General features: G+C 60.1%; 52 protein-coding genes (2 of these 52 only partly in view). 6 read left to right on the plus strand and 46 right to left on the minus strand.

The genetic code is table 11. The features are described 5' to 3' along the window. The 46 genes from fliN to EAH78_RS27340 form a co-directional block, all read right to left on the minus strand. Nucleotides 1-451, minus strand: partial view of a flagellar motor switch protein FliN gene (gene fliN, locus EAH78_RS27100; protein WP_027922364.1) — the 5' portion only. Its footprint begins 8 nt before the window's first position; the window shows 451 of its 459 coding nt (coding positions 1-451); the start codon lies at nucleotides 449-451; its stop codon lies beyond the left edge, outside the window. A gap of 68 nt (nucleotides 452-519) precedes the next feature. After that, nucleotides 520-1,488, minus strand: coding sequence for a flagellar motor switch protein FliM (fliM, locus tag EAH78_RS27105; protein ID WP_027922363.1), 969 nt, complete (start codon nucleotides 1,486-1,488; stop codon nucleotides 520-522). A gap of 9 nt (nucleotides 1,489-1,497) precedes the next feature. Continuing rightward, on the minus strand, nucleotides 1,498-1,995 hold the full coding sequence (gene fliL / locus EAH78_RS27110; RefSeq protein ID WP_140670741.1) for a flagellar basal body-associated protein FliL: 498 nt from the start codon (nucleotides 1,993-1,995) through the stop codon (nucleotides 1,498-1,500). A 222-nt stretch (nucleotides 1,996-2,217) separates the two neighbouring features. Further along, nucleotides 2,218-3,600 carry a flagellar hook-length control protein FliK gene (locus EAH78_RS27120; protein WP_140670742.1) on the minus strand — a complete coding sequence of 461 codons (1,383 nt, stop codon included), beginning with the start codon at nucleotides 3,598-3,600 and terminating at the stop codon, nucleotides 2,218-2,220. A gap of 105 nt (nucleotides 3,601-3,705) precedes the next feature. Further along, a complete protein-coding gene (locus EAH78_RS27125; protein ID WP_140670743.1) occupies nucleotides 3,706-4,053 on the minus strand; it encodes an Hpt domain-containing protein in 348 nt (115 codons plus the stop codon). Nucleotides 4,054-4,083: 30 nt separating this feature from the next. Next, nucleotides 4,084-5,790 (minus strand): fused response regulator/phosphatase, encoded by a 1,707-nt coding sequence (locus EAH78_RS27130; protein WP_140670744.1) that lies wholly within the window; start codon nucleotides 5,788-5,790, stop codon nucleotides 4,084-4,086. Nucleotides 5,791-5,795: 5 nt separating this feature from the next. Beyond that, nucleotides 5,796-6,101 carry an STAS domain-containing protein gene (locus tag EAH78_RS27135; protein WP_140670746.1) on the minus strand — a complete coding sequence of 102 codons (306 nt, stop codon included), beginning with the start codon at nucleotides 6,099-6,101 and terminating at the stop codon, nucleotides 5,796-5,798. A gap of 214 nt (nucleotides 6,102-6,315) precedes the next feature. Continuing rightward, nucleotides 6,316-6,765, minus strand: coding sequence for a flagellar export protein FliJ (fliJ, locus tag EAH78_RS27140; protein WP_123434038.1), 450 nt, complete (start codon nucleotides 6,763-6,765; stop codon nucleotides 6,316-6,318). Between the two features lie 6 nt (nucleotides 6,766-6,771). Continuing rightward, nucleotides 6,772-8,130, minus strand: a complete 1,359-nt coding sequence (gene fliI, locus EAH78_RS27145) for a flagellar protein export ATPase FliI (RefSeq protein WP_123434037.1) — start codon at nucleotides 8,128-8,130, stop codon at nucleotides 6,772-6,774. Further along, nucleotides 8,120-8,929 carry a flagellar assembly protein FliH gene (gene fliH, locus EAH78_RS27150; RefSeq protein ID WP_140670748.1) on the minus strand — a complete coding sequence of 270 codons (810 nt, stop codon included), beginning with the start codon at nucleotides 8,927-8,929 and terminating at the stop codon, nucleotides 8,120-8,122. Before fliH ends, fliI begins: the two co-directional genes overlap by 11 nt. A gap of 7 nt (nucleotides 8,930-8,936) precedes the next feature. Continuing rightward, on the minus strand, nucleotides 8,937-9,956 hold the full coding sequence (fliG, locus tag EAH78_RS27155) for a flagellar motor switch protein FliG (RefSeq protein ID WP_007894195.1): 1,020 nt from the start codon (nucleotides 9,954-9,956) through the stop codon (nucleotides 8,937-8,939). After that, nucleotides 9,949-11,736, minus strand: coding sequence for a flagellar basal-body MS-ring/collar protein FliF (gene fliF / locus EAH78_RS27160; RefSeq protein WP_140670750.1), 1,788 nt, complete (start codon nucleotides 11,734-11,736; stop codon nucleotides 9,949-9,951). The genes fliG and fliF overlap by 8 nt, the downstream gene beginning before the upstream one ends. A gap of 14 nt (nucleotides 11,737-11,750) precedes the next feature. After that, nucleotides 11,751-12,080 (minus strand): flagellar hook-basal body complex protein FliE, encoded by a 330-nt coding sequence (fliE, locus tag EAH78_RS27165; RefSeq protein WP_140670752.1) that lies wholly within the window; start codon nucleotides 12,078-12,080, stop codon nucleotides 11,751-11,753. 344 nt (nucleotides 12,081-12,424) lie between these two features. Then, nucleotides 12,425-13,810 (minus strand): sigma-54-dependent response regulator transcription factor FleR, encoded by a 1,386-nt coding sequence (fleR, locus tag EAH78_RS27175; RefSeq protein WP_140670754.1) that lies wholly within the window; start codon nucleotides 13,808-13,810, stop codon nucleotides 12,425-12,427. A 5-nt stretch (nucleotides 13,811-13,815) separates the two neighbouring features. After that, nucleotides 13,816-15,021: a sensor histidine kinase gene (locus EAH78_RS27180; RefSeq protein WP_170219179.1), complete on the minus strand. Its 1,206-nt coding sequence runs from the start codon at nucleotides 15,019-15,021 to the stop codon at nucleotides 13,816-13,818. Between the two features lie 128 nt (nucleotides 15,022-15,149). Continuing rightward, complete coding sequence (locus EAH78_RS27185; protein WP_140670759.1) at nucleotides 15,150-16,625, minus strand: sigma-54 dependent transcriptional regulator; 1,476 nt, start codon at nucleotides 16,623-16,625, stop codon at nucleotides 15,150-15,152. Between the two features lie 174 nt (nucleotides 16,626-16,799). Further along, nucleotides 16,800-17,096, minus strand: a complete 297-nt coding sequence (locus tag EAH78_RS27190; protein ID WP_046032823.1) for a hypothetical protein — start codon at nucleotides 17,094-17,096, stop codon at nucleotides 16,800-16,802. Between the two features lie 10 nt (nucleotides 17,097-17,106). Then, a complete protein-coding gene (gene fliS / locus EAH78_RS27195; protein ID WP_027922350.1) occupies nucleotides 17,107-17,502 on the minus strand; it encodes a flagellar export chaperone FliS in 396 nt (131 codons plus the stop codon). A 128-nt stretch (nucleotides 17,503-17,630) separates the two neighbouring features. Continuing rightward, nucleotides 17,631-19,037, minus strand: a complete 1,407-nt coding sequence (fliD, locus tag EAH78_RS27200; protein ID WP_140670761.1) for a flagellar filament capping protein FliD — start codon at nucleotides 19,035-19,037, stop codon at nucleotides 17,631-17,633. Nucleotides 19,038-19,119: 82 nt separating this feature from the next. After that, the gene (locus EAH78_RS27205; protein WP_140670833.1) at nucleotides 19,120-19,485 is read right to left on the minus strand and encodes a flagellar protein FlaG; all 366 of its coding nucleotides are present in this window, start codon (nucleotides 19,483-19,485) and stop codon (nucleotides 19,120-19,122) included. A gap of 74 nt (nucleotides 19,486-19,559) precedes the next feature. Further along, a complete protein-coding gene (locus EAH78_RS27210) occupies nucleotides 19,560-20,411 on the minus strand; it encodes a flagellin domain-containing protein (RefSeq protein ID WP_140670763.1) in 852 nt (283 codons plus the stop codon). A gap of 254 nt (nucleotides 20,412-20,665) precedes the next feature. Then, nucleotides 20,666-20,935, minus strand: a complete 270-nt coding sequence (locus EAH78_RS27215; RefSeq protein WP_140670765.1) for a hypothetical protein — start codon at nucleotides 20,933-20,935, stop codon at nucleotides 20,666-20,668. Further along, nucleotides 20,932-22,224 carry a motility associated factor glycosyltransferase family protein gene (locus EAH78_RS27220; protein WP_140670767.1) on the minus strand — a complete coding sequence of 431 codons (1,293 nt, stop codon included), beginning with the start codon at nucleotides 22,222-22,224 and terminating at the stop codon, nucleotides 20,932-20,934. The genes EAH78_RS27215 and EAH78_RS27220 overlap by 4 nt, the downstream gene beginning before the upstream one ends. A gap of 96 nt (nucleotides 22,225-22,320) precedes the next feature. After that, complete coding sequence (locus tag EAH78_RS27225; protein WP_140670769.1) at nucleotides 22,321-23,247, minus strand: ketoacyl-ACP synthase III; 927 nt, start codon at nucleotides 23,245-23,247, stop codon at nucleotides 22,321-22,323. A 226-nt stretch (nucleotides 23,248-23,473) separates the two neighbouring features. Then, nucleotides 23,474-24,526 carry a pseudaminic acid synthase gene (gene pseI / locus EAH78_RS27230; protein WP_140670772.1) on the minus strand — a complete coding sequence of 351 codons (1,053 nt, stop codon included), beginning with the start codon at nucleotides 24,524-24,526 and terminating at the stop codon, nucleotides 23,474-23,476. Then, nucleotides 24,519-26,024 (minus strand): UDP-2,4-diacetamido-2,4,6-trideoxy-beta-L-altropyranose hydrolase, encoded by a 1,506-nt coding sequence (gene pseG / locus EAH78_RS27235; protein WP_140670775.1) that lies wholly within the window; start codon nucleotides 26,022-26,024, stop codon nucleotides 24,519-24,521. The genes pseI and pseG overlap by 8 nt, the downstream gene beginning before the upstream one ends. Next, nucleotides 26,021-26,716: a pseudaminic acid cytidylyltransferase gene (pseF, locus tag EAH78_RS27240; protein ID WP_140670777.1), complete on the minus strand. Its 696-nt coding sequence runs from the start codon at nucleotides 26,714-26,716 to the stop codon at nucleotides 26,021-26,023. The genes pseG and pseF overlap by 4 nt, the downstream gene beginning before the upstream one ends. Nucleotides 26,717-26,720: 4 nt before the next feature. Continuing rightward, on the minus strand, nucleotides 26,721-27,884 hold the full coding sequence (gene pseC, locus EAH78_RS27245; protein WP_140670780.1) for a UDP-4-amino-4,6-dideoxy-N-acetyl-beta-L-altrosamine transaminase: 1,164 nt from the start codon (nucleotides 27,882-27,884) through the stop codon (nucleotides 26,721-26,723). Next, the gene (pseB, locus tag EAH78_RS27250) at nucleotides 27,881-28,882 is read right to left on the minus strand and encodes a UDP-N-acetylglucosamine 4,6-dehydratase (inverting) (protein WP_140670783.1); all 1,002 of its coding nucleotides are present in this window, start codon (nucleotides 28,880-28,882) and stop codon (nucleotides 27,881-27,883) included. Before pseB ends, pseC begins: the two co-directional genes overlap by 4 nt. 30 nt (nucleotides 28,883-28,912) lie before the next feature. Beyond that, a complete protein-coding gene (locus EAH78_RS27255) occupies nucleotides 28,913-31,846 on the minus strand; it encodes a TIGR00180 family glycosyltransferase (RefSeq protein WP_140670785.1) in 2,934 nt (977 codons plus the stop codon). A 56-nt stretch (nucleotides 31,847-31,902) separates the two neighbouring features. Continuing rightward, a complete protein-coding gene (locus EAH78_RS27260; protein WP_027922337.1) occupies nucleotides 31,903-32,640 on the minus strand; it encodes a cephalosporin hydroxylase family protein in 738 nt (245 codons plus the stop codon). Nucleotides 32,641-32,657: 17 nt separating this feature from the next. After that, complete coding sequence (locus tag EAH78_RS27265) at nucleotides 32,658-33,728, minus strand: class I SAM-dependent methyltransferase (protein ID WP_140670787.1); 1,071 nt, start codon at nucleotides 33,726-33,728, stop codon at nucleotides 32,658-32,660. Then, on the minus strand, nucleotides 33,718-34,575 hold the full coding sequence (locus tag EAH78_RS27270; protein WP_140670790.1) for an NAD-dependent epimerase/dehydratase family protein: 858 nt from the start codon (nucleotides 34,573-34,575) through the stop codon (nucleotides 33,718-33,720). The genes EAH78_RS27265 and EAH78_RS27270 overlap by 11 nt, the downstream gene beginning before the upstream one ends. Beyond that, nucleotides 34,572-35,798 carry a class I SAM-dependent methyltransferase gene (locus tag EAH78_RS27275; RefSeq protein ID WP_140670792.1) on the minus strand — a complete coding sequence of 409 codons (1,227 nt, stop codon included), beginning with the start codon at nucleotides 35,796-35,798 and terminating at the stop codon, nucleotides 34,572-34,574. The genes EAH78_RS27270 and EAH78_RS27275 overlap by 4 nt, the downstream gene beginning before the upstream one ends. Further along, nucleotides 35,795-36,355, minus strand: coding sequence for a dTDP-4-dehydrorhamnose 3,5-epimerase family protein (locus EAH78_RS27280; RefSeq protein WP_140670794.1), 561 nt, complete (start codon nucleotides 36,353-36,355; stop codon nucleotides 35,795-35,797). The genes EAH78_RS27275 and EAH78_RS27280 overlap by 4 nt, the downstream gene beginning before the upstream one ends. Beyond that, nucleotides 36,352-37,434, minus strand: coding sequence for a CDP-glucose 4,6-dehydratase (gene rfbG / locus EAH78_RS27285; protein WP_140670797.1), 1,083 nt, complete (start codon nucleotides 37,432-37,434; stop codon nucleotides 36,352-36,354). The genes EAH78_RS27280 and rfbG overlap by 4 nt, the downstream gene beginning before the upstream one ends. After that, nucleotides 37,416-38,189, minus strand: coding sequence for a glucose-1-phosphate cytidylyltransferase (rfbF, locus tag EAH78_RS27290; protein WP_123434018.1), 774 nt, complete (start codon nucleotides 38,187-38,189; stop codon nucleotides 37,416-37,418). Before rfbF ends, rfbG begins: the two co-directional genes overlap by 19 nt. Before the next feature lie 1,030 nt (nucleotides 38,190-39,219). Continuing rightward, the gene (locus EAH78_RS27300) at nucleotides 39,220-42,792 is read right to left on the minus strand and encodes a glycosyltransferase (protein ID WP_140670799.1); all 3,573 of its coding nucleotides are present in this window, start codon (nucleotides 42,790-42,792) and stop codon (nucleotides 39,220-39,222) included. Between the two features lie 93 nt (nucleotides 42,793-42,885). After that, nucleotides 42,886-44,451, minus strand: a complete 1,566-nt coding sequence (locus EAH78_RS27305; protein WP_140670802.1) for a flagellar hook-associated protein 3 — start codon at nucleotides 44,449-44,451, stop codon at nucleotides 42,886-42,888. A 13-nt stretch (nucleotides 44,452-44,464) separates the two neighbouring features. After that, entirely contained in the window at nucleotides 44,465-46,534 is a 2,070-nt protein-coding gene (gene flgK, locus EAH78_RS27310; RefSeq protein WP_140670804.1) for a flagellar hook-associated protein FlgK, read from the minus strand. Between the two features lie 23 nt (nucleotides 46,535-46,557). Next, nucleotides 46,558-47,853 carry a flagellar assembly peptidoglycan hydrolase FlgJ gene (gene flgJ, locus EAH78_RS27315; RefSeq protein WP_140670807.1) on the minus strand — a complete coding sequence of 432 codons (1,296 nt, stop codon included), beginning with the start codon at nucleotides 47,851-47,853 and terminating at the stop codon, nucleotides 46,558-46,560. Between the two features lie 11 nt (nucleotides 47,854-47,864). Further along, nucleotides 47,865-48,953 (minus strand): flagellar basal body P-ring protein FlgI, encoded by a 1,089-nt coding sequence (locus tag EAH78_RS27320; protein WP_140670835.1) that lies wholly within the window; start codon nucleotides 48,951-48,953, stop codon nucleotides 47,865-47,867. Nucleotides 48,954-48,980: 27 nt separating this feature from the next. Further along, complete coding sequence (gene flgH, locus EAH78_RS27325) at nucleotides 48,981-49,676, minus strand: flagellar basal body L-ring protein FlgH (protein WP_140670809.1); 696 nt, start codon at nucleotides 49,674-49,676, stop codon at nucleotides 48,981-48,983. 52 nt (nucleotides 49,677-49,728) lie between these two features. Next, entirely contained in the window at nucleotides 49,729-50,514 is a 786-nt protein-coding gene (flgG, locus tag EAH78_RS27330; protein WP_123434011.1) for a flagellar basal-body rod protein FlgG, read from the minus strand. Between the two features lie 45 nt (nucleotides 50,515-50,559). Then, nucleotides 50,560-51,300, minus strand: coding sequence for a flagellar basal body rod protein FlgF (locus tag EAH78_RS27335; protein ID WP_140670811.1), 741 nt, complete (start codon nucleotides 51,298-51,300; stop codon nucleotides 50,560-50,562). 369 nt (nucleotides 51,301-51,669) lie between these two features. Beyond that, nucleotides 51,670-53,232 carry a sigma-54-dependent transcriptional regulator gene (locus EAH78_RS27340; RefSeq protein ID WP_140670813.1) on the minus strand — a complete coding sequence of 521 codons (1,563 nt, stop codon included), beginning with the start codon at nucleotides 53,230-53,232 and terminating at the stop codon, nucleotides 51,670-51,672. 279 nt (nucleotides 53,233-53,511) lie between these two features. On the opposite strand from EAH78_RS27340, the gene phhA reads away from it, so the two are divergent. The 6 genes from phhA to EAH78_RS27370 form a co-directional block, all read left to right on the plus strand. Then, nucleotides 53,512-54,297 carry a phenylalanine 4-monooxygenase gene (gene phhA, locus EAH78_RS27345; protein ID WP_140670815.1) on the plus strand — a complete coding sequence of 262 codons (786 nt, stop codon included), beginning with the start codon at nucleotides 53,512-53,514 and terminating at the stop codon, nucleotides 54,295-54,297. Between the two features lie 104 nt (nucleotides 54,298-54,401). Beyond that, nucleotides 54,402-54,758: a 4a-hydroxytetrahydrobiopterin dehydratase gene (locus tag EAH78_RS27350; RefSeq protein ID WP_140670817.1), complete on the plus strand. Its 357-nt coding sequence runs from the start codon at nucleotides 54,402-54,404 to the stop codon at nucleotides 54,756-54,758. Beyond that, complete coding sequence (locus tag EAH78_RS27355) at nucleotides 54,758-55,951, plus strand: amino acid aminotransferase (protein ID WP_140670819.1); 1,194 nt, start codon at nucleotides 54,758-54,760, stop codon at nucleotides 55,949-55,951. The genes EAH78_RS27350 and EAH78_RS27355 overlap by 1 nt, the downstream gene beginning before the upstream one ends. 274 nt (nucleotides 55,952-56,225) lie before the next feature. Next, a complete protein-coding gene (locus EAH78_RS33085; RefSeq protein WP_010461912.1) occupies nucleotides 56,226-56,357 on the plus strand; it encodes a hypothetical protein in 132 nt (43 codons plus the stop codon). 77 nt (nucleotides 56,358-56,434) lie between these two features. Next, nucleotides 56,435-56,617 (plus strand): hypothetical protein, encoded by a 183-nt coding sequence (locus EAH78_RS27365; protein ID WP_140670821.1) that lies wholly within the window; start codon nucleotides 56,435-56,437, stop codon nucleotides 56,615-56,617. Between the two features lie 105 nt (nucleotides 56,618-56,722). Further along, on the plus strand, nucleotides 56,723-57,671 hold the 5' portion of the coding sequence (locus EAH78_RS27370; RefSeq protein WP_140670823.1) for an MFS transporter. The gene runs 251 nt beyond the window's last position; 949 of the gene's 1,200 nt are visible here — the first part of the coding sequence; the start codon lies at nucleotides 56,723-56,725; its stop codon lies beyond the right edge, outside the window.

The following is a 57,671-nucleotide window of genomic DNA, read 5'->3' on the forward strand; positions in this document are numbered from 1 at the left end:
GCTTCTTGATGCGTTCGCTTGGGCTGATCACGTCGGTCAGGCGGATGCCGAACTTCTCGTTGACCACAACCACTTCACCGTGAGCGATCAACGTGCCGTTGACCAGCACGTCCAGCGGCTCGCCGGCCAGACGATCGAGCTCGATCACCGAACCCTGGTTGAGTTGCAGCAGGTTACGGATGTTGATGTCGGTGCTGCCCACTTCCATGGAAATCGATACCGGGATATCGAGGATCACGTCCAGGTTCGGACCTTCCAGGCTCACCGGATCGTTGTTTTTCGCCACGCTGCCAAACTCTTCCATCGGCAGACGATTGGACGACGAGCCAGCGGTATCGGCAGCCAGCAAGGCGTCGATATCGTCCTGACCGGCGTCACCGGTTTCTTCCAGGGCCGCAGCCCATTCATCAGCCAGCGCCTGGTCGTCTTGCGCGTTCATATCGTCGTTCATCATTTGTCCTCGGCGGGCAAAAATTCGGTTAGTAGCAGTCTGTTAAAACAAGGAGGTTTGAGCGCCGGTCAGCGGCGCTCGATCGGTTCGATCACCTGCAACGCGAGGTTGCCTTTGTGCGAGCCCATCTTGACCTTGAACGCAGGCACGCCATTGGCGCGCATGATCATTTCTTCCGGCATCTCGACCGGGATGATGTCCCCCGGCTGCATGTGCAGGATGTCGCGCAAGCGCAACTGGCGACGGGCAACCGTGGCGCCGATCGGCACGTCGACATCCAGCACGTCCTGACGCAGGGCGTTGACCCAGCGCTCGTCCTGGTCGTCGAGGTCTGACTGGAAACCGGCATCGAGCATTTCGCGCACCGGCTCGATCATCGAGTACGGCATGGTCACGTGCAGGTCACCGCCACCGCCATCGAGTTCGATGTGGAAGGTCGACACCACCACCGCTTCACTCGGGCCGACGATGTTGGCCATGGCCGGGTTCACTTCCGAGTTGATGTACTCGAAGTTCACTTCCATGATCGCCTGCCAGGCTTCCTTCAGATCGACAAAGGCCTGTTCCAGCACCATGCGCACCACGCGCAGTTCGGTCGGGGTGAATTCACGCCCTTCGATCTTGGCGTGACGGCCGTCGCCGCCGAAGAAGTTGTCCACCAGCTTGAACACCAGCTTGGCGTCGAGGATGAACAGCGCGGTGCCGCGCAACGGCTTGATCTTGACCAGGTTGAGGCTGGTCGGTACGTAAAGCGAGTGCACGTATTCGCCGAACTTCATCACCTGCACACCACCGACGGCAACGTCCGCCGAGCGGCGCAGCATGTTGAACATGCTGATGCGGGTGTAGCGGGCGAAACGCTCGTTGATCATTTCCAGGGTCGGCATGCGTCCGCGGACGATGCGATCCTGGCTGGTCAGGTCGTAGCTTTTGACGCTGCCGGGTTCAGCAACGTTATCGGTCTGTACCAGACCATCGTCGACGCCATGCAACAGCGCATCGATCTCATCCTGGGACAGCAGGTCCTGCACGGCCATGTCGTGTTCCTACTGCAGTACGAAATTAGTGAAAAGCAACTGTTCGATAACCACTTTGCCGAGTTCTTTCTGCGCCACTTCCTGCACGCTGGCCGTCGCCTTCTGACGCAACATTTCCTGGCCAACCGGCGTCGCCAGGGCGGTGAAATCCTGGCCGGAGAACAGCATGACCAGGTTGTTGCGGATCACCGGCATGTGCACTTTGAGCGCTTCCAGATCGGCCTGATTGCGACCCTGCATGGTGATGCTCACCTGCATGTAGCGCTGACGACCATTCTGGTTGTAGTTGGCCACGAAGGCCGGCGCCATGGGCTCGAAAATCGCGGGCTGCTTGCCGACTACTGCGGTTTCTACCGCGGCAGGCTTGCTCTGGGCGCTGTGCATGAAGAACCAGGTCGCCCCCACGGACATGCCGATCGCCAGCAGCAAGGCCACCACGATCAAAACAATCAGCTTGATCTTGCCTTTGGTTGCGGGGTCTTTTACTACTGCTTCGCTCTTCGCCATGCCAATAATCCGTCACTATTCGGGTTTTCACAGTCGCACGACAAGGCAAGAGCAAGTGTTATGCCAGAAGTGTCAGGAGGGGTTCAGGCCGGGACTCACAGGGCACAACAAACCAATGTGGGAGCGGGCTTGCTCGCGAAAGCGGTGTGTCAGTCAACATTAATGTTGAATTCCAGACCGTATTCGCGAGCAAGCCCGCTCCCACAAGGGTTTCGCGTTTTATCAGGCGTAGTAGTCGACGGCGCTGGAGCCAATCACACTGGTAGCGGCTTCTGCCACGTCAGCCACCGTCGGTGCAAGCTCCTCATCAATTGAGTCGACACGACCACCCGCGGCATTGGTGCGACCACCCTGCCCCTGTTGCGCCTGTTCCTGGCCCTGACCTTGCCAGCCACGCGACTGGTCGGACACGTTGACGTCGACCTGTCCCATTCCCTGCTGCGTAAACATGTCACGCAGGCGATGCATCTGGCTGTCCAGCGCTTCGCGGACGCTTGGATGGGCACTCATGAAGGTGACTTGGGTCTGCTGATCCGGAACCATGTTCACCCGAATATCCAGACGCCCCAGTTCGGCCGGTTGCAACTGAATGTCTGCCGCCTTCAGATTGGCGCTGGAGAGGTACATGACCCGGTTGACCACTTCTTCGGTCCAGCCACTCTGGTGCATGGCGATCGGCTGATTCACCGGCAATGCATTGGCTGTTTTCGGCGTGGCCGCTTGAGTCAACGCCGCCAGACGGTTGGCGAAGTCATCGACACGGGTATCGCTGCTGGCGGATTTCAAGTCTTTCAGGCCGTCATCGATCAGACCGCTGAATGCTTTCTCACCCCCCTGACTGGTGCCGTCCTTGTCGGCTTGCACGTCGAGCATGCTCGCCATGCCGGCGGTAAAGTTCTGCGCCGAGGTCAGTTCGCCGTCAGCCTGGGCTTGGGCCGAGGAGGCTTTGGGCTGGGACTGGCTGGACGCGGAAACGTGGCCACTTTGTTCCATGGCCAGGCGCACTGCCGGCAGGGCATCGAGTGGATCGGCTTCAGGATCGAAATCACTGTCGGCGGTAGCAGCGACAGGCGCAGGCACAACCTGCGCAGGCGCGGCAGCCACGGCCACGGAAGTCGCGACTTGCGGTTGCGCGGTAGCGACAACCGGCGCAGCGGGCTCGACTGGCGCCGCGATCACCGGCTGCACGGCCGCCATCAAGGCAGGATCAAGGGACGGATCAAGGCTTGGGTCGATAGGCGCGGTGTCGACTACCGGCGTCTCAGTGGTATCCGGTGCAACATCGTCGGCAGTCGCATCCTCAGCCGGCGCCGGTTTATCGGCGGGCAAGGAATTGCCGCTATCGGCAACCGCAGGTTTCGGGGCGGCAGCTTTGTCGCTGCTGACGTCTTTTTTTGCAGTACCTTTCGACGCATTGTCAGTCGCCGGCTTGGCCGACTTATCAGCGACAGCAACAGGCTTGTCCTGAGCCTGATTGGCGTAAACCTCAGCGAAGCTGGACGCCTTGTCCCCGGGCTCGGCAGCCACCGCCGGGGTATTGGCGGACGCGGCCAGCGTCTTGGCCGCTGTGCTGGCCTGAAGAAGTGAATTGGGGGTAACGGGCATAAAACGGTCTCCGCTGCACTGGGATCGTAGGTACAGTTGAACGAGATGATTGCAAGGGTCGAGCCAGTTTTACCAGTCCAGTACTAAAAGTGCCGAATGGTCAGATTACTCGGAGAGAGAGCGCTGTTTTTCCGCCTCGTAAAGCGGTCGGACGATGGCGAATTCGCCGTCGATTTCCCCCACCAGCTTTTCAATACCCGTGGGGCTTTTTTGCTTGGCGCGCTGCTCCAGTTCATGGCACAACTCAGCGAGCCGAACGGCCCCCATGTTGCTGCTGCTGCCTTTGAAACTGTGGGCAGCCTCCATGAGTTGCATGGCATCGGCAGAATTTTGCAGAAGATGCAAACGCTCTTCGGAATCGCGAATGAACGTATCCAGCAGCTCCGGATACTCATCCTCCATCACTTCCTGCAACGCGCTCAGCACGTTTTGGTCCAAATGTGTGTCAGCCACTTGCTCACTCCTTGATCAAGAATGGGTGAATTATGCCAGAGCCTCCCAGAAAAACTCCACGCGCGCACTACGCCCCTCGTCAGACCAGCTCGCGTTACGGCCCAACTGGCGGACAAGACTGACACCACGACCCGACAGACGGACGCCATCAAGGGGGCGTTCCAGCACTCGCGCCACGTCGAACCCCTTGCCACTGTCTTCAACCCGGACGACCAGGCAGCCGCCCTTGCCTTGCGGCGCGACCTGCAAATGCACCCGCACATAACCGTCCTGCAACGCCTCCAACCGGTCATTGCGTTGCTGGTAATAGCGAGCAAAACCCAACGCATCGCGCTTGAGGCTTGAGTCCAGCCCCAGCACGCCGTGTTCCAGCGCATTGGAATACAGCTCGGCGAGCACACTGTAGAGCGCGCCGCTTTGAGCCCGCAACCCGTGGACCTCAAGCAACAACTGCAAAAGGTACGGCAGCGGATTAAAGCGCTTGAGGGTCTCGGCGCGAAATTCGAAATTCACCGACCAGTCCAGCGGGCAGGACTGGCCGCTGTCGGAGTACACCAGCGCCGGAGGGGTCAGTTGCGTCGCCTCCAGCAGACTGACCTCGACCATGCTCACATCATCGCGGGCCTCACCGCCAAAATCGCGCAGGGCCTGCCCGATTTCCCCAAACAGCGCGTCAGGCTGACGATTGGCTGCAAACACCCGCTGCAACCGGTCCACGCCAAACAATTGCTCGTTGCCATCGCAGGTGTCGATGACCCCGTCGGACAACAGGAACACTCGATCCCCGAGGGCCATCGGGAACACTTCGGTGCGGTCATTGAAGGTTTGCGGGCTCAGCACCCCCAAAGGCAAGTGACGGGCAGTCAGCGGCTTACGCTCCCCCGTGGCGATGGTGTGCAGATAACCGTCCGGCATTCCGCCATTCCAGACCTCCACCGAGCGTCGCTGAAAGCTCAGACACAGCAAGGTTGCGCAGCAGAACATATCCACCGGCAGGATGCGTTTGAGCTTGGCGTTCATCTCGCGCAGGGTTTCGGACAGGCCGTAGCCCTTCGCGGTCATGCCGTAGAAGACTTCAGCCAGCGGCATGGCGCCCACCGCCGCGGGTAAACCGTGACCGGTGAAATCCCCCAGCAGCACGTGCATGTCCCCCGCCGGGGTAAAGGCAGCCAACAGCAGATCACCGTTGAACAGCGCATAAGGCGATTGCAGATAGCGGATGTTTGGTGCATTCAGGCAGCCCGAATGCGCGACCTTGTCGAACACTGCCTTGGCCACCCGTTGCTCGTTGAGTAAATAGTCGTGGTGCCTGGCGATCAGATCGCGTTGCTGCAATACGGTGGCCTGCAAGCGCCGCAGGCGATCCATCGCCTTGATCTTGGCGGCGAGAATCACCGGGTTATAGGGCTTTGCCAGAAAGTCGTCGCCGCCAGCCTCCAGGCATCGGGCCAGGGCTTCGCTCTCGGTGAGCGAGGTCAGGAAGATGATCGGCACCAGGGTTTCCCCGGCGAGCAGCTTGATCTGCCGCGCCGCCTCGAAACCGTCCATCACCGGCATCATCGCGTCCATCAACACCAGGTGTGGTCGTTGTTGACGAAACGTCTCGACCGCCTCGGCACCATTGGCGGCGGTCAGCACGTTATGGCCCTGACGGCGGACGATGCTCGACAGCAGCATGCGATCGGCCGCGCTGTCTTCGGCGATGAGGATCGTCAGGGGTTCGAGCGATGGAGACATAGCGGTCACGCTACGTCGAAAATCTGTTCAAAGTTGGAGATGGCGAGAATTTTTCGCACATCGGAATTCGCGTTGGTCAACTTGATTTCCGCATTCTCGCCGCCAGCGTGATCTCGCAACAGCAACAGCATGCCGAGCGCCGAACTGTCGAGATAGGTGGCGTCCTTCAGATTGACTTCGAAGGACTCGGGTTTTGGCTCAAGATTTTCGTACGACTCACGAAATTCCTGATGCTTGGCGAAATCGAATCGTCCCTTGACCGAAATCGTCAGTTTTTGCCCATCTTGGGACACTTCTGAAATGACTGACATTTAACGGCTTCCTTGTCATTGGCTAACGTGCTGTACAAGGTTTAGCACTTGGTTGGAAGGGGAGCAAGATTGATAAGTTGCAGTGTCTTCGAGTACGCCTTCGCGGGCAAGCCACGCTCCCGCAGTATTCGTGTCGTGCAAAGTAAATGCGATCGACACCAGACCTGTGGGAGCGTGGCTTGCCCGCGAAGAACGATGACACGGAACCACTGATTCAATACGGATCATGTCTGGGCAAGCGCTGCGACAACTCATCGAGCAATTTCTGCTCGCGCTTGTCTTCCAGCTGCCGTGCCTCGTCCATGTAGCGTTGTACAAGTTTTCGCAGGCCTTCGACACGGGCGAACGCCTGCTGCCAGGTATCGCGCGCCTTGTTCAGGTTGTTTTGATGCCAGTTCAGGCTCTGTCGCTGCTGATCGATGGCCGTACCGAGTTGCGCCAGGAAGCCCTGATACCCCAGCAACCACTGGCCGGAAACACCACTGCTGCCGCGTACGATCCATTGTTCCTGGTATTCGAGGCGGAAGGCTTCAAGGTCGGCGAGCTTACTTTCCGCCACTCGCACCTGGCCCTGAAAATGCCCGAGGCGCATGACTGCGGCTTTCTCGGCCTTTTCAGCCATTTCCACCACGGGTGCCAGGCGCGCGGCTCGGCTCAGTGCCATGGCCGGTTAGCCGCCCGCGGCAGGAGCGAAGATGGAAGCGAGATGGTTGACGCTGGCGCCCATGCCGATGTTGTCGTTCAAACCCTGACGCAGGTAAGTGACCATGGCTGGCTGGAGGGAGATCGCGGTGTCGGTCTCACGATCACCGCCCGGTACATACGCACCGACGCTGATCAAGTCGCGACTCTGCTGATAGCGTGACCAGTACTGCTTGAACATCTGCGCGCGGGCCATGTGCTCAGGGCTGACCACCGATGGCATGACCCGGCTGATGGACGCTTCGATGTCGATGGCCGGGTAATGACCTTCTTCCGCCAGGCGCCGGGACAACACGATGTGGCCGTCGAGCACGCCTCGCGCGGCATCGGCAATCGGATCCTGCTGGTCATCGCCTTCGGACAACACGGTATAAAACGCCGTGATCGAACCACCGCCCTTCTCGGCGTTACCGGCGCGCTCCACCAGTTTTGGCAACTTGGCGAATACCGACGGCGGATAACCCTTGGTGGCCGGCGGTTCGCCGATGGCCAGGGCGATTTCCCGCTGGGCCTGGGCGAAACGGGTCAGGGAATCCATGAGCAACAGGACGTTCTTGCCCTTGTCGCGAAAATATTCGGCGATACGCGTGCAGTACATCGCCGCGCGCAGACGCATCAACGGCGCATCGTCCGCCGGCGACGCCACGACCACGGAACGCTTGAGCCCTTCTTCACCGAGGATGTGCTCGATGAACTCCTTAACTTCACGACCCCGCTCACCGATCAGGCCGACGACGATAATGTCGGCCTCGGTGAAGCGCGTCATCATGCCCAGCAGCACCGATTTACCCACACCGGTACCGGCGAACAGCCCGAGCCGCTGGCCGCGACCGACCGTCAACAACCCGTTGATCGTACGAATGCCGACGTCCAGCGGCTCGCTGATCGGTTCGCGCTTGAGCGGGTTGATGGTGGGGCCGTCCATCGGCACCCAGTCTTCGGCTTTCATCCCGCCCTTGCCGTCCAGCGCACGACCGGCACCATCGAGCACTCGACCGAGCATGCTCATGCCCATTGGCAAGCGACCGGTATCGGCCAGCGGAACCACGCGGGCACCGGGCGCGATGCCCGCAACGCTGCCGACGGGCATCAGGAACACTTTGCTGCCGGAGAAGCCCATGACCTCGGCTTCGACCTGTACCGGGTGATAGCTGTCGTCGTTGATGACCATGCAGCGACTGCCCATGGCCGCACGCAAGCCTTCGGCTTCGAGGGTCAGGCCGACCATACGCAGCAAGCGCCCTTCAAGGATCGGTGCGCCGGCCAGTTCCGTGGCCTCGGCGTAACCGCCCAGGCGTTTGGCGAAGCTGGTGCGATCAAGGCGCATCAGGGACGTCCAGTTCCGCGTCGACCGACGTAACAGCAGGCTTTTCGTCAACCGGCAGTTCCAGGTGCAGATCCGCTGCTGCTGGGTGCAGCGCCTGATCGTGCAACTGATCGAGCAGCTTGGCCATGACTTGGGCGATACGGGTTTCGACGGTGGCGTCGATACGGCTGTGTTCGGTTTCTACCCGGCAACCGCCCGGCAACAGCGACTCGTCCTCGACGATGCGCCAGGTTTCTTCGTGGCGTTCGCGCAGGGCTTTGACTTGTTCGAAGTCCTGCGGATTGATGTACAGGCGCACATTGCCCGCGCCCAACGGCAGGAGCTTGAGCGCTTCACGCATGACGTGTTCGATCTGCGTCGAGTCGATGGCCAATTCGCGCTGGATCACCTGTTTGGTGATGTGCTGCACGAGGTCGATCATGGATCGCTCAATGAACGTGTCCTGCTCGGCGATAGGCTCGAAGAGGTTGACCATCAGTTGCTCAAGACCGGCAATCTTCGGCGCCAGCGCCGCTTCGGCTTCCTGGCGAACCTTGAGCGTGGTGCTGTGGAAACCTTCTTTCTCGCCCACGGCGAAGCCTTCGTTGTAGGCTTCCTGGCGGATCGCTTCGAGTTCTTCGAGGGTCAGTGGCTGGACTTCGTCCAGCGGCACTTCTTCCATCTCCGGCGGCTCGGGCTCAGGTTCTGGCTCGGGTTCCGGGACGAAAGGGTCGAAACTGGGCAGCGCCCAGACGTCGAAGCCGGCAACGTGCTTGCCGCGAATCAGGTCGGTCTGGGACTCATCATGTTTGGACGACATAGTGACCTTAGATCATCTCTTCGCCGCCCTTCCCGCCGAGAACGATTTCTCCGGCTTCGGCCATACGGCGGGCAATGGTGAGGATTTCTTTCTGCGCGGTTTCCACGTCGCTGACACGCACCGGGCCTTTGGCCTCGAGGTCGTCGCGCAACAGTTCGGCCGCTCGTTTGGACATGTTCTTGAAGATCTTTTCCTTGACGCCTTCGTCCGAACCCTTGAGGGCCAGTACCAGCACGTCGGAAGACACTTCGCGCAGCAACGCCTGAATCCCGCGGTCGTCGACATCGGACAGGTTGTTGAACACGAACATGAGGTCTTCGATCTGACCGGACAGGTCTTCGTCGACTTCGCGGATCGAGTCCATCAGCTGACCTTCGATCGAGCTGTCGAGGAAGTTCATGATATCGGCCGCGCGCTTGATGCCACCCAGGGTGGTGCGCGAGGCATTCGAGTTGCCGGAGAACTGCTTCTCGAGAATCTGGTTGAGCTCTTTCAGAGCCGCCGGCTGCACAGTGTTCAGCGAGGAGACCCGCAGAATGATGTCCAGGCGCACCTTGTGGTCGAAGTTGCCGAGCACTTCGCCGGCCTGATCCGGGTCGAGGTACGCGACCACGATGGCCTGAATCTGTGGGTGCTCGTAACGGATCACGTCGGCGACGGCGCGCGGTTCCATCCACTTCAGGCTGTCGAGGCCGCTGGTGTTGCCGCCCAGCAGGATGCGGTCGATCAGGCCGTTGGCCTTGTCTTCGCCCAATGCCTGGGTGAGCATTTTGCGCACGTAGTCGTCGGAGCCGACGCCCAGGCTGGTCTGGTCGCCGACGATGTCGACGAACTCGCTCATGACCTGTTCGACTTGCTCGCGGTGGACGTTGCCCATCTGGGCCATCGCCACACCCACGCGCTGGACCTCTTTAGGCCCCATGTGGCGCAACACCTGGGCAGCATCGGTCGAACCGAGGGACAGCAGCAGAATCGCGGCTTTGTCGACCTTGGTCAGTTTGGCGGCAACGGCTCGGTTATCACTCATCTGCGTTAATCCACTCTTTCACGACCTGGGCCACGCGACCCGGGTCTTCTGCCACCAGACTCTTGATTGCATTCAACTGTGCGTCATAGCCTTCGCTCGGGCTCGGCAGCAGGATGCTTTGCGGCCCGCCGAGGCTGACACGGTCGTTGGCCAGTTCGCCGTCCAGGCCGCCCATGCCACCGAGTTCCCCGTCGCTGCCCAAGCCAAGAAGTTGCTTGTCTTTGCCGCCACCGGTGATGTTGTTGAGCACCGGACGCAGCACGCCGAACACCAGCACCAGGATGAACAATACGCCCATCACTTGCTTGACGATGTCCCAGAACCACGGCTGCGAGTAGAACGGAATGTCGGCAATCACTTCACCGCGTTCTGCGGAGAACGGCATGTTGATCACGCTGACGCTGTCGCCACGGCTGGCGTCGAAACCGACCGCGTCCTGCACCAGGCGAGTGAAGCGCGCCAATTCGTCGGCGCTCCACGGCGCACGGGTGGTTTCGCCGTTGGCCGCGCTGACCTTGACCTGATCGTCGACCACCACCGACACCGACAGGCGATTCAATCGGCCCTGCTGTTGCTTGGTGTGGCTGATGGAACGGTCGAGCTCGAAGTTCTTGGTGGATTGTTGACGCTTGTCCGCCGGGTACGGCGCCAGCATTGGCTGACCGGTGGCCGGGTCCATGATTTGCTGACCGTTGGCATCGATCAACGGCTGGCCTGGCTGCACCATGCCGGCCGAGGCGGTTGAGCCGCCAGTGGTTTGCGGTGCCGAGGCCGGCGACGGCGGCTGGTTGCTCAAGGCACCCGGCACACCTTGCGGGCCATTGCTGGCAGTGCGTTGTTCGTTGACCGACTGCTCGCTGCGCAACGCCGGCTGGTCCGGGTTGAACTGCTCGGAGGTCGACTCGACGGCGCTGAAATCGACATCGGCAGACACTTCGGCTTTATAGCGATCGTTGCCCAGCACCGGTTGCAGGATGTTGTGCACGCGCTGGGTCAGCATGGTTTCCATGCGACGGCTGTAATCGAACTGCTTGCCAGCCATGGTCAGTTCGGAGTTCTCCGCCTGATCCGACAGCAGGTTGCCCTTCTGGTCGACGACGGTGATCTGCGATTTGCTCAGCTCAGGAACACTGGTGGCCACCAGGTTGATGATCGCCAGTACCTGGCCTGGCTCCAGGGAGCGGCCGGAATACAGTTCAACCAGAATCGAAGCACTTGGCTTGCGCTCATCACGCACGAACACCGAGCTTTTCGGAATGGCCAGGTGCACGCGGGCACCCTTGACGTTGTTCAGGCTGGAAATGGTCCGCGCCAGTTCGCCTTCGAGGCCGCGACGATAACGGGTCGCTTCCATGAACTGGCTGGTCCCGAGGCCCTGGTCCTTGTCGAGGATTTCGAAACCGATGTTGCCGTCGCTGGGAGTGACACCAGCCGCCGCGAGTTTCAGGCGCGCACGGGACAAATCATCGGCCTTGACCAGCAAGGCACCGGAGTTCGGTTCAACGGTGTAAGGAATATCGGCGGAGGCCAGGGTGTCCATGACCTGCTTGGCGTCCATACCGGCAAGGCTGCCGTACAGAGGCCGGTAGTCCGGCTGCTGCGACCACAGCACCACGGCAAAACCAATCGCCACGCTCGCAGCCAGGCCGACCAACAGGCCTACCTGACGCAGCATGGTCATCTCGGAGAGGTTTTCCAGGAAGGACAACCCGAACAGCGGCGGTTTGCCGTCTATTGGGGTGGCCTTGGCCGGAAGGTTATCGGCGACTGCTTCTGCCATGACTCAATTCGTCCTTAAACCGGCATCTGCATGATGTCTTGGTAAGCCTGAACCAGTTTGTTGCGCACTTGCGTCAACGCCTGGAAAGACACGCTGGCCTTCTGCGAGGAAATCATCACGTCCGTCAGGTCGACGCCGCTCTTGCCGATCTCGAAGGCACTGGCCAGCTGATTGGATGCCTGCTGAGTGTCGTTCACTTTATTGACGGCTTGACCGAGCATGTCGGAAAAGCTGCTGCCACCCAATTCAGGGACTGCGGCAGTCGATTTCGACGCAGACATGGCATCCATTTGCATGGAACGCATATCCAGCATCAACCGATTAAATTCAATACCTTGGCTCATGATTTCTCTCTTTGACGAAGCTACGTCGTTAGCGACCCGCAATTTTTTGACACTCACTCGGCGGGTACTGAGGTGTTAGCAACAAGGGTGCCAGCTCCGCGATTGCCCTACACAAAAGCCCTCCGATCCATGGCTCACCACAAAACCATTGCGGTAGCGAGCTTTTGTGGCGAGGGGGCTTGTCGGACCGCCGCACCGCCCCGTTCGGCTGCGCAGCAGTCGCAAACTCTGGCCATTTGCTGAGACTGAATTCAACAGGGACCGCTTCGCGCTCCAACGGGGGCAAGCCCCCTCGCCACAGAAGCTCGCTCCCACATTTAGATCGGTGTCAGGTGCGTCAACTTTCAGGTGGCGAACAGATACGCTTCCACGTCCATTCCTGCGTCGCGCATCTGCGCCAGCTTGTAGCGCAAGGTGCGCGGGCTGATGCCCAGTCGCTCGGCGGCCTCTTTGCGACGACCCCGCTCGGAGCGCAAGGTGTCGATGATCATCTGGAATTCACGGCGCCGCAGGTCATCGCCCAGTGCGCCAGCCGATTCGGCGTCAACCTCGACGGCTCGCAACGGTGCAACCACCAATGTCGGCAACGGCGCACAGGCAACCGGCCCGGACAGACAGAAATCCTGCGGCTGGATCAAACCACCCTGCTGCAGAATCAAGGCTCGCTGGATTGCGTTGTCCAGCTCTCGCACGTTGCCCGGCCATGGATAACCGATCAGGCACGCCTGGGCCTCGGGCGACAGCTTCGCTGCCGCGTGCTTCATTTTATTGACGTGTTTGGTCAGCAGTCGCTCGGCCAGCGGCAGGATGTCGGCGGTGCGCTCGCGCAGCGGACGCCAGGCCAACGGAAACACCGACAGTCGATAATAAAGATCTTCACGAAAACGCCCCGCCGCCACTTCACCGGCCAAATCGCGGTTAGTCGTGGCCACGACCCGAATGTCCAGGGTGATGGTTTTGCGTGCGCCAACGCGCTCGACTTCACGCTCCTGCAACACCCGCAGCAACTTGGCCTGTAGCCCGAGGGGCATTTCGGAAATTTCGTCGAGCAGGATCGTGCCGCCGTCGGCTTGTTCGAACTTGCCGGCCTGCGCAGCGATGGCGCCGGTGAAAGAGCCTTTTTCGTGACCGAACAACGTGGCTTCCAGCATGTTGTCGGGGATCGCGGCGCAGTTGATCGCAATAAACGGCTGACTGGCGCGATGGGAATGCTGATGAATGTAGCGGGCCAATACTTCCTTGCCGGTGCCGGACTCGCCAGAGATCAGCACCGTGGAATCACTGCGCGCCACTCGCGCGGCCAACTCCAGCAATTGCGCGCTGGCCGGCTCGAACGCCACCGGACCTTCGCCCTCCGACGTACCGAGATTGCCCAACGCGTGACGCGCGACCAAATCCAGCAAGGCCTTGGGCTCGAACGGCTTGACCAGATAATCCGCTGCGCCCTGGCGCATCGCATCGACTGCGCGCTCGACGGCGCCATGGGCCGTCATCAGCAACACCGGCAATTGCGGCTGACGCGCCCGCAACAAGCCGAGCAACTGGTGCCCGTCCATGCCCGGCATATTGACGTCACTGATCACCAGATTGAACGCCTCGACGGCCACGGTCGCCAACGCTTCCTCTGCCGAACCCACTGCCTTGAAATCATGCCCCGCCAGCATCAGCGTATCGGCCAGGGCCTCGCGTAGCGCGCGGTCATCCTCGACCAGTAGAACCTTGATTGCCATGCCTTTCATTCCGCTCCCTGAGCGCCGGATTTGTCACCCGAAAAAAGCGGCAGGACCACCAGCGCACACGTACCGCGACCCGGCCGCGAGCGCAGCTGCAATTCACCCTGATGCGCACGGGCCACGGCCTTGACCACGGTCAGGCCCAAGCCGGTGCCGGTGGTCTTGGTGGTGAAAAACGGCTCACCCAGACGCGCCAGCACGGTGCTGTCTATGCCGCTGCCGTTGTCGCTGACGCACACACGCAGGTTGTGATCTCGGGTATACAAGTGAACCTTCAAACGGACATCACCGGCACTCGCCTGAATCGCATTCTCGATCAGGTTGAGGATCGCCCCGATCAGCGTGTCGCGATTGCACAGCAACTCGCCGGCATGACTGTCGCACTGCCAACGCACTGGCAGGTCCTGGACCTGCGTCAGTGCCGCCGCTTGCAGCGATTGCATCAGATGCTTGGGCGTCACGCGATCGGTCAGCGGTAGCTCGCCGCGAGCGAACACCAGCATGTCGCGAACCTGATGTTCCAGCTCATGCAGACGTTCTTTCAATCGACCGGCAAAACGCTGTTGCGTGGCGACCGGCAATTCCTGCTCGGTCAAGTGACTGGCGTACAGCAAAGCAGCCGACAGCGGCGTGCGAATCTGATGCGCCAACGAGGCGACCATTCGGCCGAGGGAAGACAAGCGTTCGTGACGGGCCAGCTGATCTTGCAGATGACGGGTTTCAGTCAGGTCGTTGAGCAGCACCAACTGACCCGGTTCGGCGTCCAGCGAGCGAGTGGCGATCGACAGACGCCGACCGTCCTTGAGCGAGATTTCGTGTCCGTCGTCTTTGCGAGGCGCAAAACATCGAGCGATGACGTGACGCCAGAGTTCGCCTTCGAGCGGCAGCCCGAGCAACTCACACGCCGCCGGATTGGCTTCGCGCACGATGCCTTGGGCATCGATAACGATAACGCCGCCGGGCAACAGGTCGAGGAGATTTTGCAGACGATTGGCCAGGCGTTCTTTTTCCGCCAGCTCTTGCATGCGCTGGGCACTGACCACGGCCAATTCGCCCTTGAGCTCGGTGACCCGCGCTTCAAGCATGCTGTAGGAATCGGTCAGTTGACTCGACATCTGGCTGAACAGCGCAAACGCCTGCTCAAGGCCAAGCCGGCTTGCCTGCTCTACGGACGACGGTTGTCCCGAAGCGTCAGGGACAGGAGACATCTGGGCGGCTTGGGGCATCGTGCTCTCTCGCTTGGCTGACCGTCAGTTAAACGGAACGTTGCGAGGGACTTAGCAATACCCGTGCCTAAAAAAAACCGCCCAGAAATTAAGGACTTGAAAAACAGGCGTCAATCATCCGCCTGTTCATCACCATCGCGACGGCTCATGCCGTACTTGCGCATCTTTTCCACCAGCGTGGTGCGACGAATCCGCAGGCGTTCAGCGGCGCGTGCGACGATGCCATTGGCATCATCCAGCGCCTGCTGAATCAGGCCCTGCTCCAGACCACCGAGGTAGTCTTTCAGGTCCAGGCCTTCGGGCGGCAGCATGGCGCTGGCGGTGAAGTCCGGGGTGTGACCGTTGATGGCCACCCGCTCTTCCAGATCGCTGCGCAGGCTGTCGACCAGTTGCTCGTCTTCGTCGTCGACGTAGCGGAATTTCTTCGGCAATTCGACCACGCCGATCACCCCGTACGGGTGCATGATCGCCATGCGCTCGACCAGGTTGGCGAGTTCGCGAACGTTGCCCGGCCAGCCGTGACGGCACAGCGACATGATCGCGGCGGAGTTGAAACGGATCGAACCGCGCTTCTCGTGCTCCATGCGCGAGATCAATTCGTTCATCAGCAACGGGATGTCTTCGACGCGCTCGCGCAGCGGCGCCATCTCGATCGGGAACACGTTCAGGCGGTAGTACAAGTCTTCGCGGAAGGTGCCGATCTCGATCATGCTTTCGAGATTCTTGTGGGTCGCGGCAATGATGCGCACGTCGACGCTTTGGGTCTTGTTGCTGCCCACACGCTCGAAGGTGCGCTCCTGCAGTACGCGCAGCAGCTTGACCTGCATCGGCAACGGCATGTCGCCGATCTCATCGAGAAACAGCGTACCGCCATTAGCCAGTTCGAAACGTCCGGCACGGCTGGTGATCGCCCCGGTAAAGGCGCCCTTCTCGTGGCCGAACAATTCGCTTTCCAGCAACTCGGCCGGGATCGCCCCGCAGTTGACAGGCACGAATGGCGCGTCACGACGCTTGGAGTGGTAGTGCAAGTTGCGCGCAACCACTTCCTTCCCTGTGCCGGACTCACCGAGGATCAGCACGCTGGCGTCGGTGTCGGCCACTTGCTGCATCATCTGACGGACGTGTTGAATCGCCCGGCTGGTGCCGACAAGGCTGCGGAACAGATTGGGTTCACGGTGACGACCGCGCTCGCGGGCCTGGTCGTACATCTCGCGATAGACCTGGGCACGGTGCAGGGAGTCGAGCAGCTTGCTGTAGCTGGGTGGCATTTCGAGGGTCGAAAGCACTCGGCGACGCTGGTCTTCTGGCAGGTCAATGGAAGAATTATCGCCCATTAACAAAACCGGAAGGAACTCATCCCAGGTTGCGAGTGTCTTTAACAAGCCCGTAAGTGCGCCAGGAGCATTGACCGTCCCGATCAGGACACAGATCACTTCACGACTTGATGACAAAGAGCCGACAGCCTGCTGCCAGTCATGGCTTCCGCAGGGTAAATTTTCTTCACCGAGAAAATTTAAAATCACCGCCAGGTCGCGGCGGCGGACGCTATCGTCATCAATCAGCAGAATTTTGGTTTCACGCCACATGCAATAGCAACTTCCCTAGTCAACTCAATGCCCAAAAATGATGGGGCAAGCTAGACGCTTGCAGACACATTCTGCCTGTACACGCCTGAAATCTGTAACCAGCCACTAGTTAAGTCAAAAAACCGTGCACAGTCAAATTTATGGCGCACTATGTTTGGATTAACCGAGGATTAATTAACCAAACAGATGGTAAACCTTTGCCGCGTTCTGTGCTTGATGGATCTGCGACATCTCGTCGACTATCGCTTGCCTCTCCCCCGTCGCGGCCTCAAGCAGCTGCTTGTACACCCCCAGCAACTCCTCAAGATTGTCGCGCAACGCAGCCTCATCCACCGAAGCCTCACTTAAAACGTCTTCCATGCAGGATCGGCACGCCAGGTCCAACTCACCGATGGCTTCCCAATTGCGCTCGGCCAATGCACCGACCAGGGCTTCGCGGGTGTGTTCGATTCGCTGCAATACAAGACTCATGGTGATCTCCTTAAAACTGCGGACCCGGTGCGGCAATACCATCCCAACCGTCTTTGACTGTACGAAGCAAATCAGCGACTTCGTCGAGAATCTTCGGGTCGGTCTTGATGTTGGCTTCAGCCAGACGCTTCATCATGTAGGCGTAAAGATTGTCCAACTCACCGACGGTTTCGATGGAGTTCTCGAGGTCCAGGCCTTCACGCAAACCACCAATGATGCCGATGGCCTTGCCGATCAGAACACCCTTGTTCGGAATATCTTTACGCTCCATCGCGCCTTTTGCCTGGGCAATACGGTCCAGGCCACCTTCCATGAGCATCTGTACCAGTCGATGAGGGCTGGCTTCGGAAGTTTGCGCTTGAGCGCCAATCTTCTGGTATTGGCGAAGGGCTAACATTGGATTCATGTTGTACCTCATCAAAATTCTGTAGTTCGTCTAACCAGTGTATCGACGACGCGTCAAAAAACTTTAGATTCAAATGCAAAAAGCCCGGAGCGCTTGAAAACGCTGCCGGGCTTTTGGCGTTATGCGTGTTACGAGTTCTTCTGCTGCGCGGCCATGGCCTCGAACATCCCGGTAATGTTGCTGGCAGTTGCCTTCAACTTACCCACGAGGGTATCCATGTCGTTGTACTTTTTGGTCAGTACCGCGGTCAGTGTTTCGACCCGACGATCCAAGGCAGCCTGATCAGCGGTCAGCTTGGTTTTGGTCACATTCAGGTTGGTGGTGCGAGTGTCAAGGATGCCACCGGTATCGGTGTACGGCTTGATCACATTATTCATGCGTTCGAGCAGACCGTTAGTGCCGGTAAACAGGGTCTGGACTTCGCCACCGAGCTTCTTGTCGTTCATCGCAGCAGTGAACTTGGTGCCGTCGAAGTTCAGCGCACCGGTTTTTTGATCCGTAGTGATCCCCAACTGGGAAAGCACAGTCAGTTTGTCGCCAGCACCGGTCTGGGACAACGGAGCACGAATGGCGGCCAACAGCGAACGTGGCAGCGGGTCACCGGTCAACGCGGCCGAAACGGTCGGCTTGCCATCGTCGTCCAGGGACGGTTTGGTCAAGGACGTCACTGCGTTGGCAATGGCGTTGTAGGCGTCAACGAACTTCTGGATCGATGCTTTCAGGCCATCGTTGTTGGTCGCGACGTTAACCGTCGATGTACCGGCGCCAGTCAGGACCAGGCTCAGGCCGGAGATCGTCTTGTCAACGGTGTTGGACTTGCTGGTCATCGCCAGACCATCCACCGAGAACACCGCATCCGCAGCCAGGCCACCAATCGCACCCGAAGAAGTTGCAGTCGGTGTGCCGGCCATTGGGGCTGTGCCGTCGATGGTCAGCTCAGGGATGCCGGTGGCGGAGATATCAGAACCTGCACCGGTCGTGGTCGAACCCAACACCAGGCGCGAACCGAAGCTGTCGGTCACGATGTTCGCGCTCAGGCCGCTGGCCTGGTACTGAGTGTTGATCGAATCACGCACCGATTGCAGGGTGGCGCCCGCACCGACGGTCACCGGGTAGCTGGTGCCGTTCTGGGTGATGGTCAGCGTGCCTGCCGTGATCGGACTGGTTGCGCCGCCAGCAAAGGCCGCGGAGGCAACTTTCGACGAGGTCGCAAGGCTGGTGACTTTGACCACGTAATTGCCGGCAACAGCGGTGTTGCTGGACGTGGAGGTCAGTACTTTGGGGTCCGAGGACGTAGCAGAATAACCCGTGAACTGAGGGGTGGTCGTGCTGCCCAGATCGGTGAGTGCTTTCTGGAACGTGGCCAGCAGCGACTTCAGCGTACCAATCCCGGAGATGCTCGCCGTGTTGGTTGTGGTCCCACGGTCGATCTGACCTTGTTTGGCCGCTTTGTCAGCGTTGACCAAGGCCTTGACGATAGCACCGGTATCAAGGCCTGAGCCTAAACCCGTGCCCGGTAAAATTGGACTAGCCATGTGGAACTCCCTTCAGTGTGTCGCCGGTCTTTTGACCACTACAACGCCCAAAAGAACATAGCAACAAAATTCGTGCCAGCCGTCAGGCTTTCGCGCTGAACAACAAGCTGCTTGCATCATTCAAACTATTGGCCAGTTTCAAGACTTCTTCGTTGGGGATCTGGCGAACCACCTCACCCGACTCACTGGCAATGACTTTTACTACGACTTGTCCCGAAGGCTCATCAATCGAGAACTCCAGGTTACGCTTGACCGACTGAACGAATTTTTCAATTTCCTGGACCGCCATTTTCAGCTTGTCCTGTTCAGTTTGGGCAGTCTTGCGCGCTTCCTTGACGTCGACCACTTTCGCGGGCGCCGCTTGAGGCTTTTCCGCAGCCTTGTCGGCAACCGGAGTCGCGTGCTTGGCCGCCGGATAAGACAAGTTCAGCTTCACGCTCATATCCATGTCCATCACCTCTAAAAGTAAAAAAGCGAGAGGGCACGACCAGCGCACACCCCTCGCCAAAACTCAATCAGCTATTACTGAAGCAGTTTCAGTACAGCGGATGGCAGTTGGTTGGCCTGAGCCAGAACTGCGGTGGAAGCTTGTTGCAGAGTTTGTTGCTTGGTCAGCTGTGCAGTTTCAGCAGCGAAGTCGGTATCTTGTACGCGACCCAGTGCAGCAGCGGCGTTTTCGTTGATGTTCTGCAGGTTGGAGATGGTGCTGGTCAGACGGTTTTGTGCAGCACCCAGGTCGGCACGGCTGGTGTTGATGGTTTGCAGAGCCAAGTCGATTTTGGTCAGGGCAGCGGAGAACGAAGCCTGAGCAGTTGCCGAGCTGTTACCAGTGATCTGCAGGGTAGCCGAGTCAACGGACAGGGTTACGGCGTCGAAGCCGGAAGCCAGGGTCAGAGTGATCTGGTTAGCCGAACCGGTGTTGGAACCCACCTGGAAGGTCATGGTGCCAGCAGTACCGTCGATCAGGTTTTTGCCGTTCAGGTTGGTCGACTTGGCGATACGAGTCAGCTCGTCCGACATTGCCGCGAATTCTTTGTTCAAAGCGACGCGGTCTTGAGTACCGTTCGAGTCGTTTCGTGCCTGAACAGCCAGTTCACGCATACGCTGCAGAATGTTGGTCGATTCCTGCATCGCGCCTTCAGCGGTCTGAGCGATCGAGATACCGTCGTTGGCGTTTTTGATAGCCATGGTCTGACCGCGGATTTGCGAGGTCATACGGGTAGCGATCTGCAGGCCGGCGGCGTCGTCTTTAGCGCTGTTGATTTTCAGGCCGGAAGACAGGCGAGACATCGAAGTCGACAGAGCGTCGGAAGCACGGTTGAGGTTCTTCTGAACGTTCAACGATGTGACGTTGGTGTTTACTGTTAAAGCCATGACGAATTCCTCGTTGGTTGGGTACTGCGGCTTCCGGCCCTGGCAACCGCCGGGTATGGCCTAGAGAACCTTCGTAATAGTTATCGTCGCCAATGCAACTTGCTTTAGGGGATTTTCAAAAATATTTGCCATCACGTTGCCACCCCCCGTAAATCAAGGGGTTGGCAGCGTGATAGCAGCGAAAAACTGACGTCAGGGAACTGTCGATGACAGGGTTGGCGAGGACTCGCCAGCACCGACAGAAGAAATATTGCTTAAAGGGACAGGCTGTCGGTCAGCAACTCGACCAGTTCGTATTCCAGATAATCCGCCAGGGCGAGCCAGTTCTGCGCCTCCTGACACGTAAACATTTGACCGAGCACAAACGTCCATTGCTGCTGTACGTCCAGCGTCTTTGAATCAAACGTCGGGTGAACCGCAGCGACCAGCTCGGTCATCGCCAGCCCCGCTTCTACATCGCGCCCCAAACGGAACAAGGTGGCGCAGTGCTGCGCTTCGCCGATAAAAGACTCACTAGCACTCATGAAGCGAACTCCGGATGAAAGACGGTCCCGGCGATCATCGCCCCCGCCCGGCTGCTGTTATAGAAGCGCACCTGCGGATGGCCGGCGATAAACCGCTCCAGTTCACACAGATAGCTGCGGAAATTGAGCTGAGTCTTGATGCGCTGTCCATGACCATCCAGCACCCAATGTTTGGCGGCGCCCAGTTGCGGCCCCAAGTCGCCATCGCTCCAGCCAGCGTGGGTCTTGTCGCCCGGGAAAGCGAAGTCGGCACCGAACAGGGTGATCTGCGCCGCGCCCATCTTCACCGCCAGGTCGGCGGCCGGGTGAATCACGCTACCGCCGACATACAACTCGCCCCTGGGCAATTGCGCACGCAACGACTGATAGATAGGGCTGGCGGAGTAACTGCAATGACGCGTCCCTTGCCAGGCTTCGAGCACCAACGGATCAAGCATGGGCATGTACACCAGCGTGATGTCGGGGGTGTCTTCAGGCGGCAAATGCCGGGCTGAAATGCGCTGATCGATGCTGACCACCACGTCGGGACGAATGCCATGTTTGAGCAACGGCCGAAAAGCGGTGTCGACGCAGATGAACAAAGGCCGCTCAGCCTGGCTGCGAATTGTGCGCAAAGTCTCGAAATGCAGTTCAAGGCTCGGGCCGGTGGCAATGACAAACACCTCCTGGCCGGGACGAGTACCGAACAACTCAACCACGTCAGGATCGGTTTGCACCAGTGCCAGACACGCCTGCAAGCGCTCGATAATCTCAGGCGACTGCGGGTCGAACTCTCGGTTGTTGAAGGCCAGGTGAGTTTCGCTGATCAGGCGATCCCGAATCTTCGCGGTGAAGTCATCGGCCAGGACCAGTTCAGACGGCAAGGCAAAAAACGGTAACCTGATTTCCGCAAGATCACCGGCATACAGCAACTCGACTCGCGGATCGCTGAGCCACGGCTGCTGATCAAGCAATTGCAGCACCAGGTTGAATACCGCACCGTTGAGAATGTGCACGTACAAGCGCTCAAGCCCGACGCGCTCAAGCAACACCGTTTGCAGATCGCCAAGCCCCGTACCGTACACATGCAACACCGGGCTGCCGAGCGGCAAGCTGTCGGCCTGGACCCTGGCCTCGCGGCTGCGATCATGGCGGCTGGTCAATTGAATGCCGTTGATGCTCAACGTCGAGCCCAGGCCTTCCACCAGATCCGCCTGCAACAGGCTCGTGACTTCCACCAGCAAGCGCACAGCCAATGCCGGCCAGCGCTGCTGGATGACATCGACGTTGTGCTCAAAGAACTCGCTCATGCCGCCTCGCTTATTGTCCGGGCAAAAAAATAGCGCTCAAGATTACACCTTGAGCGCTTTTTTTGTGTCTGGCTTTCTTTGACTGATGCGTTGCCGTTATGGGCGATAGATGATCGCAGACCCCCACGACAAGCCAACGCCGAAACCACTCAGTGCAACTCGCTTCCAGCTGGAGTCCAGTACGTGTTTTTCCAGCAGCAAAGGAATGCTCGATGACACGGTATTACCGGTCTCGACCATGTCCTTGAGAAACTTCTCCGGCTCGCCTTCGAAGCGTCGGGCCACAGCATCAACGATGGCCGCACTGCCTTGGTGAATGCAGAAGGCATCGACGTCGTCAGCCGTGAGTTGCGAATCGGCCAGCAGCTCATGCAAATGCGCCGGGACTTTGAGCAACGCAAAGTTGAACACCTGACGACCGTTCATAAAGAACACACCATCGGTCACTTTCAGGTGCGGCGCGCCAGAACCGTCGGTGCCGAACTTGGCCTTGCCCAACTGCCACGGAGCGTTTTCGCCCATCCAGGTGGCGGTGGCAGCATCGCCGAACAGCATAGTGGTGTTGCGGTCTTCGGGGTCGACGATCTTGGAGTACGGGTCGGCCGTGATCAGCAAGCCATTCTTCAGACCGGCGGCTTCCATGAAGCCCTTGATTGCGTAGATTCCATAGACGTAGCCGGAGCAGCCCAGGGAAATATCGAACGCTGCCACGGTGGTGGGCAGGCCGAGCTTGTCCTGAACAATGGCAGCAGTGTGTGGCAGGCCTTCTTCGTCACCGTTCTGGGTGACCACGATCAGCACATCGACCGCTTCACGTTTCAAATCAGGGTTGTTGGCGAACAGCGCATTGGCTGCTTCGACGCACAGGTCCGAGGTTTCCTGCTCATCGTCTTTACGTGGCAGGAAAGCGGAACCGATCTTGCCGAGGATGAATTCTTCATCCTTCTCGAATTTTGCACCTTGTGCGTAATTGTCTATGCCGGCTACAGGAACGTAGCTCGCAATGCTTTTTATGCCAATCATTACGGCTTCCCAATAATAAACAGCCCAATACCACCGCTCGCAAGGATTCGAGGGCGCCGACAAACAGAGAAAACGTCGTCCCGAAGCGGCGACGGCGGGAAGAATAAAAGGCTATCACTGGGCCAGAAACAGGCCAGGCGCCACCTTCCCGATTTATACAATACAGTGAAGATGCGCGTTATGACTCACAGGTCACTCTATTTTGCCGAATCAACCCGATAAGGCGTTATTCGACCAGCGACCAGTCGAGCGGGGTTCCACGCGTGATGGCGTGGCGAGCGCGGCGGCCCAGAAGGGTTTCAGCGTGCTTGGGGGCCAGCCCCAGACCCGGACGTATGGCGCGCAGATTGGCCGTGGTGAAGGGCTCACCGGCAGCCATGTCCTGGGTGACATAGAGCGAGCGACGGTACACCAGGGATTTACGCTCGGCTTCAGTCACGCCGTAATGCACCTGGCCCATCGCCTGCCAGGCACGCTCGGTCTCCACGACCAGGCTGGCAAGCTCCGCCGGTTCCAGCGAGAAACTGGCGTCCACACCACCGGCCGCGCGGTCGAGGGTGAAATGCTTCTCCACCACCGTCGCCCCCAGCGCCACCGCTGCCACGGAAACGCCGACACCCATGGAGTGATCGGACAAACCGACCTGGCAACCAAACAATTCACGCAGATGAGGAATCGTGCGCACATTGCTATTGGCCGGGGTCGCGGGATACGTGCTGGTGCACTTGAGCAATACCAGCTCCTTGCACCCGGCCTCACGGGCCGCGCGCACGGTTTCGTCGAGCTCGGCGATGCTGGCCATGCCGGTGGAGATGATCAACGGCTTGCCCGTGGCGGCGACCCGGCGAATCAGCGGCAGGTCGGTGTTCTCGAAACTGGCGATCTTGTAGGCCGGCACGTCGAGGCTTTCAAGGAAGTCGACGGCGCTGTCATCGAACGGCGTGGAGAATGCCAGCATCCCCAGTTCTTTGGCCCGGGCGAAAATCGGCGCATGCCACTCCCACGGCGTATGCGCTTTTTCGTACAAGGCATACAGCGATGTGCCCGCCCATAGACTCTTGGGGTCCTTGATGAAGAACTCACCTTCGGACAGGTCCAGGGTCATGGTCTCGGCAGTGTAGGTTTGCAGTTTCAAGGCATGGGCGCCGGCCTTGGCCGCCGCTTCGACAATTCGCAGCGCCATATCCAGCGACTGGTTATGGTTGCCACTCATCTCGGCAATGATGAAGGGCGGCGCGTCAGCACCGATCAAGCGGTTGCCGATCTTGAAACTAGTCATTGCGGTGATCCTTCAATACGCGCGTGAACGCGCAGGCACTCTGAGTGAAACCGGCTTCGCGAAAGACCTTCAGCGACGGCTGGTTGGACGGCAAAACCAGAGCGGTGATGGCGGTCAGTTGTGGCCAATGACGGGTGACGAAGGCCTCGCCACGCGCCAGCAGCGCCCTGCCCCAGCCCAACCCGAAACGGTCTTCGAACAGATAAATCGACACTTCGGCTTCAACGCCACGCCGGTCATAACGCAACACCCCTACCGGGCCGTCATCCGCCTCGGCGATCAATAACAAACGGTGGTCATTGCTCAGGCTGGCGGTCAGCCAGTTTTGATGGGCTTGCCGGTCAATGACGCCGGTCTCCAGCGACCAGCGCCGCACGGCCTCGGCGTTGCGCCCCTCGAACAACAGCGTCGAATCGGCCAGGGTCGCCGGGCGTATCTGTAGAACCGCTCCGGCCAATGCAGCCGCCACACGCTGCGCGCCGCGGCCATCAACCAATCGCCGGGAGTGTTCGGCTAGACTCTGGCGCAACCCTTGATTGTCCGCGACAAAACTCACGGCCTGACGCAGCTGTTCAACACTGACCTGTTCACGTGGACCAAGGTAGACATGAGCCCCCGCGGTCGCCATGACTACGCCATTGGCCTGCTGATTATTCGACACGGCAATGCAAATCGTCGGCAGCCCCAGAGCCGCCCGCTCCCAGCTGGTACCGCCACCGGCACCGACAAACAGGTCGGCCTCGGTCATCAATCGGTAGAAGTCGCTGACAAAACTGTGCAAACGCCAATTCGGACGATCCGCCGCCAACACTTGCATCTGCTCCCAGGCCGGATTGTCGGCACCGGCGACAAAATCGACGTCCAAGTCACGCAAGTCCGCCATCGCCAACATCGCATGGTGAGTCTGCATCGCCGCATCGAAGCCGCCGAAGTTCACCAGCACCCGTTTGGCCTGCGGTTTGATCTCGACGGCCGCGCAGTTGAACTCATCGCGCAGCATCGCAAAACGCGGGCCGAGCAAGGTCTGGCAATCCGGTGGCAGCAGCGAGGCATAAACCTCAGGCGTACCGGAGAGATTCTGATTCAGCAGCAGATCAGCGTCGTAGGTGCGCGTCGCGAGATCATCCACCACGGCGATCCGGGGCGCCCAGCGCCTGGCTGCAGTTTGCCAGTGATGGTCGAGGCCATAGTGGTCGACGATGATCCAGTCGAACGCCGGCCGGCCTTCCAGCGCCTGTGCCAACGCGTCGATGTCCGCTTGCCACGGCAGCATCGATTCAATCGCTTGTTGCGGGTCTTCATCGGGATAACGATCGGGCAGCGCAAAGGTTTCGAAGCCCTCCCCCGCCAAAGCGTCCAGTCGATGCCCTGGCAACAGGCGACAGGCAAACGCCACGTACGAACCCTGCTTGCGCAAGGTTCTGGCCAGTGGCAACAAGCGCGCGATATGGCCGCTGCCAATGGTCGGTGAGGCGTCGGAACGAATAAGCACTCTCATTGCACTTCACCGCCGGTTTTCAATGCGGCGTACAAATATTCGGCGCGCTTCCAGTCTTCAACGGTGTCGATGTCTTGCACCAGATACCGCGGCAGAATCACCGGCAGGCTCGCCGGGGAAAACAGTACATCGCCGCGCAACCAGGCTTCGCTACGGCCCCAATAAAACTGGCCCGCGTCCTGAAAGGCCTCGGGCAAGTCCTGGGAGCGAGTAGTGCGAAATTCCGGGTAAAGCGAGATCAAGGCGCCCTCTTCGTCGAGGGTCAAGGCACGTTGCACCGGGAAGCCAAAACTGGCGACGGAGAACGTAAACGATTTGTCTGGATGCCGCTCCAGCACGTCCAGCCCCTGGCGCAGATACCGCGCTTGCAACAGCGGCGCGGTCGCGTAGATGCAGCAGGCAAAGTCGAACGCGGGCAGTTCATTCAAGGCATGAACCATCACCGCCGCCGTGCCGGTGAAATCATCAGCCAACGACGCCGGACGCATGAACGGCACGTGAGCCCCATGCGCCTGGGCAACCTCGGCAATTTCTTCATCGTCGGTGCTGACAACCACCTGGTCGAACAGCGCCGAATCCAGCGCCGTACGAATCGAACGGACGATCATCGGCACGCCGTCGAACGGCTTGAGGTTCTTGCGGGGGATGCGCTTGCTGCCACCTCGGGCAGGAATGATCGCAACGCTGCTCAAGGTACTACTCCTCAAGGACCAGCCGTCGCAACTGCTCGACCACATAATCCTGTTGTTCATCGCTCAGCAAAGGAAACAGCGGCAGGCTGATGGCCTCGGCGTAGTAACGCTCCGCTTGCGGGAAGTCCCCCTCGGAGAATCCCAGATCACGATAATACGGCTGCAAATGCACCGGAATATAGTGCAGGTTCACCCCGACCCCGGCCGCTCGCAACTCTTCGAACACCTGTCGATGACTGAGGCTGATCCGTTCCGTCTGCAACCGCACCACGTATAGGTGCCACGCCGATTCGGCCTCAGGCTGAATGCTCGGCAAGGTCAACGGCAAGTACGCCAGCAACCGGTCATAACGCGCCACCAGTTCACGACGACGTTCGATAAACCCGTCGAGTTTACCCAGCTGTGACAACCCAAGGGCTGCTTGCAGGTCAGTGATGCGGTAATTGAAGCCCAATTCCACTTGTTGGTAATACCAGGAGCCGTGGCTGGGTTCGGTCATGTGCTGCGGGTCGCGGGTCATGCCGTGGCTACGCAGACGTTGCAAGCGTTCAGCCAGGTGCGGGCTATTGGTCAGCACCATGCCACCTTCGGCACTGGTGATGATCTTCACCGGGTGGAAACTGAAGACCGTCATGGCGGCGAATTCGCCACAACCCACTGGCCGGCCGGCGTAGGACGCGCCAACCGCATGGGAAGCGTCTTCGATGACCGTGAAGCCATAGCGCTCGGCCAGTCCGGCGATCATGCGCATGTCACAGCTTTGTCCAGAGAAGGCCACCGCTACCAGCACTTTGGGCAGCGTGCCGCTGTCTTCGGCCGCTTGCAGTTTCGCTTTCAGGGCGTGGGCATCGAGGTTCCAGGTCAGCGGATCGATGTCGACGAAATCCACGTCGGCGCCGCAATAACGACCACAGTTGGCCGAGGCCAAAAAGGTGTTCGGCGTGGTCCACAAACGATCGCCCGGCCCAAGCCCGGCTGCCAGGCAAGCAATGTGCAGCGCCGCCGTGGCGTTGCACACCGCCACGGCGAAACCGGCCTGGCAACGTTCGGCCATGGCCTGCTCGAAACGCTCGATGGTCGGCCCTTGCGTGAGCCAGTCAGACTGCAACACGGCAACCACCGCATCGATGTCTGCCTGATCGAGGCTTTGCCGACCGTAAGGAATCATGCCGACAACTCGGCGTGCAGGTCAGCGATCTGACCGACCGACAGGAAGTGAGGATTGGTGTCGGAACGGTACTCGAAGTCCTCGCTCACGGTGCGCCCCTGCTCGCCCAGGTTATCTACGGCAAAATCCACGTCGACACTGGTGAAGCGGATCGACGGTTGAATGGTGTAGTGATCGGCGAACTCCAGAGTCATCCGCGCGTCGTCCAGCGGCACCATCAACTCATGGAGTTTTTCACCCGGGCGAATCCCGACATTCTTGTGCGGCAGGTGTTCAGCCATGCCCAGCGCCAGATCGACGATGCGAATCGATGGAATCTTCGGCACGAACACTTCACCACCGTGCATGCGCGCAAAGCTGTCGAGCACGAATTGCACACCATGATCGAGGGTGATCCAGAAGCGCGTCATGCGTTCATCGGTGATCGGCAGTTCGCTGGCACCTTCGCTGATCAGCTTGCTGAAGAACGGCACCACCGAGCCCCGAGAACCGGCGACGTTGCCGTAGCGAACCACGGCAAACCGGGTCTGCTGCTCGCCGGCAATGTTGTTGGCGGCGACGAACAACTTATCCGACAGCAACTTGGTCGCGCCGTACAGGTTGATCGGGCTGGCCGCTTTGTCGGTGGACAGCGCGACGACTTTTTTCACGCCGTTGTCGATGGCCGCGGCGATGATGTTTTCGGCGCCATTGACGTTGGTACGAATGCATTCGGTCGGGTTGTATTCTGCCGCCGGCACTTGCTTCAGGGCGGCGGCATGCACCACGTAATCGATGCCGCGCATGGCCTGACGCAAACGCTCCGCGTCGCGCACATCGCCCAAAAAGTAACGCATGCACGGGGCGTTGAACGTCTGCTGCATTTCGTACTGCTTAAGCTCGTCGCGCGAGAACACGACGACGCGCTTTGGCTGGTATTGCTCCAGCAGCCGACGAATGAAGTTGCGCCCGAACGAGCCGGTGCCACCGGAGATGAAAATCGATTTGCCGTTAAACATGCCTTGAGTCCTTGTACCTGTCAGCCAGGCTTAAGCGAGCAACTGCATCCAGTTCACACTGGAGGCTGCGCCGAGGGTAAAGCCCTTGCCGGTCAAGGCCAGGTTCTGGTTGTACGCTGCGTCTTGAGCGAAGCGCGCGCGCCACTTGTCTTGCAGGGCGGCGGCCGTTTGCGGCGCATCCGGCAACAAGCCCGGGTGCAGCATCTGCGCTTGTGGGCACCAGACGATCAGGTAACCGGCGTCGGCGGCTTTCAGGCACAGGTCGATGTCGGCAAACGCTTCGTCGAAATGCTCTTCGTCCAGACCGCCAACGGCCTCGTACAACTCTTTTCGCACCATCATGCAAGCGCCCGACACCGCCGAGTAGTTCTGCTCGACCTGGTGACCGTTCATGTAGCCCTTGGCATCTTTGCGCTCATCGATAAACACCGAACCGACCACGCCGTTGAAGCCCAACACCAGGCCCGCTTGTGTGGTCGCTCCACGGATGTTCATCAGCTTGCCGCCGACAATCCCGACTTCCGGACGCTGGGCCTGATTGAGCAGGCTGTCGAGCCAGTTGGAATTGACCACTTCGGCTTCGGCCGACATCAACACCACATAGGCGCCCTTGGCCTCGCTCACGGCAAAGTTATGCAGCGCCGAGGCGCTCAAGCGTTTACCGGTGCGCAAGACGCGCAGGCGATCGCCCTTGCCTTCCAGGCTGGTCAGCCAGGTCGTCAGTTCTTCGGACTGGCTGTGATTATCGGCGATCAGGATTTCATGCTGCTGGTAGCGAGTCCGTTGCAGCACGCTGACCACCGCGCGTTGCAAGTGCTCCAGATTGTCCTGACTGTGCAGGATGATCGAAACCTTTGGCCGCGCGGCGTGCTGGTAATCAATCTGCCAGGTGTGAGGCAGCGCGGAGCTGACCTGACCGCGATAGCCGCGGGCCGTCAGGTGACGGGTCAGGGTTTGACGTTCGTGAGGGTTTTCCTCGACGGACGACGCGTTGCAGATCAGCAGCGGCTCCGCCAGATGCGCCAGGCCACCCAGGCCGCCGTCTTCGATCAAACGCAACAACAGGTCGAACTCCAGCGCCGACAGGTATTCAGCCGAGTAGCCACCCGCGTTCACCAACACGTCACGCTGGATCAGCCAGTGGCGGGCCATCAGCGACGGCACGGTTTGCAGCAGATCAAGGTTGACGCCCGGACGGAACACATCCGCCAGGGAACCGTTTTCCTGACGCTGGATTTCGTCCATCGCCACGGCACGAATGCCTTCGGCGCCCATCAGTTCAAGGCTGGCGCGCAGCAGACCGCTGCCGGTGAACTGATCACCGGCTTCGGCCAGTACCAGCCAGTCGGCGGTGGACTGGTTGACGCTCTGGTTGATGCGCTCAACGTAATTGGTCGCGGTGACTTTGACGAAGTGCACGGTGTCACGCGGTGTGGTGGTCGCCGGCAAATCACCGGTGGTGAACACCACGACTTTGAACGCCTTGCAGTGACCAGCGACCAGGCTGTCGAAGGTAGCCTGCAACTTGACCATGTCGGCGTCGAGGTCCAACAGCATGATGCCGAACTGCGGGCCGCCATTGCGTTTACGCAGCTGCGCCTCAATCACTTTAAGCTGCTTGGCATCCGGGTTGCGTGCATCAAGCCAGTTCAGCAAACGCCCGGACGGCATGTTTTCGAACAACGATTGCTCGTCCTGTGCCGGCACCGACGCCAGGCGCTCGGCCCAGGCTTGCAGCTTGAGGCCTTCTTCGGCCTCATCGGAATCCTTCAACAACTCGACCAGACGCGACACCACCGTGCGGTTGAACGCATACAGGCTCAGGGCTTCCCACAAACGGCTGCGCAAGGTGCGCTCGTTGTCGTTGGGATGCACGCGCAGCAGGTCATGCTGCTTGAGCAAGAGGCCTTCCAGTTCCTGCAGCTGCAACTTGCCGGCCGGCATGGTGTGCAGCAGGAATTCGAACTCGGTCAGCAAATCAAAAACCGGTTGGTTGTAGAACGGCATCTCGACAAACTGCATCTGACCAAACAAACGCGAAGGCTCTTTGCCGGCCTGTAGCCAGGTCGAGGTAAAAATCATCGTGCCCTGCAACGAACGCAGGTTGGTCAGGCAGTCGGCCATGGTGGCGAAACTGTCCAGCGCGACCTGCTTGCCTTCGTCCAGTGTTTTGTGGGCCATGCCGGTTGGCAGCGACGCCAGAAACTCGGCAAAGCGCTCGCGGTCGGCCACGGTTTTCGCGTCCTTGAGCGTCAACACCGTCAGCACGTTGGTGTTGTGCTCCGAGGCACCGTAAGGAATTTCCCGCACGGCGAACGGGATCGGCAAGATCCGCGCCTTGGCGCGCGCGAGCATGTAATAGGCATGGCCGATTTCCTGCCACTCGAAACTGGTGCCCGGCAGTAACGCGTTGTGCCAGTCCTGCAGCAACTCGGTACGGCTCACCGCGTAGAACGGCGGCAGGAAGTGCCCCATGAATTGCGTCAGGCGTTCTTCGGCCGACTCCGAGCAATAGTCTTCCGGCCCCTTGCGGTCGCGGCGGAAGTAATTCACTTCCGTGGCGCGCGCCAGGTACATGATCCCGTAGCCGTGGCACATGCCGTAGTCGGCATTGTCTTCGAGAAACTCCAGCGACTCGGTGATCGCATCGTGCAGCAGGAAATCATCGTCGGCGGCCAGCACCATGTACGGCGTGGTCACCTGATTCACGCCATAGGCGAGTTTTTCCTGCAACCCGGTGTAGGTGAATTGCGGCAAGTGCCGGTAATCGACCATCGGGTAATCACGGGCGATGTTGTCGTCGCTTTTCAGCGAAGAGTCCAGGACCAGAATCGTGCAGGGATAGCTGCTGTAATACTGCAAGGTGCGCCGCAGGTAGGCGTTGCGGTTGTGGGAAATCACCACCACCGTCAACCGTTCATTCAGCGGTGCCACATCGTTTCGAGCAGTGTTTTGAACGCGCATATTTCTATCCCCACAACCGGCCAGAAGCCGAGAACCTACATTCAATTCAAGAGTGATTAACGAACGCGACGCAGATAGCCATCCGGCGCCACGGTGATCAGCAGCTTGTTCTGCAACTGACGGTCGATTTCGAAGTCAGCGTTTTCTTCCAGATATTTCCACACGGCGGTTTTCGGGTTGTCGCCCGGGCCCCATGGACGGTCCGGGAAGAAATCGGCCGGCATGTCTTCAACCACGGTGTCCATGACCACGCAGTAGCTGTCCACCGACACCAGCGGTGCGTACAGGCGCAGCTCTTCCAGCACGTGATCGTGGGTGTGGTTGGAGTCGAGTACGAGGATGACTTTCTTGCCTTCGGCGGCAGCGCGGACTTGTGCGGCGATGGCCTCGTCGATGCTCGAGCCTTCGATCATTTTGATGCGCTTGCTCATCGGGTGGCTTTCGATGGCTTCGCGGTTGTGCGGGCGAATGTCGAGGTCGATGCCCAGCACTTCGCCGTGGCCTTGCAGCTCCAGCAACGAGGCGTAGTAGATGATCGAACCGCCATGGGCGATGCCGCATTCAATCACCAGGTCGGGTTTGACCTGCCAGATGATTTCCTGCATGGCCATCATGTCTTGTGGCAGCTGGATGATAGGGCGGCCCATCCACGAGAAGTGGTAGCTGTACTTGTGCTTGGCCGACTGGTTGAAGAAATCCTGGGCCAGACCTGTGAGTTTCTGGTCGTCGCCCTGAGCTGCGATTTGTTCTGCGCATTCTGCTTCGAAGGCTTTATTGATGGTGTTGTCAGTCATTTTTCTAATCTCAATAGTCACTGGAACGAAGCGCTGTCGACGGCGTGATAGACGTAGCGTCCATCGGTCATCCGCTTGATTTCTTCGAGGTAGTTGGAATTCATTACAAACAGGTTGGCGCCTTCGGGCAGCGCGTCCATGGCCTCCTGCGGCGAGGACACCCGCGCGCCGCTCAGCGGCAGATAACGCCCTTGTTTGGCCGGGTTGATATCGACCACGCGATCCACCGCCACACCGGCCCTTTGCAGGAACAGGGAATAGATCACGCCTTTGGACGACGCGCCCCAAATCGCCGAACCCTGCTCGGGCGCGGTCTGGATGATCTGCACTGCGCGCGCAAGGCTCGCGGTGAAACCTTCAGGCAGGTCCAGGCGTGGCACCGGTTGTTCCGGGGTCAGGCGCAAGGTCGAAAGGTCGGCAACGATGTACAGGTACTGGCCGCCGAACAGGTGGCCGGCCTCGTGCACGGTGCCGAACATCCGGCGCAGGTCATCGAGGCGGAAATAATTGACGTGCTCGTAGAACAGGTCGAACCACGCTTTGTGCTCGAGGATCCAGTCGAAGCACGGCACTTCGATGTAGATCTGCCCGCCCTGATTGGCGTCAGCGATTTCGGCGAGAAAACTCACCGGGTCCTGAATGTGTTCCAGCACATGGCGCAGCACGATGGCGTCGGCCGCCAGGCCGAGGCCACGGGTGAACGGCGCCTTGATCACGTCGGCATTGTCGCCTTCGTAGGCCGGGTCGATGCCGGTGATGGCGTAGCCCAGGCCCTTGAGCAGTTCGAGGAAGTAGCCCTTGCCGCAGCCGACTTCGATCAGTTCCCGGCCCTTGAAGTGGCGAGCAATGATGCCCTCGACATCACCCAGGTGCTTCTGGAACTGGCCCGAATGCGCCTGCTCGTTCTGGTAGTCAGCGTCGTAGCTCAGCTTGTCGGCATCGAAGGCCTGGTTGAAGATCAACCCGCTCTTTTCATCCTGCACCAGGACCATGTCGGCGCACGCCGAAGCCTTGGCCGATTCGGGATCGGCAAAGGTGCGGTTCTGCAACACCGGCAGGTCGGCGACCCGATACAACTCATGCCTCATGCGATGCTCCCAGTAGCTGTTGCAAACGGTCCGCCACGCCCCAGAACGCCATCGGTTCGTGGGTCGGGTATGGGTAGTGACCGAGGTTCAAATGAATCGACGCGCCGCGTTCACGCAGCCGTTGCTCGACCAGCGCCCGCACCGAAACCGGCTGGCCGCTGGCGCAATTGATCACGCCATCGAATTCGCGCTGTTGCACGATGGCCGCGAGGTAACCGGCCGCGGTTTCAATCGCCAGGTAATCCCGCAACTGCTCACCGGCCGACATGTTGAAACTGTCATTGCCCGCATCGATGGCGCGGTCCAGCGCGGCGAGCAAACTGTTCGGGTTTTGCCCTTCGCCATGCAGGTAAAACAACCGCGCCCATTGCAGGGTGAACGGTTGAACCTGCTGCAGGTTTTGCAGAAACAGGCGCAGCGTATTTTTCGCCAACCCGTACGGGTTGCTCGGCTGCGGCGCGGTGTGCTCGCTGAGCGGGCCACTCTGCAGGCCGTATTCGAAACAGGTGCCGGTGACCAACACGTGCGAGACGCCCGCCTCTACCGCGCCCTTGATAAACCGGTAGTCGGCCATCAGGTTGTGCTCGAAGTGGAACAGCGCCCGGTAGTTCGGCAGCCCTGGCCAGGCCAGATGCGCCAACGCGTCGACACCGTCGGTCAACGCGGCAATGTTCAGATCGTCGGCGTGAATATCCGACGCGATGAATTCCACGGCATTGATCCACGGCAGGGTCGCGGCAGTCTCGGCATTGCGCGCCACGGCCCGGACTTCGCAGCCACGGGCGAGCAAGGCGTCGACCAGATGGCGGCCGACAAACCCGGTGGCACCGGTCACGAGCACTTTCACAGGACGGTCAACTCAGGCACGGCGATCACGAAGCGGCCGTCCCACTGACGCACCTGGGCCAATTGCTGACTGACTTCGTGCAGCAGGTTCCACGGCAGCACCAGGACGTAATCGGGTTTCTCGAGGTCGATCTGCGCCGGCGACACAATCGGAATGCGGCTACCCGGCAAATACTTGCCCTGCTTGTGCGGGTTGGCATCGGCGACCCAGGCCAACAGGTCAGGTTTGACCCCAGCGTAGTTGAGCAGGGTGTTGCCCTTGGCCGCAGCTCCGTATCCGACCACGCGCTTGCCATCGGCCTTGGCCTGCAACAGGAATCGCAGCAGTTCGTGCTTGATGCGTTCGGCGGCAGGCGCGAGGGTCGCGTAGTACTCGGTAGTTTTCACCCCAGCGGCGAGTTCGGCCTGCAATTGCTGAGCAACCGAGGCTTGCACATCGCGGCGCACGCCGTCGGCACGCTGGACAAAAACCCGCAGCGAACCGCCATGGGTCGGCAACTGAGCGACGTCGAACACCTGCAAACCGTTGCGCTCGCACAAGGTCTGCACAGCGGTCAGCGACAGGTAGGAATAGTGCTCGTGGTAGAGCGTGTCGAACTGCTGGCCGGCCATCAGCGTCAGCAGTTGCGGAAACTCGAACGTCGCCACGCCGGTCGGCTTGAGCAAGGTGGCAAAACCACCAAGGAAATCATTGATGTCCGGCACGTGGGCCAGCACGTTGTTGGCGGCCATCAGGTCGGCGGACCAGCCTTCGCTGACCAGTTGCGCTGCGGTGTCGCGGCCGAAGAACAGTTCACGAATCTCCAGGCCTTTGTCCCGTGCCGCTTGCGCAGTGCTGCGCGTTGGCTCAACGCCCAGGCACGGAATGCCGCGCCCGGCGACGTACTGCAACAGGTAACCGTCGTTGGCCGCGATTTCCACCACGCGGCTGTCGGCGGTCAGGCCGAAGCGCTCGGTCATCTCGGCGACGTAACGTTCGGCATGGGCCAACCAGGTGCTGGAGAACGAACTGAAATACGCATACTCGGCGTCGAACAGGCTGTCGGCGCTGGTGTAATCCTCGGTCTGCACCAGCCAGCATTGCTGACACACCGCCACTTTGAGCGGCACCCATTGCTCGGCTTGCTCCAGTTGATCGACGCGCACATAAGCGTTGGAAGGCGGCGAGGTGCCGAGGTCGATCAGCGGCAAGGCCAGGGAAGTCCCGCAACCACGGCAATTCATACACGCACTCCAGCGAATTGGTCATCGATCAAGGGATGGCTGGAATCCCGCGCCGACAGATTATTGACAGGCAACGGCCAGGCAATCGCCAGCCGTGGATCGTTCACGCTCAAACCACCTTCGTGCACCGGCGTGTAGTCCGCGCTGTGCAGGTAGAGCAATTCGGCGTCGTCGGTCAGGGTCTGGAAGCCATGGGCGAACCCGGCCGGGATCAACAGGCTGCGACCGTCACCGGCACGCAGGTACTCGGCGTGCCAGTGCAGGAAGGTCTCGGATTCCGGGCGCAAATCCACCGCCACGTCCCAGACTTCGCCGCGCAGGCAGGTGATTAATTTGGCTTCCGGCGCGCTCGCATTTTGATAATGCAGACCACGCACACTGCCCCGCTCACGGGTGCAGGAATGGTTGATCTGCCGGATTTGAAACGGCTCGCCAAAGGCGCTCAGGCTGCCTTCACAGAACAGGCGCGCGAAATACCCGCGCTCATCTTCGAAGCGTTTGTGCTGCACGCTGAACAAGCCGTTTAGCGGCAACGGCATTAACGAAAACTCACTCACAACGCGCCTCGGTACAGGTTCAACTGGCCCAAGGTGACGGCGCGCATGTCATCGCCGTTTTGCCAGGCCAGGTGCCAGTCCAGCGTCTGGGTCAGGCATTGTTGCAACGACCAGCGCGGTTGCCAGGCCAACAGTTGACGGGCGCGGCTACTGTCCAGGCGCAACAGTCCGGCTTCATGCAGCTCACTCGGTTCGATGCGCAAGCCACGGGCTTGCGGCCAGCGGCTGGCAAGCAATTCGACGACTTCGCCGACGCTGCACATGTCCGCTTCACTTGGGCCGAAGTTCCACGCACCGGCAAACTCGGGACCTTGTTCATACAGACCGGCTGCCAGTTGCAGGTAACCGGCCAGCGGCTCCAGCGCGTGCTGCCATGGGCGCACGGCTTGCGGGTAGCGCAAGGTCACCGGTTCGTCGGCGGACCAGGCCTTGAGCACGTCTGGAATCAACCTCTCAGGTGCAAAATCACCGCCGCCAAGTACGTTGCCGGCGCGGGCGGTGGCCAGGGCCAGACCGTGCTCGGCGTACTTTTCAGCCGGGAAGAACGACGCCGCGTAAGACTGCGCCAGCAACTCGCAACAGGCTTTGCTGCTGCTGTAAGGATCGTGGCCACCGAGGGCTTCGTTTTCGCGGTACGGCCACAGCCATTCCTGATTAGCGTAGACCTTGTCGGTGGTCACCAGCACGCACGCACGCACGCCGCCGACCTGGCGGATCGCTTCGAGCAGATTGAGGGTGCCCATGACGTTGCTGGAGTAAGTCCCCAGCGGGTCGCGATAACCTTCGCGCACCAACGGCTGGGCCGCCAGGTGCAGGACGATTTCCGGCTGGGTCTCGGCGATCAACTCCAGCAAAGCGCCGAGGTCACGCAAATCGCCGCGCTGATCGTTGATGCCTTCGTGCACGCGCGCCAGTTCAAACAGGCTCGGTTCGGTGGACGGGTCCAGCGAAAAACCGCTGACCTCGGCACCGAGGCTTTGCAGCCACAACGTCAACCAACTGCCTTTGAAGCCGGTATGGCCGGTCAGCAGAACCCGCTTGCCGCGCCAGAACTCCTGACTCAGTCCCATTGCTTCCATGGGGCCTCCCCGCTCAGCCACAGCTGCTCAAGGTGGTTTTTGTCGCGCAGGGTGTCCATCGGGTGCCAGAAGCCGTCGTGCTGGAACGCTTGCAACTGCTGCTCGTTGGCCAGCGCGGCCAACGGCTCTGCTTCCCAGGAGGTTTGGTCGTCAGCGATGTAGGGCAGGACTTTGGGCGACAACACGAAGAAACCGCCGTTGATCCAGCCGCCGTCACCGCGTGGTTTTTCAATGAAACCTTTGACGCTGTCACCGTCGCGTTCCAGGGCGCCGTAACGTCCCGGTGGCTGCACGGCGGTCACGGTCGCGAGCTTGCCATGGGTCAGGTGGAAGTCCACCAGAGCACCTATGTTCAGGTCCGAAACGCCGTCGCCGTAGGTGAAGCAGAACGCCTGTTCGCCTTCCAGGTAACGGGCGGCGCGACGCAGGCGGCCACCGGTCATGGTGTCTTCACCGGTGTCGATCAGGGTCACGCGCCACGGCTCGCTGTAGTTCTGGTGAACGTCCATGCGGTTGTTGGACATGTCGAACGTGACGTCTGAGGTGTGCAGGAAGTAGTTGGCGAAGAAATCCTTGATCGCGTAGCCCTTGTAGCCAAGGCAGATCACGAAGTCGTGAATGCCGTGGGCGGAGTACTGTTTCATGATGTGCCAAAGAATTGGCTTGCCGCCGATTTCGATCATTGGCTTGGGCTTGAGGTGCGACTCTTCGCTGATCCGCGTACCGAGACCACCCGCCAGAATTACTGCCTTCATCGCTGTCCTCTTGCTCTTCGCGCGGTTTGGCCAGCCCCGTCAGGGTTGGCGAACCGTCAGATGCACATCATTAACCCGCAGCCAGTGGGGCCTTCACGCCTGTTGAGGTGAAGGATTTATGGCGATATGTGGGGGACTTGCAGGAAGTGAGCCAATTGCTAGGGGTCGGCGACTGATGGGGAGTGGGTGTTGTGGTTAGGGATTTGCGTACATATCCATTTCTGCGGTAACGGCTGCTGGCGGTTTCGCTCTTACAGCGACTCACTTTTCCAAACGCCGAAAAGTAAGCAAAAGGCTTTGCCCCTCCATTCGGTGCCTCGCTGTGGCTCGGCATGCCCTCACTCCGGCATTGCTCCGGGGGCCCGCCGCCATCGGCCATCCATGGCCGGGGGCGGCTACCGCGGCATCCTTGCCGCGGTGCCCCCTACGCAACGCCTGCGTTCGGCCTCTGGGAAAGGGGCAACAGATCAAGATCAGGATCAAGATCAAAAGCCGAAGCAACTGCAACGGCAACGGCAAGATCAACAGCTTCGCGAGCAAGCCCGCTCCCACATTTGGACAGGGTGCATCCCTGATGGATTGGTTTGCTGACAGGCCGCCTTCGCTGGCAGGCCCGCTCCCACAAAAATGATATGTATTTGCAAGAAATTGGTCGGTTGTCAGGCCGCCATCGCAGGCAAGTGAGTCGCACAGGCATACGCTTTGGCTTCCCACCACTCATCAGGCCGAGCGTTAGCTCGCCTGCAGCTTTTGATTTTGATCTGCCCCGTCGGGAGGCCGAGTGGAGGTTCTGCGCAGTGGGCAACCCGGCATGGATGCCGGGTTAGCCGCCCCCGGCCATGGATGGCCGATGGCGGCGGGCCCACGGAGCAGGACCGGAGCGAGGGTATGCCGAGCCTAGGCGAGGCACCGGACGTCAGGGGCGAAAGCGTTTGGTTACTTTGCGCTTTTCAAAGTGACCCGCCGTAAGGGTGGAACCTGAAGTAGCCGTTACCGAAGAAACGGATATGTACACCAGCCCAAACCCAAGTCAGTCCGGCAACCACCCCCACAACCAGTGCTGAAGATTATCCCCGCGCAACATGAAATCCCGATGCACCGCCTCACGCAGTTGATCCCCCATGCGATAACTCGCATCCGGATCCGCCAGGTGCATGCGAATCGCCTGCAACCACTCCTCCGTGCTATTGCTCAGAATCTTGGTGCAAGGCAGAAACCCGTCATACGCACGAGTATCCGTACAGATCACCGGATACCCACAAGCCCCATACTCCAGCAACCGCAAATTACTCTTGCAGTCGTTGAAGATATGAAACTCCAACGGCGCCAACGCCAAATCAAGATTCAGGCTCGCCAGCTTGTACGGATAACTTTGCAGATCGATCGTGCCATGGAACTCATGAATGTATGGACGCAAAGCCTCCGGACACATGCCAAAGAACACCCAATCCACCTCGTTCGCCAACTCACGAACCACGTCGGCGATGATCTCCAGGTCGCCGGTATGACTCGTACCACCACCCCAGCCAACCCGCGGCTTTTTCGAGGTACGGCGCTGACTGGTCAACGTCGCCCACGGCTCCGGTGGCAACATATTGGGCACCACACGAATCTCGCTGTGCATGCTCGACAACACATCAGCCAACGCCTGAGTAGTCACCACCACCCGATCACACAGACCAATACCCTCACGCAACATCTGCTCAGTGTTGGCCGGCTTGTTACGCGCGTGGCTGTTCTTTTTCGGCGTGCTGACAATGTAGTCATCCAGCTCGAAAATCCGCAGCGCATTGGAGTACTTCTTCATCCGCAGAATGTCGGCCGCCGAACCTTCGCTGTAGCGCCCCTGCAAAATAATGGTGTCCGGCGACAGGCGCTCGATTTCCACCGTCGATGGCGACTCGTAGGCCACCCGAGAAATGACCCGGCCGGCCGCCTCAAGCTCCGCCAGCGGCGCGGTCACGCGGTAATGCCCGATCGCCGATTCGTTGACCGGCAGGCCGAGGATCAGCGGCAGATCGCGATGGCAGAACGGATTCCAGTTGTGACGCAGCGAAGGCTCCAGGCTGAAGCTCGCGACCCCGAGTGTCAGCGCCGGGTTGTACGCCGGGTCACGGGAAATCTTCGGCAGCCACTTCAGGTAGAAGCTTTCCTGCTCGGCCTGCTGCGCCTGCACATCGACCTGCGTCAGGGCTGGCGCACTGTCTTCGCCGATCATCACGGTCGCGAACGGCGTCCAGACGATCAGGTAACCGTTTTTATCCGCCTTCAGGCACAGGTCAACACCCCCGAGCCCGAAGTTGAATTGAGTCTCATCCAGCTGACCGAGGCTGTCGAAAACCTCTTTTCGCACCATCAGGCAATCGCTGCTGACCGCGCTCCAGTTCTGCGCCACTTGCAGGCGCTGCATGTAGCCACGCGAACTGACGTGCTCGCCGAGAAACGGCGAAGTTGCAGGTCCGGCCATGCCCAGGATCAAACCGGCGGAAACAATCGCGCCGTTGGCGTTCATCTGCCGTGCGCCGACCACGCCGACTTCCGGACGCTGAGCATGATTGAGCATTTCGGCCAGCCAGTCGCCCGCGTAAATCACACTGCGCGGGCTGAGCATCAACAGATACTCGCCCCGCGCGTGGCTAGCCGCGAAGTTGACCAGCGCGGCCTCGCCGGTACGCCCGTCAAAACGCAGGACGCGCAGCATGGCGGCGCCCAGCTGAGACATCGCGCCCAACCATTCGGCCATCGCCGCATCACCGCGTCCTTCATCGACAATCAGGATTTCGTACTCGGTGTACGAGGTCTGCTCGATCAGGCTTTCGGTGCAGCGCTGCAAAGCGCCCAGCGAGGTGCCCGCGCCTATGATGATCGAGACCACCGGCCGGTGTGCGTGCAGATAGTCGATACGCTTGAGCAGCGGCAACTCACCATCGCGAATCCGGTGTTCCAGACCGATGCGGTCGAGGTGCGCGCTGACCACCGCTTCGCTGCCCTCGATCACCTCAGGCAACGACAGCCAATCGGCGTAGGTCTGCGTCGACTCCACCTGAATCTCGGCGATGTGCTCGATGGTGTGCAACCCGGCTTCTTCCGCCAGACGCCAGAGCAGATCATGCGGGGCCAATTCGCCGTGAGCCGAATCGAAACCGCCCACCGCCAAAAAGCGCTGACGCTCGAATGCGAGGGTCCGGCCGACGTAGGGGTAGGAGCGCATGAGGTCGAGGTTGAAGCCAGGCTTGAACACCGGCTCGGCGGACTCACCTTCCACCAGTGCGCCTTCATCGCTGTAGGCGCAGAGCATGCCCGGCGTGCCGGCAATGCGCTCGGCCAGCACCAGCAACGACGACTCGCGCAAGGTGTCGCCTGCGCGCAGCAGGTAGAACCAATGCGCGCCTTCCAGTTGCGGTATCACGCCATTGAGTTGGTGCGCCCAGTTGTCCTGAAGCGGCAATTGCAGCACGTTATCGGCGCCATCGCAGTCTGCGTTGGACAGCACCACCAGCGCTTGCGGGGCATACAGTTGCGTGGCAAGGCTGGCCAGCGTGGCGTTCAGGGCGACGCTGTCAGACTCGGTGTCGATGATGATCGGCACCAGGTTCGGGCGCACGGCCCAGCGGCTGATCGTTCCCGGCATGTGCCGGGTTTCCGCCGGAGTGAATTGGCGGCTTGCCAACCACTCGCGATAGAACTCGGCATAGCTGTCGCTGTTTCCGCCCACGCGGCCGTTGACCACGGTGTTGCGGCTGCCGAGCACGCGCACCACGCACAACTCTTCCCACTGGCGCGGCTCTTCAAGGGCCTTTCTCAGTTCGACGCAGCGCACCCACCCTGACGCAGGGGCCGATTCGCCACCGCGCGAGGTCAGCATTTGCATCAGCCATTCCCATTCCTGCACGGCGGCCCGGGTCATTTCCGTGGTCTTGCTCAGGCGTTCCGGGTACAGGCGTTCGGTGCTCAGCACCGTGTTCAGCACCGCCATGTTGCCACGGCGCAACAGGCACACGAACAAGGCGAAATCGAGCATCGCGACAAAGCCGGTACCTTCCTGAGTCAGTGCCGGCAACAACTCGAGGACATCGGCGCGGCGCATCAGGGTCGAGCTGAAGTTGCCGATGAAGTTCTTCGGCGTGTTCTCGAAAATCGCCAGCATGTCATCGCCCTTGAGCAACGCATCAAGGGGCGAAAAACGGCAGTTATCGATGCGTGGCGGCAAGATGAAATTGTTCGCGTCGCTCATCATGCGCAGGCCGCATACCAGCGTGGCCTCGGGATAGTCGATCAGCGCCTGGGCTTGCATCGCGATGCTCGGCGTGAACAGCCGGTCGTCATCGCACAACACTTTGATGAACTCGCCGCGTGCTTCGTTGACGCAACGCAGCACGTTTTTTGACAGGCCCAGACGCTTGGGGTTACGCAGGTAACGAACTGGGTGCGCAGGGTCGGCAAACGACTTGACGATCTTGTGGATCTCGTCGGAGGACGAATCGTCACAGATGACGATTTCAACGTTCTCATAGCTTTGAGCGAGCGAGCTTTCCAGCGCCTGACTGAAGAAGCGCGGGTTGAAGGCGGGGATGACGATGCTGACTAGAGGGCGTTGATTCACGACAGAACTCTCGAGCGGCGAGCCTCTGCCCTTTCAGGCAGAGGCTGCGGAACCGCTTAGGAAAAGACGGTTGGTAGCTCGACAGACACAGACTCAGATCTTGTTGAACAAGCCCAGCTGAGCAATCTTGCTGAAGGCCAGTTGCGACGCTTGCAACATGGTTTGCTGCAAGGTCAGGCGGGTCATCACTTCGGCCGGATCGGAATCGCGGATTGCCGACTGGGTCTGCGTGTTGGCCAGGACCAGGCTCTGGTTGGTTTCGCTCTGGGTGTCCAGGGCTGAACCGCGACCGCCCACCGAACTCAGAGAGGTCGACAGCTGATCGGCGCCGCTCGCCAGGTTGCCGATACCCGAGGCCAGTGCTGCCTGAAACTTCTGGATTGCGATCGGGTTGCCAGCGATTGGCGTGTTCAGTGCGGTTTTCAGCTGGTTCACGGTGTCCAGAATGTTCTGGGTTTCGTGAGTATTCACGGCCACGCTGAACTGATCGCCCGCGCCCGGCGTACCGGCCAGGGTGAAGCTCACGCCCGAGGCGGTGGCGACACCAGCAACCACAGTGCCGGAAGACACAGGCTGGCTGTTAGGCGTCAACGGTGCGGCATACAGGTCGAACGCGGTGGCGCTGGTGAACTTCATCACCGCCGAACCGGTCGGGAAACTGGCGTGGTAATTCGCCGGGTTGGTGATGTTGCTGGCAGTGACCTGAGTCGCGGTCGGGTTGCCCGGGCTGCGGGTCGCCGTAAAGGTGTCAGGCTTGGCCGCCAGGGTAAAGGTGTGGCCCGGCAACACGGTGGCAGCGGTATCACCGGCCGCCAGGTTGATGTTCAGGTTCAGGTCGACACCACGGAACGACACGGTCTGGCCGGTTTTGGTGGTTGGGTCGAACGCACCGCCCTGGCTCGCTTCGGCGGTCACGTCGTTGCCGCCCGAATCGGTGATTTTCAACTGGGTGCCGCTGACGAAATCGACGGTGTACGGCTCGCCTGCGCGGAACTTGTTGTTGTAGGTCACGCTCGACGACACCTGACCGTTGGACAGGACCACGCGACCGTCATCCACCGCCGGTGCGGTCATGGTGACCTGGCTGCGGCTGGTGTTGATCGCCTGCTGGAACACTTCCCAACCGGTGCTGTTGGTGGCCATCGACATGGTGTCGCCGACCGCCAGATCGAGTGTCACCTGGTCACCGTTGTAGCTGTAGGTGCCGTCGGCATTTTGCGTGAACGGAACGGTGTCGCCCTTGGAACCGGCGAAGATGTACTTGCCGTTCTCGTCCTTGCTGTTCATCAGGCTCAGCAACTGACCTTCGATCTCGCCCAGCTCCGAAGCGTTGGCCTGACGGTCGGCGTCGGTGTAACCGGCGTTGCCGGCACCGATGGCCAGTTCCTGGGCGCGCTGCAGCACGTTGGTGATGCTGGTCATGACCGACTCGGTCTGGCCCAGGGTCGCCTTGAGGGTGTTGGTGTTGGCTTTGTACTGATCAAGCATCGAAGCCTGTTGACCCAATTGCAGCAGGCGCGAAGCACCGACCGGATCATCGGCCGCGGTGTTGACGCGAACCAGGCTGCTCGCCTCTTCGCTGCTCTTGACCACGTTGGAAAAGTTCTTCTGATAGTTGGCAGCAGAGGACTCGTAAAACTGGGCGGTAGAAATGCGCATGGGCTACGACTCCTTAAAGACTGTTGATCAGTGTGCTGAAGATTTCTTGCGCAGCCTTGATGATCTGCGAAGAGGCGGTGTAGTACTGCTGGTACTTCACCAGGTTGCCGGTTTCCTCATCGAGGTCGACACCGGACAGCGAGTCGCGGGCATTCTTGGCGTTGTCCAGAATCGCGCCGGTCGCCGCGCTGTCGAGCTTGCCCTGGGCCGCCTTGGCGCCAACACCTTCAACCAGTTTGCCGTAGGCGTCGGTCAGGGAAATGCCCTTGCTGGCGGTGCCGGTGTCCACTACTTGCTTGGTCTGCAAGCCGGCCAGTGCGGTGCCGTTACGGTTGTCCAGGGTGCCTGGCTGCGCGATGTTGATATCGATCGCAGTGCCCGTGCCTGGCGAGCCGGCCACGGTCATGTCGAAGCTGACGGTACGCTGCACGGCGGGCGGGCCCGGGTCCATGATCGGCGCACCCGTGCCGTCCTTGAGAGGCACGGTCAGGCTCATCGTGTTGTTCTGGTTCGGCTTGATGGTGCCAGTGCTGATCTGCACGCCTTTGGCATCGAGCAACTGGTAAGGCTGGCTGGAACCGTCGGCCGCTGCGGCACCGAACACCACTTTGACTGGCATGGAGGTGCTCATGCCGGTCTGGATAAGGGCAGTCGTGGCCGTGTCGTAGATGTCGAACTTCGTGGTCAGGGTTGGCTGACCGCTGGACGAGATGGTCAGGGTGCCGCTGCCGCCCGGCGCAATCGCCGCGCTCAACGGTGCCGCGATCGCCAGACGCTTGGAGTCGGTCATCTCGGTCTTGATGTTCGTCGCCGCGTTGCGGGTCGGCGTGATCTTGAAGGTGTCACCGGCGGCAGCCGTACCGCCGCTGAGCTTCAACGAGAAACCGTCGATCACTGGCGCAGGCGTGGTGGCGGTGTTGAACGGCCCCCCCATCGAAGTACCGTCCGGCAGGCGCTGCACGGTGTAGTTGGTGGCGCTGGTGAAGGTGACTTTGTAATCGTTGATGGTCAGCTTGCCGCTGTCTTCGATGCTGACATCAAAGTTGCCGGAACCGGCGCTGTTGCCGACGGTGGCGACACTGCGGTCGGCCATCTGTGCGGCGCTGTTGACACTGTTGAACAGGTTGGAGCCGAACGCACCGTTCTTGTCGATGCCCTGAGCCTGAAGGCTGTTCATCTGGTCGGCAACAACCAGGGCCACGCGCCCCAGTTCGTTCATGGCCGGGTCCAGCACGGTGCTGCGATAGCGAAGCAGACCGCCCATCTCGCCACCGGTCATTACCGAAGTAATGTCGACGGTGCTCGAACCACGGTTGAGCTGAATGCCCATGCGCGACGGATCGGCCAGGCTCGGCACCACTTGCAGGGTGCTGGCGGTGCCGCCCATGACCAGCGGCTGGCCGCTGCCCAGGTACACATCAAGGTTACCGTCGCGCTCGATGACTTGCGCGCCGGTGAAGGTGGAGAGCTGACGCACGGTTTCGTTACGCGCATCCAGCAGCTCGTTCGGCATGCCGCCGGCCTTGGAAACTTCGGAAATCTTCTGGTTCAACTGCGCCACGGTGGCGGCCAGTTTGTTGACCTGATCGGCCATGTTCGTCAGGTTGCCGTTGATGTTCGCGTTCTGCGCGGTCAACTGGGCGGACACTGAGTTGAAGCGGTTGCTCAAGGCCTGGGCATCGCTGAGCAGCAATTGACGGGACGCATCGTCACCCGGCTTGGCGTTGACGTTCTGCACCGAGGCGAAGAACTTGGTCAGTGCGCCGTTGAGGCCGGTGCCGCTGTCCGACAGCAAGGCGTCGAGCGGGCTGATCTGCCCGGCGTAGGCGGCCGCATCGCTATTGAGCGAAGTGGTGGTCTGCAATTGCGCATCGAGGTAGCTGTTGTAGACGCGACGCACATCGGCCAGGGTCGTGCCGGTGCCGATGTAGACGTTGCCGAACTGATTCGAGGCTTTGGTGCCCTGCACGGTTTGCTGGCGTGAATAACCGGCGGTGTCGGCGTTGGCAATGTTATTGCCGGTAGTCATCAACGAGGATTGGCCAGCGGCCAGACCCGACATCCCGATATTGAGCAAACTCATGGTTCAGACCTTATGCCTTGTGCCTATAGCGGCGTGGTGGAAGCGCCCGTCGCAGCGTAGTTTTGATAACTCGTCATCTGCTTGGCTATCTGCGAGATCTTGCTTGCGTAATCCGGGTCGGTTGCATACCCGGCTTTCTGCAACTCTCTAACAAACTGTTCTGGGTTATCGGCCGACTTCACAACATCTTGATAGCGATTATTGGTTTGCAGCAAAGTCACGAGGTCATGGAAGCTGTCTTTGTACGAGTCGTAGGAACGGAACTCGGCCGTCTCCTTGACCATCTCGCCATTCCTGAATTCGCTGGTGATTGCTCGCGCCGAATCACCCTTCCAACTGGTGCCGGCCTTGATGCCGAACAGGTTGTGGCTGCTGCTGCCATCCTGGGCACGCATGACCGATTTACCCCAACCGGTTTCCAGTGCAGCCTGGGCCACCAGGTAACGCGGATCGACGCCAATGCGCTCGGCGGCTTCCTTGGCCATCGGCAGCATGGTGTTGACGAATTCGTCGGCGGAGCTGAAGGCTTTCTTCGGCGGCGCGAGAGGAATCTGCGCCATCGCACGGCCGTAAATCTGCATCTGCCCGCGGGACTTATTGTCCGTTTGCGAGGCCAGCCAATCGCCGTTGAACAGCGGGCCGGCACCGGCCGTGGCCGTCGTCGTAGCGCGTTCAGGCAACAGGGTTTTGTTCGGCGTCGCAGCGGCAGTCGTGGTGGCTGAAGGCACCAGACCGGCGAGCAAGCGATCCGCCAGTTTCGGCGGCAAGGCCAGACGGCGCTGGTTGATCATCTCCATATCATTGTGATGCGTGCCCTCGCCTGCCGGCGCTTTCACCGAACGCGACGCCCACAACGGACGCTGACCATTGAGCCGCGACAGCGGGCCGTCAGTGGCCACGGTACCGGCCGCAATCGGCGTTGGCACGGCGGCTTTCGCCGCTTCCTGCTTGGCCGCGGACATGGCCGCCGCCTCGCCCGGCGCGAGCGGTTTGTTCTTCGACATCTGCCGCATCAGCACGTCCGCCAGACCAATGCCACCGCCTTCGCGGGACATGGAAATGGCCAACTGCTGGTCGTACATTTCCTGGTACTGCTTGGCCGCCGGCGTGTTGAGCGGGTTGTCCTTGCCCAGCGCCTCGGTGGCCGAACGCATGGACTTGAGCATCTCACCGAGGAACAGCGATTCGAACTCCTGCGCCACTTTGCGCATGTTGCCGTCGCTGTTCTTGTCGCCCACCTTGAGCTGGTTCAAGCGATTCAAGTCCGAATAAGAACCGGAGTCGCTGCTACTGACCAGACCGCTCTTGCGCATATCCATGACAGCCGTCCTCAGATCACGATCAGGTCGGCTTGCAACGCGCCAGCCTGTTTCAGTGCTTCGAGGATCGCCATCAAGTCACCCGGTGCTGCGCCGACCTGGTTCACCGCTCGGACGATCTCGTCGAGGGTGGTGCCCGGGCCGAACTTGAACATTGGTTTGGCTTCTTGTTGCGCGTTAACCCGCGAGCGCGGCACGACGGCCGTCTGACCATTGGACAGAGGGCCCGGCTGGCTGACGATCGGGTCTTCGGTGATGGTCACGGTCAGGCTGCCGTGGGTCACGGCGGCTGGTGACACCTTGACGTTCTGGCCGATCACGATGGTGCCGGTGCGCGAGTTGATGATGACTTTCGCCACCGCCTGACCCGGGTCGACCTCAAGGTTTTCCAGGATCGACAGGTATTCGACGCGCTGACTTGGATCGAGGGGTGCGCTCACGCGAACCGAGCCGCCATCAATGGCCTGGGCGACGCCCGGGCCGAGCATGTTGTTGATCTTGTCGACGATGCGCTTGGCGGTGGTGAAGTCCGAACGGTTGAGGTTCAGCGTCAGGCTATTACCCTGATTGAAACCACTCGGCACCGAACGCTCCACCGACGCACCGCCGGGGATACGACCGGCCGACGGAACGTTGACGGTGATCTTCGAACCGTCACGACCTTCCGCATCAAAACCACCCACCACGAGGTTGCCCTGAGCGACCGCATAGACATTGCCATCGATACCTTTGAGCGGCGTCAGCAGCAAGGTGCCGCCGCGCAGGCTCTTGGAGTTACCAATGGAGGAAACGGTGATGTCGATCTGTTGACCCGGCTTGGCAAACGCCGGCAGGTCCGCACTGATCGACACCGCAGCAACGTTCTTCAACTGCACGTTACCCGAACCCGGCGGTACCTTGATGCCGAACTGCGAGAGCATGTTGTTAAAAGTCTGCAGGGTGAAAGGCGTTTGCGTCGTCTGGTCACCGGTGCCGTTAAGCCCGACCACCAGGCCGTAGCCGATCAATTGGTTGGAACGTACGCCGGAAATACTGGCGATATCCTTCAGCCGCTCGGCCTGCGCGCTGAACGCGGCGGACAGCATCAGGGCGGCCACCATGAGGTGTTTAAGATTCAAACTGGCCACCTAGAAAGGGAACAGCGGGCTGAGGAAGAAACGGTCGAACCAGCCTGGCTGACTCGCATCGGCAAACGAACCGGTGCCCGAGTAGGTGATGCGTGCATCGGCGACACGGGTCGACGACACGGTGTTGTCGGTGGCGATGTCATCGGCGCGCACCAGACCGGCAATCCGCACCAGCTCGTCGCCAGTGTTGAGGGTCATCCACTTCTCGCCACGTACCGCGATGATGCCGTTGGGCAGCACATCAGCCACGGTGACGGTGATCGAGCCGACGAGGGTGTTGCCCTGCGCCGCTTTGCTGTCGCCCTTGGTCGCGCGGTCGCCTTCATAGGCAGCGTTCAGACTCAGGTCACCACTGCCAAACGGGTCGTTGACGCTGGGCGTGGAACCGAACAGCGACGTCAGGCCGATGCTGGCCTTGCTGTTCTTGCCAATCTGCGAGTTGGCGTTTTTGCTCGCCTGGGTCTTCTCGTTCAGGGTGATGGTGATGATGTCACCGACCCGGAACGCCTTGCGGTCGCCGTACAGGTTCTGTTCAAAACCGGCCTGATAAATCGAGCCATTGTTCGCGGCAGCCGGCAACGGCGTACGCGGCAACACCGGCGCGTAATACGGGTCATTGGGCTTGGGCGTCGTGGGGACGCAGCCTGCGAGCACAACAGCCCCACTCAGTGCCAGAACAGATACAAAGCGATTCATGACCCTACCTCACGGTGTTGCAGGCGACCTCATGGTCGCCTCATAGACTTGATTACAGATTCTGCGTTACGAACGAGAGCATCTGGTCGGCGGTGGAGATCACCTTGGAGTTCATCTCGTAGGCGCGCTGAGTGGTGATCATGTTGACCATCTCTTCAACGGTGCTGACGTTGGACGTTTCCAGGGTGTTCTGCAGCGTGGTGCCGAAGCCATTCAGGCCCGGGGTACCGACTTGCGGCGCACCGGATGCGGCGGTTTCCAGGAACAGGTTGTTACCCACGGCCTGCAGGCCGGCCGGGTTGATGAAGTCGGCGGTTTGCAGGTTGCCGATCACCTGGTTGGCCGGGTTACCCGGAACGGTGATGGACACGGTGCCGTCGCGACCGACCGTGAAGGTCTGCGCGTTGTTGGGAATCACAATGGCCGGTTCCAGGGCGAAGCCGCTGGCGTTGACAACCTGACCGTTGGAGTCGAGGTGGAAGGTACCGTCACGAGTGTAAGACGTGGTGCCGTCCGGCTGCAGGATCTGGAAGAAACCGCGACCGTCGACTGCCAGGTCAAGTGGCTGCTCGGTGGTTTGCAGGCTACCGGCGGTGAAGTTTTTCTGGGTGCCGACGATGCGCACACCGGTACCCACTTGCAGACCCGACGGCAGTTCGCTGTCTTGGGTCGACTGGGCGCCTGGCTGGCGTTTGATCTGATAGAGCAAGTCCTGGAACTCGGCGCGGTCACGTTTGAAACCCGTGGTCGACACGTTGGCCAGGTTGTTGGAAATAGTGGTCAGGTTGGTGTCCTGGGCGGACAGACCTGTTTTGGCAACCCATAGAGCCGGAAGCATTCGATTCTCCTCGTGCGCCTGTTTTACGGCGCGACGTTCTGATAATTAGCTGATCTGCAAGACCCGAGCCATGGCCTGGTCATCGTCTTTGGCGGTGTTCATCATCTTGATGTGCAGTTCGAACTGCTTCGACAGAGCCAGCACCGAGGTCATTTCTTCCACGGCGTTGACGTTGCTCGACTCGAGGAACCCGGACACCAGTTTGACGCCGGAGTCGGCTTGCGCCGGCTTGCCGTCCTTGGTGTGGATCGAACCATCCAGGCCTTTGGTCATGTTCTTGAGGTCAGGGTTGACCAGCTTGATGCGGTCGACCTCAGCCATCACGCGCGGGCCTTCGCCCATCGCTCGAATGCTGATGGTGCCGTCTTCGCCGACTTCGATCTGCTGCTCGGGCGGCACGGCGATCGGACCGCCATTGCCCATCACGGGCATGCCGTTGCCGGCACGCAGAACGCCGAGGGCATCCACGTTCAGGCTGCCGGTGCGCACGTAGCTTTCAGCGCCATCGGGAGTCTGCACGGCAATCCAGCCGTTGCCTTGCACCGCGACGTCGAGGTCACGACCGGTCTCGACCAGCGAACCAGGGGAGAAGTCGGTGGCCGGGCGTTCAGTCATTGCAAACGCACGTGCCGGAAAGCTGTCACCAAACACCGGCATCGAACGGGCCTGTTCCAGGTCCTTCTGAAAACCGTTGGTGGAGATGTTTGCCAGGTTGTTGGCATGAGCCTTCTGCGCCAGTGCATTCTGGCTGGCGCCGGTCATTGCCACATAAAGGTACTTGTCCACACTCTTTCCTCTGCATGCCGGACGTTTGCCGCCCACCGCTGTACTGATGAGCGTTAAGCAATTTGCAGACCAACTTTCTTTTGGCGGCGCCGGGCCCGGCAAACAAAGGACTTGAGGGGTTTCAGAGGGGAATGGGGGATTGTGTCAAAGTCGAAAAACCGGCGGTGTTATGCCGGTGGGTGGCAAGTGTCGGCCTTCATGACTGGCGCTTGGCAACCTGTGGCGAGGGAGCTTGCTCCCGTTGGGCTGCGAAGCAACCCCAAAAGGACAACCGAGTTCTGGCAGACAGGAAGCATTGGATGGTTATGCGGCCGCTTCGCGCCCGAGCGGGAGCAAGCTCCCTCGCCACAAACTGGTCATGACCACTGCTTATGCGCCGGGTTCTTTGCCGACATCGTACTCACGCAACTTGTTGGCAATGGTCGTATGCGAAACCCCCAACCGCTTGCCCAGTTGCCGACTGCTCGGATGCTCGGAATACAACCGCTCCAGCACCGCTTTCTCGAAGCGCCCGACAATCGCATCCAGCCCGCCCTCCAGCGAGAAATCGCCAAGTGGCTGACGCACGCCGTAATCCGGCAGACGAATATGTTCAACCTTGACCGTCCCGCCCTCACACAGCGAAACCGCCTGGAACAACACGTTTTCCAACTGACGAACGTTGCCTGGCCAATGGTAATGACTGAGCCGCTCCATCGCCGCCGGCGCCAGTTTGGGCAATGGGCAACCGATCTGCCGACTGGCCTGGTCGAGGAAGTGCTCCACCAGCGGCGTCAAACCGTCGAGGCATTCGCGCAGTGGCGGGATGTGCAGCGACAGCACGTTCAAGCGGTGATACAAATCCTGGCGAAACTCACCGCGGGCGCACAGCTCCGACAAATCCACCTGGGTGGCGCAGATTACCCGCACATCCAGATACACCTCTTCATCACTGCCTACGCGGCGGAAGCAACCGTCCTGCAAAAAGCGCAGCAATTTCACCTGCAAGCGCGGGCTCATTTCCCCGACGCCATCCAGAAACAGCGTACCGCCCGCCGTCAGTTCCAGCAGCCCGAGCTTGCCTTCGGCGCGTGCGCCTTCGAAGGCGCCGGGGCCGTAGCCAAACAATTCGGTCTCGGCCATCGATTCCGGCAGACCGGCGCAGTTCAGCGCCATTAATGGAGATTGCCCGCGTGGGCTGGCCAGGTGACAGGCTCGCGCCAACAACTCTTTGCCGGTGCCGGTTTCGCCTTCTATCAATAGCGGCGCATCCAGCGGTGCCATACGCCGGGCTTCGCGCACCACCGCGGCCATGACTTTCGAGCTTTGGAAGATACTGTCGAACCCACGCAGTTCCTGTTTGCGCACGTTGTAGATGCGCTCCCCCACCCGGTCGGCGCGGTGCAGCGTCAGGACCGCGCCGGCCATGGCTTCGCTGTCGTCATGCTCCGATTGCAATGGCGCGATGTCGGCCAGAAACACGTCACCCTTGACCTTGACCCGCAGTCCGTTGATGCGCGACTTGTTGGCACGCACCAGTTCCGGCAAATCAAAATCCTCGGCATAACGCGACAGCGGAATTCCCGGCACTTCATCCACCCGCACCCCGAGCAACTGCGCCGCCGCCCGGTTGGCCGCAACGATGGAGCCGCCCATGTCGATCGACAACACTGGAAACTCCAAGGCGCCAAGCAAGGCATTCAGCTCCATATGCCGACGTTCGCTGGGCATCAGTCCTACACGCTTGACGCCGAATACCCCGGCAATCGATTCGAATTTCGGACGCAGGGCCTGGAACTGAATGTTGATCAGGTTCGGGCAATGCAGGTAGATCGCGTTGCCATGCTCTCCACCGACCTCGCCACGGGCAACGTTGATCCCGTATTCCACCAGCAAGTTAAGAATGTCGCGCAGGATACCGATGCGGTTCTGGCAGTGGACTTTGATACGCATATAAAGGCCCGAAGAAAGGGGAATCGAGGCCCCACGCAAGGATTTTTCTGCGCAGAGGTCAAGTTAGTCGTCAAGATTATGTGACACCCGGACACCATTTCAAACCCGCAAATCTCAATAGCTGCGCCATAGCGGCCAATCCGTAACGAATTCTTTACGAAACACGGCGATTTTTCCTACATCGAGCGCCGAACACCTGCTGCAACGCCGCACGCCTTGGAGTATTTCTAGGTCCATAGCAGCACATAACAAGAACGAATCCCCTCGCAGGAGAGCAGCATGAAGCAGACGCAGTACGTGGCTCGCGAGCCCGACGCGCAAGGTTTTATCGACTACCCCGCTGAAGAACATGCGGTGTGGAACACGCTGATCACTCGTCAGCTGAAAGTGATCGAGGGCCGTGCGTGCCAGGAATACCTGGACGGTATCGAAAAACTCGGTCTGCCCCACGACCGCATTCCGCAACTCGGTGAAATCAACAAAGTCCTCGGTGAAACCACCGGTTGGCAAGTGGCCCGAGTCCCGGCGCTGATCCCCTTCCAGACGTTTTTCGAATTGCTGGCAAACAAACAGTTTCCGGTGGCGACGTTTATTCGTACCCGTGAAGAGCTGGATTACCTGCAAGAGCCGGACATTTTCCACGAGATCTTTGGCCACTGTCCGCTGCTGACCAATCCCTGGTTTGCTGAATTCACCCACACTTACGGCAAACTTGGCCTGCAAGCGACCAAGGAAGAACGCGTGTACCTGGCGCGCCTGTACTGGATGACCATCGAGTTCGGCCTGGTCGATACCGCTGATGGCCTGCGGATTTACGGCGGCGGCATTCTTTCCTCTCCAAAAGAAACCGTTTACTGCCTGTCGAACGAACCTGAACACCAGGCGTTCGATCCGCTGGAATGTATGCGCACGCCGTATCGCATTGACATCCTGCAGCCGCTGTACTTTGTCCTGCCGAACCTCAAGCGTCTGTTTGATGTGGCCCATGAAGACATCATGAGCATGGTCAAACAAGGCATGCAGCTGGGCTTGCACACCCCGAAATTTCCGCCAAAGGCTGCGTGATCCGCTGCTTTTAGAAACACGTGAGCCTGTCAGGAACCGACGCTTTGGTTTAGCGTGGTGTCACTGACGGCCGATTTCCAATTATTCGATTTCAGGAATTCAACATGTCCACATTGAACCAAGCCCACTGCGAAGCCTGCCAAGCCGATGCCCCTCAGGTCAGCGACGAAGAGTTGCCGATCCTGATCAAGCAGATCCCGGACTGGAACATCGAAGTCCGCGACGGCGTGATGCAGCTGGAAAAGCTGTTCCTGTTCAAAAACTTCAAACACGCACTGGCGTTCACCAACGCTGTCGGTGAAATCTCCGAGGCTGAAGGTCACCACCCGGGCCTGCTGACCGAATGGGGCAAAGTCACCGTGACCTGGTGGAGCCATTCCATCAAGGGCCTGCACCGCAACGACTTCATCATGGCCGCACGCACTGACGAAGTGGCCAAGAACGCCGAGGGCCGCAAATAATGCATTTCGACGCCATAGGTCGAGTTCCCGGTGATCCGATTCTCGGCTTGATGGAAGCCTATGCGCAGGATCCGAACCCGCGCAAATTCGACCTCGGCGTGGGCGTCTATAAAGACGCCCAGGGCCTGACGCCGATTCCACAGTCGGTGAAGCTGGCTGAGCAGCGTCTGGTGGATCGCCAGACCACCAAGACCTACATCGGTGGTCACGGCGAACCGGCCTTCGGCAAAGCCATCAGTGAGCTGGTGCTCGGTGCGGACTCCGCGCTGATCGCCGGGCAACGCGCCGGGGCGACCCAGACACCGGGCGGCACCGGCGCATTGCGCTTGGGTGCAGACTTCATCGCCCAGTGCCTGCCGGGCCGTGGCGTGTGGTTGAGCAACCCGACCTGGCCGATCCACGAGACGATTTTCGCGGCCGCCGGGGTCAAGGTCAGTCATTACCCGTACGTGGGCAGCGACAACCGCCTCGACGTCGACGCGATGCTCGCGGTACTGAGCGAAGCGCCGAAGGGCGACGTGGTGTTGCTGCACGCCTGCTGCCACAACCCGACCGGGTTCGATCTGTCCCATGACGACTGGCGCCGAGTGCTGGACGTGGTGCGCAGTCGCGATCTGGTGCCGCTGATCGACTTCGCTTACCAGGGCTTCGGCGATGGCCTGGAACAGGATGCCTGGTCGACCCGTCTGTTCGCCGACGCGCTGCCGGAAGTGCTGATCACCAGTTCCTGCTCGAAGAATTTCGGCTTGTACCGCGACCGCACCGGCGCGTTGATTGTTTGCGCGAAAACCGCTGACAAGCTGGTGGACATCCGCAGCCAGCTGGCCAACATCGCCCGCAACCTGTGGTCAACGCCGCCGGATCACGGTGCTGCCGTGGTCGCAACGATTCTTGGCGACCCGGACCTGAAAAGCCTCTGGGCCGACGAAGTGGAAGCCATGCGTTTGCGCATCGCGCAATTGCGCAGTGGCCTGGTTGAAGCGCTGGAACCCTATGGTTTGCGGGAGCGCTTTGCGCACATTGGTGTGCAACGCGGGATGTTCTCGTACACCGGTTTGACGGCGGCGCAGGTTAAACAGCTGCGCGATCATCACAGCGTGTACATGGTCAACTCCGGCCGGGCCAACGTGGCGGGGATTGATGCGACGCGCCTGGATTTGCTGGCTGAGGCGATTGCTGACGTCTGCAAATAACCCCAGCCTTCACACCATTAAATGTGGGAGCGGGCTTGCTCGCGAAGGCGGTGTATCAGTCGACATCAACATTGACTGATCCACCGCTTTCGCGAGCAAGCCCGCTCCCACATTTGATTTGTGTCACTGCTGCAGACCTGTCTAGACAATCCCATCCGTCGAAACAAATGGATATAAAAGTCTATTTGTCATTTTCAGTGCTGTATCCTGCCCAAGCTTTGTATAAGCGCGGATCTACCAGATCTATCAACAGACTTTGCGAGGAGCGCGAACCATGCACGAGATCCCTAATCTCCCCTTCCCAAGCCTGCACGAAACTGAGCAGACAACCACGCAACAAGCCGGCGCCCAACAGCCCGAGCCGAAAGAAGCCACTGAACGCCGCCAGGCCGACAGCGAAGACTGAAACACCTGCAATGCCAGACCGTGTGGAAAGCGCTAACATGCGCTTTCCACACCGCCTGAACCCTTGAGCTACACACCATGACCGACGAATTTAATGAGACCCAGGCCAGCGTCCTGATCGGCACCGCCGAGAAGATGATCGACATCTGGAACCGCCTCTCCCCCGAAAAACAAGCCGCCCTGCTCGCCCGCTTCGGCACCCAGGAAAACGCGCTGGCTGCCCTGGTCACGACGCAACTGGTTGCCCCCGCCAAGCCCTGATCCACGCCGCCCGGCAAATAGTTTTACTTTTTCCACGACCCGCGAGCACTCGCGCCGTTATCATAAGCAGCCTATCTATCCTGCTTTCCCCGTGGATCTTTACCCATGTCTGAAAACCAGCGCCCCCTGGCGGTCACGCTGCAAGTCGTTTCCATCGTTCTGTTTACCTTCATCGGCTACCTGAATATCGGCATTCCCCTGGCCGTATTGCCCGGTTACGTTCACAGCGACCTGGGTTTCGGCGCGGTCATCGCCGGTCTGGTGATCAGCGTGCAATACCTCGCCACCCTGCTCAGTCGGCCTTATGCCGGAAAAATCATCGACAACAAGGGCAGCAAACTGGCGGTGATGTACGGTCTGGCCGGTTGCGGTTTGAGTGGTGTGTTCATGCTGGTATCGGCCTGGACGCAAAGCGTGCCGACAGTCAGTCTGATCAGCCTGTTGATCGGTCGTCTTGTTCTCGGCAGCGCGGAAAGCCTGGTTGGCTCGGGATCGATTGGGTGGGGTATCGGCCGGGTCGGCGCGGCGAACACCGCCAAGGTGATTTCCTGGAACGGCATCGCCAGCTACGGCGCACTGGCCGTCGGCGCGCCGCTGGGGGTGCTGCTGGTTCATCAATTGGGTTTGTGGAGCATGGGCGTGAGCATCGTGTTGCTGGCCGTGCTGGGACTGGCACTGGCGTGGCCAAAAACCGCCGCGCCGATTGTGGTCGGTGAACGCCTGCCGTTCATGCATGTACTGGGTCGGGTGCTGCCACACGGTTGCGGCCTGGCGCTGGGCTCCATCGGTTTCGGCACCATCGCCACCTTCATTACCTTGTACTACGCCACTCAACACTGGGACAACGCGGTGTTGTGCCTGAGTTTGTTCGGCGCCAGCTTCATCGGTGCGCGCCTGCTGTTTGGCAACCTGATCAACCGCCTCGGCGGATTCCGTGTGGCGATTGCCTGCCTGTCCGTGGAAACTTTGGGGTTGCTGATGTTGTGGCTGGCGCCTGATGCCCATTGGGCATTGGCCGGTGCGGCGCTGAGCGGTTTCGGATTTTCGCTGGTGT

Source organism: Pseudomonas arsenicoxydans, assembly GCF_006438915.1.
Taxonomy (GTDB): Bacteria; Pseudomonadota; Gammaproteobacteria; order Pseudomonadales; family Pseudomonadaceae; genus Aquipseudomonas; species Aquipseudomonas arsenicoxydans_A.

Excerpts from the sequence above, each read along its gene's own strand:
- EAH78_RS27210 (WP_140670763.1), bottom strand. The coding sequence starts at position 20,411 with ATGGCTTTAACAGTAAACACCAACGTCACATCGTTGAACGTTCAGAAG.
- EAH78_RS27260 (WP_027922337.1), bottom strand. The coding sequence starts at position 32,640 with ATGACTGACAACACCATCAATAAAGCCTTCGAAGCAGAATGCGCAGAA.
- EAH78_RS27215 (WP_140670765.1), bottom strand. The coding sequence starts at position 20,935 with ATGAGTGCTAGTGAGTCTTTTATCGGCGAAGCGCAGCACTGCGCCACC.
- flgH (WP_140670809.1), bottom strand. The coding sequence starts at position 49,676 with ATGAATCGCTTTGTATCTGTTCTGGCACTGAGTGGGGCTGTTGTGCTC.
- EAH78_RS27305 (WP_140670802.1), bottom strand. The coding sequence starts at position 44,451 with ATGCGCATTTCTACCGCCCAGTTTTACGAGTCCTCTGCTGCCAACTAT.
- flgJ (WP_140670807.1), bottom strand. The coding sequence starts at position 47,853 with ATGGATATGCGCAAGAGCGGTCTGGTCAGTAGCAGCGACTCCGGTTCT.
- fliJ (WP_123434038.1), bottom strand. The coding sequence starts at position 6,765 with ATGGCACTGAGCCGAGCCGCGCGCCTGGCACCCGTGGTGGAAATGGCT.
- EAH78_RS27220 (WP_140670767.1), bottom strand. The coding sequence starts at position 22,224 with ATGAGCGAGTTCTTTGAGCACAACGTCGATGTCATCCAGCAGCGCTGG.
- EAH78_RS27365 (WP_140670821.1), top strand. The coding sequence starts at position 56,435 with ATGACCGACGAATTTAATGAGACCCAGGCCAGCGTCCTGATCGGCACC.
- EAH78_RS27130 (WP_140670744.1), bottom strand. The coding sequence starts at position 5,790 with ATGTCTCCATCGCTCGAACCCCTGACGATCCTCATCGCCGAAGACAGC.
- EAH78_RS27355 (WP_140670819.1), top strand. The coding sequence starts at position 54,758 with ATGCATTTCGACGCCATAGGTCGAGTTCCCGGTGATCCGATTCTCGGC.
- fliH (WP_140670748.1), bottom strand. The coding sequence starts at position 8,929 with ATGTCGTCCAAACATGATGAGTCCCAGACCGACCTGATTCGCGGCAAG.
- fliM (WP_027922363.1), bottom strand. The coding sequence starts at position 1,488 with ATGGCCGTGCAGGACCTGCTGTCCCAGGATGAGATCGATGCGCTGTTG.
- flgK (WP_140670804.1), bottom strand. The coding sequence starts at position 46,534 with ATGAGTTTGCTCAATATCGGGATGTCGGGTCTGGCCGCTGGCCAATCC.
- pseG (WP_140670775.1), bottom strand. The coding sequence starts at position 26,024 with ATGAGAGTGCTTATTCGTTCCGACGCCTCACCGACCATTGGCAGCGGC.
- fliF (WP_140670750.1), bottom strand. The coding sequence starts at position 11,736 with ATGGCAGAAGCAGTCGCCGATAACCTTCCGGCCAAGGCCACCCCAATA.
- pseI (WP_140670772.1), bottom strand. The coding sequence starts at position 24,526 with ATGACTAGTTTCAAGATCGGCAACCGCTTGATCGGTGCTGACGCGCCG.
- EAH78_RS27120 (WP_140670742.1), bottom strand. The coding sequence starts at position 3,600 with ATGCCCGTTACCCCCAATTCACTTCTTCAGGCCAGCACAGCGGCCAAG.
- fliE (WP_140670752.1), bottom strand. The coding sequence starts at position 12,080 with ATGAGCCAAGGTATTGAATTTAATCGGTTGATGCTGGATATGCGTTCC.
- EAH78_RS27205 (WP_140670833.1), bottom strand. The coding sequence starts at position 19,485 with ATGGATATGAGCGTGAAGCTGAACTTGTCTTATCCGGCGGCCAAGCAC.
- fliI (WP_123434037.1), bottom strand. The coding sequence starts at position 8,130 with ATGCGCCTTGATCGCACCAGCTTCGCCAAACGCCTGGGCGGTTACGCC.
- fliD (WP_140670761.1), bottom strand. The coding sequence starts at position 19,037 with ATGGCTAGTCCAATTTTACCGGGCACGGGTTTAGGCTCAGGCCTTGAT.
- pseC (WP_140670780.1), bottom strand. The coding sequence starts at position 27,884 with ATGATTCCTTACGGTCGGCAAAGCCTCGATCAGGCAGACATCGATGCG.
- pseB (WP_140670783.1), bottom strand. The coding sequence starts at position 28,882 with ATGTTTAACGGCAAATCGATTTTCATCTCCGGTGGCACCGGCTCGTTC.
- EAH78_RS27185 (WP_140670759.1), bottom strand. The coding sequence starts at position 16,625 with ATGTGGCGTGAAACCAAAATTCTGCTGATTGATGACGATAGCGTCCGC.
- EAH78_RS27350 (WP_140670817.1), top strand. The coding sequence starts at position 54,402 with ATGTCCACATTGAACCAAGCCCACTGCGAAGCCTGCCAAGCCGATGCC.
- flgG (WP_123434011.1), bottom strand. The coding sequence starts at position 50,514 with ATGCTTCCGGCTCTATGGGTTGCCAAAACAGGTCTGTCCGCCCAGGAC.
- EAH78_RS27180 (WP_170219179.1), bottom strand. The coding sequence starts at position 15,021 with ATGTCTCCTGTCCCTGACGCTTCGGGACAACCGTCGTCCGTAGAGCAG.
- fliG (WP_007894195.1), bottom strand. The coding sequence starts at position 9,956 with ATGAGTGATAACCGAGCCGTTGCCGCCAAACTGACCAAGGTCGACAAA.
- rfbF (WP_123434018.1), bottom strand. The coding sequence starts at position 38,189 with ATGAAGGCAGTAATTCTGGCGGGTGGTCTCGGTACGCGGATCAGCGAA.
- fleR (WP_140670754.1), bottom strand. The coding sequence starts at position 13,810 with ATGGCAATCAAGGTTCTACTGGTCGAGGATGACCGCGCGCTACGCGAG.
- EAH78_RS27340 (WP_140670813.1), bottom strand. The coding sequence starts at position 53,232 with ATGCGTATCAAAGTCCACTGCCAGAACCGCATCGGTATCCTGCGCGAC.
- EAH78_RS33085 (WP_010461912.1), top strand. The coding sequence starts at position 56,226 with ATGCACGAGATCCCTAATCTCCCCTTCCCAAGCCTGCACGAAACTGAG.
- EAH78_RS27265 (WP_140670787.1), bottom strand. The coding sequence starts at position 33,728 with ATGAGGCATGAGTTGTATCGGGTCGCCGACCTGCCGGTGTTGCAGAAC.
- EAH78_RS27320 (WP_140670835.1), bottom strand. The coding sequence starts at position 48,953 with ATGGTGGCCGCCCTGATGCTGTCCGCCGCGTTCAGCGCGCAGGCCGAG.
- EAH78_RS27255 (WP_140670785.1), bottom strand. The coding sequence starts at position 31,846 with ATGCGCGTTCAAAACACTGCTCGAAACGATGTGGCACCGCTGAATGAA.
- EAH78_RS27225 (WP_140670769.1), bottom strand. The coding sequence starts at position 23,247 with ATGATTGGCATAAAAAGCATTGCGAGCTACGTTCCTGTAGCCGGCATA.
- fliS (WP_027922350.1), bottom strand. The coding sequence starts at position 17,502 with ATGAATCCAATGTTAGCCCTTCGCCAATACCAGAAGATTGGCGCTCAA.
- EAH78_RS27135 (WP_140670746.1), bottom strand. The coding sequence starts at position 6,101 with ATGTCAGTCATTTCAGAAGTGTCCCAAGATGGGCAAAAACTGACGATT.
- phhA (WP_140670815.1), top strand. The coding sequence starts at position 53,512 with ATGAAGCAGACGCAGTACGTGGCTCGCGAGCCCGACGCGCAAGGTTTT.
- fliL (WP_140670741.1), bottom strand. The coding sequence starts at position 1,995 with ATGGCGAAGAGCGAAGCAGTAGTAAAAGACCCCGCAACCAAAGGCAAG.
- EAH78_RS27190 (WP_046032823.1), bottom strand. The coding sequence starts at position 17,096 with ATGAGTCTTGTATTGCAGCGAATCGAACACACCCGCGAAGCCCTGGTC.
- rfbG (WP_140670797.1), bottom strand. The coding sequence starts at position 37,434 with ATGGAAGCAATGGGACTGAGTCAGGAGTTCTGGCGCGGCAAGCGGGTT.
- EAH78_RS27275 (WP_140670792.1), bottom strand. The coding sequence starts at position 35,798 with ATGAATTGCCGTGGTTGCGGGACTTCCCTGGCCTTGCCGCTGATCGAC.